The organism is Rahnella inusitata, from assembly GCF_003263515.1.
Classification (GTDB): Bacteria; Pseudomonadota; Gammaproteobacteria; order Enterobacterales; family Enterobacteriaceae; genus Rahnella; species Rahnella inusitata.
The window spans coordinates 1-57671 of record NZ_JYDE01000025.1 but is presented as its reverse complement, the minus strand read 5'-3'; the positions used below and the strand labels follow the sequence as shown (position 1 = coordinate 57671).

Below are 57671 nucleotides of genomic sequence, written 5' to 3'. Positions count from 1 at the left end.
GACCTTCAACCTGTTCAGCAGCGTACTTGCGGCAGGCTTCACGGAATTCCGCCGCCGTGACTTTTTCGCCCGGCTTACCGATCAGCTGTTCAACTTTCAGTTCAATCGGCAGACCATGACAATCCCAGCCCGGAACATACGGCGCATCGAAGCCCGCCAGTCCTTTGGACTTAACGATCATGTCTTTAAGAATTTTGTTTACTGAGTGACCAATATGAATGCTGCCGTTCGCATACGGAGGGCCGTCATGCAAGATAAAGGTTTTCTTGCCTTTCTTGGCAGCACGAATAATCCCGTACAGATCCTGGTCATACCAATTCTTCAGCATGTCAGGTTCACGCTTGGCCAGATCGCCACGCATCGGGAACCCTGTTTCCGGCAAATTCAGGGTGTTCTTGTAGTCACTCATAGATTCTCGGTTCCGTTTTTCGGCTGGATTCCAGGCGTTGTGACACGCCTGTCAGTACAAGTTTAGCGTGGTGTCTTTAACCCGAAGAATTCCCGGGCCGTCACCTCATCGTTCGCAATTTGTTGCTTTAACGCATCAAGCGAGGAGAAACGCTGTTCATTGCGCAATTTTGCGCGGAGCACCACGTCAATGTGGCGCCCGTATAAATCTAATGTGGTATCGAGCAGATGAACTTCCAACTGCTTGCGCACGCCACCGACCGTCGGACGAATGCCAATATTGGCAACGCCCGGCAAAGGTTCCGGGCCAAGGCCGAGAACTTCTACGGCATACACGCCGCGAACCGGTGAGACCACGCGCTTTAACGGCACGTTGGCCGTCGGGAACCCAATAGTACGCCCCAGCTTATCACCATGGACGACCCGCCCTGAGATACTGAACGGATGGCCCAGTAAATTTTCGGCCAGCGCTAAATCATCGTCACGCAGCGCATCGCGGATAGCAGTGCTGCTAATGCGATTTCCGCCTTCACGGAAGGTCTGGGTGCTGATCACTTCGAAGCCATACTCTTTCCCGGCTTTCTGCAACAGCTCAAAATCGCCCAGACGACCCGCACCAAAGCGGAAATCATCCCCGACGGTCAAGAATTTGACGCCCAGCTTTTCGACCAGCAGCTGAGAAACAAACGCCTGCGCCATATGTGCAGCGAACCGGGGGTCGAAATGCACACATAAAAGATAATCTACGCCACACTCGGCCAGATACTTGGCTTTGTCACGCAGGCTGGTTAACCGTGCAGGGGCTTTATCGCCCGCAAACAGTTCCAGCGGCTGTGGTTCAAAAATCATCACCATTACCGGCAGCCCCAGACGCTGACCTTCCAGCTTCAGCTGTTCGATCAGGCCCTGATGGCCCCGGTGTACACCATCAAAATTGCCAATAGTCAGCACACATCCATGATGGCGTGCTCGAATATTGTGTATTCCGCGAATTAGCTCCATAGCTGGCTCAAATCCAATGCTGACTCATAAAGATGGAAATCGGCGGATTATACCTTGTACAGCCCGCAAGGTTAACCAGCGATTCGCAGGATCACACCATTCTCTCTTGCATACGGCAGATATTGCGGTTCAAATGGCGGCGTGGCGATGAAAATCTTTCCTTTCGAGCAGGGAATGCGTGACTTTTCGCAGAAACAAAGCGTTAATGGCCGCCGTGGGCAGTTTGTACACTCTCCTGTCGATTTTTCTCGCGAAAGACTGTATTCCGATGCCGGAAGCTGTTAAAATCCTGCGCCATCACAACGTAACAAGCGACGTGTAAAGTTCACGCTTTAAAACGCCGCTTATTTGCACAAATCCGTTGACAACAGAAGACCGAAAAGGCATATTCCTCGGCCTTTGAATTGTTCATCAATAGAAAAATATTTGGGAGTTGGCCTTGGCTAATATCAAATCAGCTAAGAAACGCGCCGTACAGTCAGAAAAACGTCGTAAGCATAACGCGAGCCGCCGTTCAATGATGCGTACCTTTATCAAGAAGGTATACACGGCTATTGCAGCAGGCGACAAAGCTGCTGCACAAAATGCATTTAACGAAATGCAACCAATTGTGGATCGTCAGTCTTGTAAAGGCCTGATCCACAAGAACAAAGCAGCGCGTCATAAGTCAAATCTGACTGCGCAAATCAACGCAATGCAATAATTGCATTACGCTGATATGCTTGATAAAAAAACCGGCTTACGCCGGTTTTTTTATACCTAAAATTTGAGTATCTGCGTTAACTACAACTCAAACAGCGCCGAAAAGTCAGTGTGACAAATCCGCTGAACCGAAGGATGTTGGATCATACGTTCGGCAAAAATCACGTAGTACTCTTCCAGAATCCCCTCCACGCGCCCCACTTCAACAATTTTTTCATCCTGAAACTCAGTAGAAGAGTAAATCGCTGGCGCGACAAATATTGCATCGTTGTTCATCCCGAACGCTTTCATCAGTGCCGCATCATCGAACTCACCGAGAATGTTCACTTTCAATCCCTGCGTATTAAACCAGTTCAGCAATTTTCGTCCCAGCATCGAACGACGCCCGGGGATCAGCAGCGGACGCTGCTCCAGACAAGCAGGAAAATCGACACCCGCAGGGGGATTGCAGCAATAGAAGCTGATCGGACTCTCGCCCAGCTTGACGGAGAACAAACCTTCCTGCTGCGTTGAATCCACCGGGCAGTCCGACAGAATCATATCCAGCTTATGCAAGCTCAGCTGTTCCAGCAGCATTTCGTGGGTGGATTCAAAACATCGCAAATGAATTTGTGCGTTGTCCGGCACGGCAGCTTTCAGCACACGGCTGACCAGCCGTTTCGACAGCGCATCGGCGACACCCACGTCAAACAACAGGCTAGACTCTTTGCGATAGTTAACGATATCCAGCATTTCCTGACTGAGGGTGAACATCTTATCGGCATAGCGATATACCAGCTGCCCCAGCTCAGAGGGCACCAGACCGCGGCCCTGACGTTTGAAAAGTTTGCCACCTAACCGTTCCTCAAGCGATTTAATCTGCCCGGTGATGGTCTGTGGCGTCAGATAGAGCGCCTCAGCGGCGCCTACGACAGAACCTGATTTACAGACGTGCCAAAAATAATACAAATGGTTGTAGTTAATATGAGGCATGTTTTCATCCGCTCCAGAAATATGAAGTCTGCATCAGGCTGCATGCCTCTGCGCATGCAGCCTGTTCATCACTATTTGAGGGCTTTTTTAGGCAAAGAACGACTGAGCAATATGTAACCCAATACCGCAGAAGCAACAGAGCCCATCAGGATGCCCATTTTTGCGTAAGTCAGCAGTGCAGGATCACGCGTAGCAAAGGCCAGTGAGCCGATGAAAATCGACATCGTAAAGCCGATACCGCACAGCACGGAAACGGCGGCTATCTGGCTAAAAGTAATGCCCGATGGCATACGGGTCACACCCAATTTCAGCGCTACTCCGCTGAAAAGAATGATGCCCAGCGGTTTACCTAACAGCAATCCGGCAGCGATACCCATCGGTAACAGGGAGAAAGCACCGGCAGCAGAAACGCCCTCTAATGAAATGCCCGCGTTGGCAAACGCAAACACCGGCAAAATAAACCACGCAACGTAAGGATGAATACCGTGCTCCAGACGACGCGCCGGTGATGGTTTTTTATCTTTGGTATTGAGCGGGATCAGGAACCCGAGGATCACACCGGCGAGCGTGGCGTGAACGCCAGACTTCAGCACGCAGACCCAGAACACCGCGCCGACAACCAGATATGGCGTCAGTTTTGTCACCCCACGCCAATTCATGAAAGCCAATGCCGCGATGCAAACCGCAGAAAGTCCTAACGCCATCATGGAAACATCGTGGCTATAGAACAGTGCAATGATCACAATCGCCCCGAGATCGTCAATGATCGCCAGTGCCAGCAGGAAGACTTTCAGGCCAGTCGGTACGCGGGAACCCAGCAACGCCATCACGCCCAGTGCAAAGGCAATGTCAGTGGCCGCCGGAATAGCCCAGCCCTGACGGACAATCTCATCACTGCCGTTGAACAGTAAGTAAATAAGGGCCGGAACAATCATGCCGCCCACCGCAGCAATGGCCGGGAATAATGCCTGGTCGCGGTTCGCCAGCGCGCCTTCGCAAAGCTCACGCTTCACTTCGAGACCGATCATCAGGAAAAATACCGCCATCAGACCGTCGTTAATCCACAGTAAAAGGGGTTTATCAATCAGCAACTCGGAAAAACGCACGGTGACCGGAATATCCAGAAATGCCTGATAAGCGCCCTGTAGCGGACTGTTGGCCATGATTAATGCCACGATGGCGGCCAGGATCAGTACGATCCCCCCTGCGGCTTCCAAGCGTAAAAACTGACGAATTAAATTCGACATTCTGACTCTCCTGTAGAAAAACTGTGGCGATAAAAGGATTGCCACAATGGAATGCGCGAATTGTACATAACCCATCAACTCGTAAAAAGTCGATTATATCTGGAGTATAGCTCGGTTTTTACGAGTCATTTTTCAACCTGCCATAGCGTTGTCCGTAACACGCATAAAAAAATCCCCGGAGCGAACCGCTGCCGGGGATTTTGCTGGACTGCCAGTGCCTGTTGTCAGGAACTGATTAGCGCGTCAAATCATCAAAGAACTTTTTCACGCCGTCCAGGAAGCTTTTGGAACGCGGGCTGTTTTTCTCACCCGATACGCCACCAAAGCTTTCTTCCAGATCACGCAGCAGCTGCTTCTGTTTGTCGCTCAGGCTGACCGGCGTTTCGACCACAACGCGGCACATTAAATCGCCCTGAGCACCGCCACGGACGGATTTCACACCGCGCCCGCGCATACGGAACATTTTGCCGGTCTGCGTTTCCGCAGGAATTTTCAGGCTTACGCGGCCATCAAGCGTTGGGACTTCGATTTCACCACCTAAGGCAGCCATGGCGAAGTTGATAGGGACTTCGCAGTACAGGTTATTGCCTTCACGCTCAAAGATTTTGTGCGCTTTTACCTGAACCTGAACATACAGATCGCCTGACGGTGCGCCATGCTCACCCGCTTCGCCTTCACCTTCAAGACGAATACGGTCGCCGGTATCCACACCCGCCGGGATTTTCACGGACAGGGTTTTCGAACGCTCTACGCGGCCATGACCGTGGCATTTGCTGCAAGGATCTTTAATGACCTTACCGCGTCCCTGACAGGTCGGACACGCTTGTTGAACCGTGAAGAAGCCCTGACGCATCTGAACCTGGCCCGCACCGTGGCAGGTAGGACAGGTGGCCGGAGAACTGCCCGCTTTCGCGCCGCTGCCGTGGCAGACGTCACATTCATCCAGCGTAGGAATGCGGATTTCTTTGGTGACACCACGAACGGCCTCTTCCAGCGTCAGATCCATGTTGTAACGCAGGTCTGACCCCCGGCTCGCACGCTGACGGCGACCGCCGCCAAAGATGTCGCCAAAGACGTCACCAAAGATGTCGCTGAAATCTGCACCGCCGCCACCGCCGTACCCACCGCCGCCGCCCATGCCACCTTGTTCAAAGGCTGCATGACCGTACTGGTCGTAGGCCGCACGCTTTTGCGCATCAGTCAGAATTTCATACGCTTCTTTAATTTCTTTGAATTTGCTTTCGGAAGCTTTGTCGCCCTGATTACGGTCAGGGTGATGCTTCATAGCCAGGCGCTTATAGGCCTTTTTGATTTCACGCTCATCCGCTGTTTTGGATACGCCTAAAATCTCATAAAAATCTTGCTTCGCCATGCTTTAACCTACCCTCAACATGCGTGCACGGGCGCAGAGTTTCCTCGACGCCCGTGCTGGTTTTCAGTAATGAACTCTTACTGTGCCCGCTTAAGGGCGATTATTTCTTGTCTTTGACTTCTTCGAATTCAGCGTCAACAACGTCATCATCTTTCTGAGCGCTGTTATCGCCGCCTTCAGCCTGACCCTGCTGCTGAGCCATTTCCATCAGCTTACCGGAAACCTGCACCAGCGCCTGGATTTTCGCTTCGATATCAGCCTTGTCTTCACCTTTAGCAGAAACTTCCAGTGCTTTCAGGGCTTCTTCAACTGCGGTTTTGTCTTCCGCTGGCAGTTTGTCGCCGGCTTCTTCCAGTTGCTTACGGGTACCGTGGATCAGATGGTCTGCCTGGTTGCGGGTCTGGACCAGTTCTTCGAACTTGCGGTCAGACTCAGCATTCGCTTCGGCATCGTTAACCATTTTCTGGATCTCTTCTTCCGTCAGACCAGAAGATGCCTTGATGGTGATCTTCTGCTCACGGCCGGTCGTCTTGTCTTTCGCAGACACGTGCAGGATACCGTCGGCGTCGAGGTCGAAGGTAACTTCGATCTGTGCCTGACCGCGCGGTGCTGCCTGAATACCGTCCAGGTTGAACTGACCCAGAGATTTGTTATCGCTCGAACGTTTACGCTCACCCTGCAACACATGGATGGTTACCGCAGACTGGTTGTCTTCTGCAGTTGAGAACACCTGGCTGTGTTTAGTCGGGATAGTGGTGTTTTTGGTGATCAGCGGAGTCATTACGCTGCCCATGGTTTCGATACCCAGTGACAACGGGGTAACGTCCAGCAGCAGAACGTCTTTCACGTCACCTGCCAACACACCGCCCTGAACCGCTGCACCGATAGCAACAGCTTCGTCCGGGTTCACGTCTTTACGTGGTTCTTTACCAAAGAATTCAGCCACTTTCTTCTGAACCATTGGCATACGCGTCTGACCACCGACCAGGATCACGTCCTGAATATCAGACACTGACAGACCTGCGTCTTTCAGCGCGACTTTCAGCGGATCGATACAACGGTTAACCAGGTCTTCTACCAAAGATTCCAGTTTTGCACGGGTCACTTTGATGTTCATGTGCTTAGGACCGGTCGCATCCGCAGTGATGTACGGCAGATTCACGTCAGTTTGCTGAGCAGAAGACAGCTCGATCTTCGCTTTTTCAGCGGCTTCTTTCAGACGTTGCATTGCCAGCGGATCGTTACGCAGATCCATACCTTGTTCTTTCTTGAACTCTTCAACCAGGTAGTTAATCAGGCGGCTATCGAAGTCTTCACCACCGAGGTGAGTGTCACCATTGGTTGCCAGAACTTCGAAGGTTTTTTCGCCATCAACTTCGTCGATTTCGATAATAGAAATATCGAAAGTACCACCACCCAGGTCGTATACCGCGATAGTGCGGTTACCCACTTCGCGATCCAGGCCATAAGCCAGTGCCGCTGCGGTAGGTTCGTTAATAATACGTTTTACTTCCAGACCTGCGATACGGCCAGCATCTTTAGTTGCCTGACGCTGAGCATCGTTGAAGTATGCAGGTACGGTGATAACAGCTTCAGTTACCGGTTCGCCCAGGTAATCTTCAGCGGTTTTCTTCATTTTCTTCAACACTTCAGCAGAAATCTGCGGAGGTGCAATTTTCTGACCTTTGATGTCGATCCAAGCGTCGCCGTTGTCGGAGCCTACGATCTGGTAAGGCATGATGCCTTTGTCACGCTGTACTTCTTCGTCCTGGAAGCGACGGCCAATCAGGCGCTTGATCGCAAACAGGGTGTTTTGTGGGTTAGTCACAGCCTGACGTTTAGCCGGAGAACCCACCAGAGTCTCACCATCTGCCGCATAAGCGATGATGGAAGGAGTGGTGCGGTCGCCTTCAGCATTCTCCAGCACACGTGCAGTAGTGCCATCCATAATAGCTACACAAGAGTTGGTAGTACCCAGGTCGATCCCAATAATTTTACCCATTTAAACGTCTCCACTTAAAATTCATATTCGATCATGTTGCTACTGTATATGCGGGCAATGTTTTCGATTTCAATAGTTCGATTTCAACTGCCCGATATTGCGGCTTTACCGACGGTAACAACTGCGGTTGGGAATAAGATGGGGCCATGCAACGCAGCATCAAGGGGCGAGATGAAAAAAAATCTTCAATTGCTGTTACGCCAGATCAATGTTTACCCGACGCCACCTCATTATGATGCCGCGCGCTTCTGAAGATATGTGGGATTTTTACCCATTTCGCAAGCGGATATCCCCCAGTTATCTATTCGTAATATTTTAATTCAGAGGATCTATGCAGAGTAAAACGTTGGCAAATCCAGGCCCGCTCGGGTTAATGGGCTTCGGTATGACCACTATCTTATTGAATTTACACAACGCAGGTTTCTTCCCACTGACCGCTGTTATCGTCAGCATGGGCATTTTCTATGGCGGCCTGATCCAGATTCTGGCGGGCATGATGGAATTCAAAAAAGGGAATACCTTCGGCACCACTGCCTTTACCTCTTACGGCGCTTTCTGGCTGAGCCTGGTGGGCATCCTGATGCTGCCACGCATGGGCCTGGCTGACGCCAGCAGCGAAAGTTTCCTCGGCGCATACCTCGGACTTTGGGGCGTTTTCACCTTATTCATGTTTTTCGGCACGTTGAAAGCCAACCGTGGCTTGCAGGTTGTTTTCGGCAGCCTGACCATTTTGTTCGCCCTGCTGTGCTTCGGTAACATGACCGGCAATACCACCGTCCTACATTTTGCAGGTTTCGAAGGCATCTTCTGTGGCGCCAGCGCCATTTATCTGGCGATGGCAGAAGTGTTGAACGAACAGTATGGCCGGACCGTCTTACCTATCGGTGAACCGAAAAATCACGCAGTCAACGCGGCGGTTGCTGCTGCGTAATTAAACTCTGCCCGATCAAAAAGGCCTCGCGAATGCGGGGCCTTTTGTTTTTGTGCCCGCAGAAATGACGTCAGTTTCCTGACGCTGCCTGCTCATCAAACTTTGCGGGCTGAGTCGTTTCACTGTTGAGATCGCGGGTTAAATAGATGCCGGTCAGCAAACCAATCGCGGAGAGCGCCAGAACGTAATACGCGGGTGCCATTGGCGTCACGCGCATAATCAGTGTTACGAAGATCGGCGTCAGTCCACCAAAGATGGCGTAGGCGACATTGTAAGAGAATGAGATCCCGGTAAAGCGCACTTCGGCCGGGAAAGCGCGAACCAGCACGTAAGGCACCGCACCGACGATCCCGACGCTGAAGCCGACCAGCGCGTACATGCCCATCAGCATAGAAGGGTCAGCGGCCACAGAATGATAGAATGACCAGCTGCAGATACCGAGGAACAGGCTGCCGACAATAAACGTTTTGCTGGCACCCAGACGGTCAACAATCCAGCCCGCCGCGATACACCCAAAGGTCAGCGCAATGGTCGCCAGACTGTTAGCCTGCAACGCCTGAGCCGCCGGAATGCCGAATTGTTTTTGCAGATAAGTCGGCGTCATCAGAATGACAACCACGATCCCCGCAGACAACAGCCAGGTCATCAGCATCGACACCACGATTTCTTTCTTATGATTGACCACCACTGATTTTAGCGGCAGTTCTTCGGCCAGCGTTTTATGCGCTTTCATCTCAAGGAAGATCGGCGTCTCCTGCAACCAGCGGCGTAAATACATCGCGAACAGGCCAAAAAAACCGCCAAGAAAGAACGGAATACGCCAGCCAAAATCGCTGATTGCCACAGGCGTCATCGCGCTGTTCAGCACGGTTGCCACCAGCGAACCGAGCAGAATACCTGCCGTCAGTCCGGCGGTCAGCGTGCCGCAGGCAAAGCCAATACGGTTTCTCGGCACATGTTCAGCCACAAAGACCCACGCCCCTGGCACTTCGCCACCAATCGCCGCACCCTGTAATACGCGCATCAGCAATAAGAGCAACGGAGCCGCAATGCCGATAGAAGCATACGTTGGCAGCAAACCCATCGCCAGCGTCGGCAATGCCATCAGTAAAATACTCAGGCTGAACATACGCTTACGGCCAACCAAATCGCCAAAGTGCGCCATAATAATGCCGCCGAGCGGACGCGCCAGATAACCGGCAGCGAAGATCCCAAACGTCTGAACCTGACGTAACCAGTCGGGCATATCGGCAGGGAAGAAAAGATCGCCGATAACCGCAGCGAAGAAGACGAAAATGATGAAATCGTAGAATTCGAGGGCGCCGCCCAGCGCAGCCAGGGACAGCGTTTTGAAATCCTGCCGGTTCAGCCGGCGCGATTGTGCGTGTTGCATAAGAGTCCGTGTGACACCAGAGTGTGAATTGGAAAAAGGTTTTGCCGCCTCATGTAAAGTAATCATTACTATAGCGGCAAATAATTTTCACACCAGTCAGCCTGAATCTTATGTCAGCATATTTTCAAAAACCGTCGGTATTCAGTTTTTTGTATCGCGGCGGGCACTCTTCGGGCGAAAAGCTGCTACGACGTCGTCATGCGTTTCTATATACGGCCCATCCAGCAGCTGAATGCAGTACGGCACGCTGGCAAAAATACCGGACACAATCACTTTACCCTCGGCATCTTTCAGGCCTTCGAGCGTTTCCTGAATAGATTTCGGCTGGCCCGGCAGATTTAGGATCAATGCCTGTTTGCGGATCACGCCCACCTGACGGGACAAAATCGCCGTCGGCACAAAGTGCAGGCTAATCTGACGCATCTGTTCGCCAAAGCCCGGCATCTCACGGTCGGCGATGGCCAGCGTGGCGTCCGGCGTCACATCACGGCGCGCCGGACCGGTGCCGCCGGTGGTCAGCACCAAATGACAACCACTTTCGTCCACCAGCTCGCTGATGGCCTGCTCAATCAAAGGCTGCTCATCGGGGATTAATTTCTTTTCCAGCGTAAACGGCGTGATCAGCGCTTTTTCCAGCCACGCTTCCAGCGCCGGGATCCCCTTATCCTGATAAATGCCGTTCGACGCGCGATCCGACACTGACACCAGACCAATTCGCAATTTATCCATGTCCTGTTTCCCCTGATTTATTCCCGGCAAAAGCTACCGTCTTCAGCCCTCAGTATATCGGTAACGGCACGCGGGTTTTATCACTCAGACAAATTTTTACCGCAGCCCCGAATTTCAGGCACAAAAAAAGCGGCTCAGAGGCCGCTTTTCACTGAAAACTGAAGGCTGATTACAGCAGGTCAGAAATCATTTTTTCCAGTTTGCCCTGGTCTACAGCAAACTTACGGATGCCGTCAGCCAGTTTGTCGATCGCCATTGGATCCTGATTATGATCCCAGTAGAACTGAGATTCAGTCAGTGGTGCAGGACGCGCTTTGGTTTCTCCGGAGAAGGACAGCTTACGTTCCAGCGGGCCTTCACTCTCTGCCAGCTCTTTCAGCAGTGCAGGTGCGATGGTCAGACGGTCACAGCCAGCCAGTTCGATGATTTCGCCGATGTTACGGAAGCTTGCGCCCATCACGACAGTTTCATAGCCGTGTTGTTTGTAGTATTCGTAGATTTCGGTCACAGACACAACGCCTGGATCCTCATTCGGCGCGAACTCTTTTTTGTCGCCATTGGCTTTGTACCAGTCAAGAATACGGCCAACGAATGGAGAGATCAGGAAGACGCCCGCTTCAGCACACGCGCGAGCCTGTGCGAAGGAGAACAGCAGCGTCAGGTTACAGTTGATGCCTTCTTTTTCCAGTTTCTCCGCCGCGCGGATGCCCTGCCAGGTAGAAGCCAGTTTGATCAGGATACGGTCGTTGCTGATGCCCGCTTCGTTGTAAAGTTTGATCAGGCGTTTAGCTTTGGCAATGCTGGCGTCGGTGTCGTAAGACATGCGCGCATCGACTTCAGTCGAAATGCGGCCAGGGATCAGTTTCAGAATTTCAAGACCGATGTTCACTGCCAGCTTGTCAGCGGCATCAGTGATCTGCTGAGCGTGATCGCTGCTCTGGTCACGTGCCCAGGCGATTGCTTCGTCGATCAGTTTACGGTATTCAGGAATTTGTGCAGCGCTCAGGATCAGTGACGGATTGGTGGTCGCATCCTGCGGCTGGTACAACTTCATTGCCGCGATATCTCCGGTGTCAGCAACAACCTGAGTCATTTGGCGTAGGGAAGTCAGTTTATCGGTCATTTTGGCATATCTCATCGTTTGGACGTTTTCGTATAGGCATTTTCATGCCTTGCCTTTGGCTGATGATAACATGCAAAAAGCCACGCGCAAGGCGCATATCACGGCATGCTCGGCTACGAACATCATGGATTTTTCTACCTTCCAAAACACACAAATTTAGCCAAAATGCATATGTTCCCTGTTAGTTAAAAAAGGTATGTTACCCCTCCGGCGCGAGGTGTACGCCCGGCCCGATTTAAAACGATGAACGGTAAATCAAACAAGGATACGTCATGAACGAGTTACTGGAGTTTTTCGATACCGTTCTCTGGAGCTCTATCCTGATTTATCTGTTACTGGGAACCGGCATTTATCTCAGTATTCGCCTCGGTTTCATCCAGTTTCGCCGCTTCCGCCATATGTTTTCCTGCACGCTTTTCAAACATCATCCCGACCACAGAGGTTCCACCGTCTGGAGTGCGCTCTGCCTGAGCCTTTCGTCGCGTATTGGTACGGGGAATCTGACCGGCGTCGCCATCGCCGTGACACTCGGTGGCCCCGGCGCAATATTTTGGATGTGGGTCATCGCGATGTTCAGCATGGCGACGGCAATGATCGAAAATACGCTGGCGCAGATTTATAAGAGCACCGGACTCAACGGCAAATTCCGTGGCGGACCGGCTGACTACATGGAAAAAGGGCTGGGAATGCGCTGGATGGGCATTCTGTTTTCTTTTTTGATCGTGATTTCCTGCGGATTTATTTTCATTGCCTTACAGGCCAACGCCATCGCGCAAGCCTCTTTCCATCTGTTGCATACTCCGGCACTGACCACTGCCTTTGTACTCGCCGCGCTGACGGCCTTGCTTATTTTTGGCGGCATCCGTTCTGTTACGCGGGTGGCTCGTGGCTTAATCCCGCTTATTGCGCTGGGATATTTGCTGCTGGCGGTCTGGGTGATTGGTCACAACGTGGAAAAACTGCCACAGGTGCTGGCGCTGGTATTCAAAAGCGCGTTTGGCTTGCAGGAAGCAGCCTCCGGGGCGCTGGCGTTTGGGATTACGCAGGCTATCACCCAGGGCATGCAGCGCGGCGTATTCGCCAGCGAAGCGGGTGTCGGCTCCTCGCCTAATGCCGCTGCAATGGCCTCTGTCAGCCATCCGGCGGCACTCGGTTTTAATCAGATGCTGGCGGTATTTATCGATACCGTGGTGATTTGCACGGCGACGGCGCTGATCATTCTGACCTCCGGCGCGCTCGATAATCCCGGCGCGCCTTCCGGTATTTCACTGTTACATCTGGCCCTTTCCCCGACGATGTCAGGCTGGAGCAACATCGTGCTCGCGCTGCTGGTGTTTTGCTTTGCGTTTACGTCGATTACAGGAAATTACACCTATGCGGAAAATAATCTGGGCTTCATACGCGTCGCATCCACAGGGAAGTTACTGATTTTCCGTCTGCTCGTGATCGCTATTGTTTTCATCGGCTGCCTGATGGAATTGCAGGTTCTCTGGAAGCTGGCGGATATCTTTATGGCGCTGATGGCGCTGCTTAATCTGACCGCCCTGCTGTTGCTGTCGGGCGTCGCTGTCAAAGTCGTGAAAGACTACGAACGTCAGCAACGAATGGGGAAAATCCCTGTTTTCAATCCGAACCATTTTCCTGAGTTACGCGGCCAGCTTGAGCCGGGGATCTGGGGGAAAAATCCGCATCAAAAATGATTGTGCCTATCGTTGTTATTTTCGCCCGCGCGCCATTTCAATGACTTTTTTGCTACAGTAGAGCAACGAAAATTTCCCGAATCTGAACCGTCACTGACCAAACGGACGCACTATGCTGACCATTATTTCTCCTGCCAAAACGCTCGATTACGAAAGCCCGCTTGCGACAACGCGCTATACCCAGCCCGAGCTGCTGGATAAATCCAGCGAACTGATCGCCGTAGCGCGCAAAATGTCGCCTGCGCAGATCTCTTCTTTGATGGGGATCAGCGATAAACTCGCGCATCTGAACGCCGAGCGCTTTAACGAATGGCATCCAGATTTCACGCCAAAGAATGCGCGTCAGGCGCTGCTGGCCTTCAAAGGTGATGTTTATACCGGTTTGCAGGCAGAAGATTTCAGCGAGAAAGATTTCGATTTTGCCCAGAAACATCTGCGTATGTTGTCCGGCTTATATGGCCTGCTGCGCCCGCTGGACTTGATGATGCCTTACCGTCTGGAAATGGGAATCCGCCTCGAAAATCCGCAGGGTGCGAACCTGTATGCCTTCTGGGGCGAACTGCTGACGGAAAAACTTAATCTGCTTTTAAACGAACAGAAAAGCAAAGTGCTGGTGAATCTGGCGTCCGATGAATACTTCAAAGCGGTAAAACCCAAATTGCTGGATGGCGAAATCATCAAGCCGGTTTTCCTCGATGAGAAAAATGGCAAATACAAAGTCATCAGCTTCTATGCCAAAAAAGCGCGCGGCCTGATGAGCCGCTTCATCATCAAAGAGCGTCTGGATAAACCGAAGCAGTTGCAGGATTTTAACCTGGAAGGTTATTCCTTTGATGAATCGCGTTCGCAGGGTAACGAAATGGTATTTACCCGCCCTGAGCGCTGATTTTTACAATGCGACAGGCATAAAAAAACCCTCGTGAAGAGGGTTTTTGCATTTCAGAAGACCGCGTAGTTATTCAGGCAGCGCCATCAGAAAAGCACGCATTTCGCTGAAATTGGCCGGCAGGTTATGCGACAACAGCGGCAGGTCAGCGCGCTCAGCCAGTTCTTTCGGCAGACCGATGTCCTGACCCAGAATCGACTCCACGCTTTCTTTGAATTTCGCCGGGTGTGCGGTACCGATGAACAGACCGAATTCGCCAGGTTGCAGCTGATCGCGCAGCACCCGGTAAGCAATCGCGGCGTGCGGTTCAGAGATATAGCCGATGTCCGCCAGTTCGCGCATCGCGTCTTCAGTGGTGTCATCGCTGACCGCACCAAACCCGAGATCTTTCAGCTGCCAGATTTTGCGGCGATACAACTCTTCCACGCGCGGCCAGTTGTTTGGCTGGCTGACGTCCATCGCATTCGACAGCGTTGCGACGGTTTTCTTCGGTTCCCATTCCCCGTTAGACAGGAAACGCGGCACGGTGTCATTGGCGTTAGTGGCAGCGATGAAACGTTTGATCGGCAGGCCGAGGGATTTGGCCAGCAAACCGGCCGTCAGGTCACCAAAGTTACCGCTTGGCACCGACACCACCAGCTGATTGCGCGCTTCCTGAGGCAACTGGGCAACTGCTTCAAAGTAATAACAAATCTGCGCCAGCAGACGGCTGATATTGATCGAGTTCGCCGAGTTCAGTTTCAGCGCGTGTTTAAGTTCTTCGTCATCAAATGCCTGTTTCACCAGCGCCTGGCAGGCATCGAAATCGCCGTCGATCGCCACGGTATGAATGTTGCCACCGAGGGTACAGAACAGTTTTTCCTGTAACGGGCTGATTTTGCCGCGCGGATACAGAATCACCACACGCACATTTTTCATGCCGTGGAATGCATGTGCGACAGCCGCGCCGGTATCACCAGAGGTCGCGGTCAGAATGGTCACCGGCTGGTCGCCTGACACCTGCGTCAGGATCTGCGCCATGAAGCGGCCACCGAAATCTTTAAACGCCAGCGTCGGCCCGTGGAACAGCTCCAGACAGGCGATGTCTTCTTCCACTTTGGCGACCGGCGCCGGGAACGCAAATGCATTTTTGACGCGCTGATGTAACTCGTCTTCAGGAATTTCATCGCCGATGAAAGCAGAGAGAATGCGGCTGCTGCGGGTCACGAAATCCAGTTCCAGCAGACGGTCGATTTCGGTCAGTTCAAACTCCGGCAAGTCCAGCGGGAAGAATAAGCCCTGCTGTTTACCCAAACCTTGTTTGACGGCCTGAGCAAAGCTGACCTGCTCGTTGTGATCCTTCAGGTTGTACAGTTTCATTTGTTATCCCAATAAATTTTCGAGTTATCCCAACACGCGCGCACCGGCGGTATCAAGACGACAAATATGAACAAAGCCTTCGTCATTTTGCAGATAGTGCGTCTGCAACCAGTCAGCCATACGTTTCGCCGTTGCGCTGTCATTACAGACCGCAAACAGCGTCGGACCGGAACCGGAAATCCCGCACGCCAGTGCGCCAATTTCTTCGGCGGCGCTGCGCGCTTGTGCAAAGCCCGGCAGCAAACGGGTACGGTACGGCTCGGCAATCACGTCCTTCATCAGCTTCGCAGCCAGCAAGGGTTGCTGCGTGTGGCAGGCGTGAATAAAGCCCGCCAGATAACGCCCGTGGCTGATGCAATCCTGACGGCGATACTGCGCCGGTAAAATCGCACGCGCTTCCGCCGTCGAGACTTTAATTCCCGGATACGCCATCACCCACAGCCAGTCGTCAAAACTGGGGACGTTCTGGCTGATAACATCCAGCTCTTCCAGCATCAGCTGGATGCCGCCGAGATAGCACGGCGCGACGTTATCAAAATGCACACTGCCGGAAATACGCCCTTCCAGTTCGCCCATCAGCGCCAGCATCTGGTTTTCACTCAGCGGCTTACCACAGAACTCGTTCATCGCCATCAGACCGGCGACTACCGAACAGGCACTGGAACCGAGACCTGAGCCAATCGGCATGTTTTTTTCCAGCGTCATCGCTACCGGCACGTCTTTGCCAATCTCCTGACAGAAACGCTGCCAGCACTGATAAACGATATTGTCTTCCATGCGATCCGGCAGTTTGGAGACAAACCGGCCTTCGCTTTTCAGGCTGAATTCTGTCGCTGCTTCGACCGATACACAGTCGCCGAGCAGCGTTCCGTCCACCGGAGAAACCGCTGCGCCCAGAACGTCGAAACCGACGCTGACGTTCCCAATTGAAGCCGGGGCATACACCTTAACCATATTAAACTCCTAACTTCCATGACAGCGTTCGCAAAAGATCGGCAAACACACCTGCCGCCGTCACATCATTACCGGCACCGTAACCGCGCAGAACCAGCGGCAACGGCTGATAATAGCGACTATAAAACGCCAGCGCATTCTCACCATTTTTTACTTTATAAAGCGGGTCATTACCATCGACGGCGTCGATTTTTACTTTGCAGCGCCCTTCTTCGATGGCACCGACATAACGCAACACTTTGCCTTCAGCGGTTGCCTGAGCAACGCGTTTCGCAAATTCCGCATCCAGTTCCGGCAAACGCGCGACGAAGGTATTCACATCCCCTTCGGCATTGAAAGAAGGCGGTAAAACGGATTCCACGTCGATATCGCTCAGTTCCAGTATGTATCCTGCCTCACGCGCCAGAATCAGCAGCTTACGCGCCACGTCCATGCCAGACAGGTCATCACGCGGATCCGGCTCGGTGTAGCCCATATCGCGCGCCTGCAACGTGGCCGCAGACAGGGACATCCCTTCGTCCAGCTTGCCGAAGATGAACGACAGTGAACCAGAAAGGATACCGGAGAAACGCAGCAGTTCATCACCGGCGTTCAGCAGGTTTTGCAGGTTCTCAATCACCGGCAAACCGGCACCGACGTTTGTGTCGTACAAGAACTTACGGCGCGAGCCATCCGCTGCTTTACGCAGCTGATAGTAATAATTCATCGACGAGGTATTGGCTTTTTTGTTCGGCGTGACGACGTGGAAACCGTCAGTCAGGAAATCCGCATACTGATCGGCCACTTCCTGGCTGGAGGTACAGTCCACGATCACCGGGTTCAGCAGATGATATTCCTTCACCAGACGGATCAGGCGACCCAGATTCAGCGGCTCTTTCGCTGCTGCCAGCTCGTCCTGCCAGCTTTCGAGGGCAATACCGTGCACGTTGGTTAACAACGCGCGGGAGTTGGCGATACCGCATACGCGCAGATCGATATGTTTGGTTTTTAGCCATGCCTGCTGACGGCGGATCTGTTCGATCAACGCACCGCCGACACCGCCGACGCCAATCAGGAAGACTTCGATTACCTGATCGGTGTTGAACAGCATCTGGTGGCTGACGCGTACGCCGGTAGTCGCGTCTTCATTATTGACGACGACGGAGATCGAACGCTCGGAAGAGCCCTGCGCAATGGCCACGATGTTGATGTTGGCACGCGCCAGTGCGGAGAAAAATTTGGCTGAGATGCCGCGCAGGGTACGCATGCCGTCACCGACGACTGAAATGACCGCCAGTTTCTCCATCACGTCCAGCGGCTCCAGCAGGCCGTCTTTCAGCTCAAGATAGAATTCGTCTTCCAGCGCCTTACGTGCGCGCTCCAGTTCGTTTTGCGGTACGCAGAAGCTGATACTGTACTCAGAAGAAGACTGCGTGATCAGCACCACTGAAATCCCTGAGCGGGACATCACGGCGAAAACGCGCGCCGCCATGCCAATCATCCCTTTCATCCCAGGTCCGGAGACGTTGATCATCGCCATATTATTCAGGTTGGTGATGCCTTTGACCGGCGTATTGTCACCCAGGCTTTCGCTGCCGATCAGGGTGCCGGGCGCCTGCGGGTTGGTGGTGTTTTTGATAAGGCAAGGGATCTGGAACTGAGCAATCGGCAGGATAGTTCTTGGATGAAGCACTTTCGCACCAAAGTACGACAGCTCCATTGCTTCCTGATACGACATCGATTTCAGCAGACGTGCATCGGGAACGATGCGCGGATCGCAGGTATATACGCCGTCGACGTCGGTCCAGATTTCGCAACAGTCTGCGCGTAAACAGGCAGCCAGCACGGCAGCGGAATAGTCGGAGCCGTTACGCCCGAGCACCACCAGTTCGCCTTTGTCGTTGCCTGCGGTGAAACCGGCCATCAGCACGATGTGGTCAGCCGGGATCGCGCTTGCCGAAATACGGCGGGTGGATTCGTTGATATCGACGGTAGATTCAAGGTAGTGGCCTTGCGCCAGCAGCTTCTCAACCGGATTGATGACAGTGACGCCGAAACCTTTGGCTATGAATACCGCTTCCATAATGGCAATGGAAAGCTTTTCGCCGCGACAGATGATAGAAGCGTTAACGCTGTCCGGGCACTGCCCCAGCAGGGCGATGCCGTGTAACAGCTGCTTGAGTTGGGCAAATTCGTGGTCGACATAGGCTTTCACTTTTGGCAGATCGAAATCCGGCTGCGCATCCGCCAGGCCGGCGATCAGCTGTCCAAAAATGCTTTCTGCATCACTCATGATGGTATGAATATCCTGTCCTGCGACAGTTCGTTCAATCATGGCGACCAGAGAGTTGGTAATTTTGGCAGGTGCAGATAATACCGTTGCGACCTGTCCCTGACGCGCATTGCTTTCCATAATGTCCGCAACCCGCAAAAAGCGTTCTGCGTTTGCTACTGAGGTCCCGCCAAATTTCAACACTCGCATTTCTGATTCTCTCCTGAAGCTCGTCGTTTAAAGTGTTAAAAAAAAAGCCCGCACTGGTTAGGTGCGGGCTTTTTTTCTTTTTTCCTGTACGCGTCAGCCCGCCCCGTTACCTGTGGTATCGGTGGTGGTAATAATTGTTGTGTTCAGGCTGATGATTCGCATTTTTATTTTCTGTCTGTCTTAGAGTTTTTACGCTGTCTGCCTCTATTAGCTAAAGCATAAGGCACAACAAGTCAATTTTTTTCTGATTTTACACCGTCAGCCATCGGCGGTACAAAATGAACAATCCGCTGCATTTAAAAATAATTCCAGCGCAATTCACAGGGATGAACGCATCTAGCGGAACATTACACTGCCTGAAAGAAAAAAGCCCTCACATCATGAGTTCAGCTTTTTTTCGATGTCATGCAGCAAAGTATGCAGCATGGCGGCATCCCGCTGCTCTAAAAGTCCGAGCCGCTGCTGCACCCAGTCGGCCAGTTTTTGGTCATCTTCTGCGCCGACATTTTGCAGTAACCGGCCTACTCTGGAACGCAACGCGTTTAGCTGCCCGGCCTCGGCATTTTCAGGACGCACGGCGGCAACCTGATTGAGTGATGACAGCTGATAGCAGAACACCATCACCGCCTGCCCCAGGTTCAATGAAGGATAATCCGCCACCATCGGCACGCCGGTCAGAATATCGGCCAGCTCCAGCTCTTCGTTGGTCAGCCCGGAATCTTCACGACCGAACACCAGCGCCGCATGATTCACCCAGTGGCTTTTCTCTTCAAGCTGCGTCAGCAATTGCGGAGGCGTGCAGTAGTAGTGGAAACGGGCGCGGCTGCGGGCCGTGGTCGCCACGGTGAAATCGATATCGACCAGCGCATCGGCCAGCGTCGCGAAATGCCGGGCATTTTGCAGGATTTCCTGCGAGCCGTGCGCGACCCAGCCGGCTTCAGGTTTGAGATGTGCTTCACTGTCGACGATACGCAAAGATGCGAAGCCCATGGTTTTCATGGCACGCGCCGCCGCCCCAACATTTTCAGGGCGCGCAGGGGAAACCAAAATAATATGAAGTTGCATGTCGTACCTTCGAAAAGAGTGAGAAAGAAATTGTCGTGTGTTGTTCAGCGATGAATTTTTATCCTGCGCCAGAACCTATTCAACGCTTATATTATTCACAAGAACTTAACAGCCGACCTAATATATTCATCCATTTTATCGGAAAACCTTAGCTGACAGGTAAAAAAGCGGCTGGCGCTGTTAAGCAAAGCTCATGTAAATTTAAATCAATGTTTTTCATAGGGATATATAATACCGCCCATGGTCATTTTCTCATTTATCTGCGCTTACTTCTGGATTTGCTGAATCGTGTACAATAATGGACGAAATGTGACTCAAGCGTGCATTCTTATAAGCGTTTTTCACGTTTCTGTTACCGTGCTACAATTGAACTTGATATATGTCAACAAATCGTAGTTTTGTTGGGTGGTAATTTCGGCACTCGCTGTTATATTGCTGTTAATAAGGTTAGGATGTGCGCCGCTTTAGGACCACGTGGAACTGCAGAAAGTGGAATCCCTGACCAAGCTTGCGATGTGGTTGCCGTTAATGGAAATTGCATCGAGAACGCATTTACGTACTTTAGTCATGTAACGAGTGAGATAGCCTGTAAGCTGTCGAATTTCATCGGGATAACAAGGACTTCTGTACTCCTATTTTCTATTTGTTGGCAATCTTAGGTAGCAATCATGCAGACCCCACATATTCTGATCGTCGAAGACGAGTTAGTGACACGTAATACGTTAAAGAGCATTTTCGAAGCCGAAGGCTACATGGTACATGAAGCCAATGATGGCGCAGAAATGCACCACATCCTGTCCGAAAATGACATCAATCTGGTGATCATGGACATCAACCTGCCAGGCAAAAATGGCCTGCTGCTGGCGCGCGAACTGCGTGAACAAGCCAGCGTAGCACTGATGTTCCTGACTGGCCGCGACAACGAAGTCGATAAAATTCTGGGCCTTGAAATCGGCGCTGATGATTACATCACCAAGCCATTCAACCCGCGTGAGCTGACTATCCGCGCTCGCAACCTGCTTTCCCGCACGATGAACCTGGGTACTACCGGTGAAGAACGTCGTCTGGTTGAAAGCTACAAATTCAATGGCTGGGAATTAGATATCAACAGCCGTTCACTGGTCAGCCCGCAGGGCGAGCAATACAAGTTACCACGCAGTGAATTCCGCGCCATGCTGCACTTCTGCGAAAACCCGGGCAAGATCCAAACCCGTGGCGATCTGCTGAAGAAAATGACTGGCCGCGAACTGAAACCACATGACCGTACCGTGGACGTCACGATCCGCCGCATTCGTAAACACTTCGAAGCGACGCCTGATACACCGGAAATCATCGCCACCATTCACGGCGAAGGCTACCGTTTCTGTGGCGATCTGGAAGACTGATCCCACCGACGCACGCAGAGGGTTGCCAACCGTTCTGTTGCAGAGTGAGTCAACGTGAAAGGCCAGCGAAAGCTGGCCTTTTCTTTTATGCGATATCTTGCAGGAAAAATACGCTGACTTACGGTGCCGGATGACCCCACGGAATGATCGGCACGGCACTCAGCGCGTTTTTCGGTGAGCCATCCACGACTTTGTCGGAATAGCTCAGGTAAATAAGTGCGTTACGTTTCTCATCATAAAAACGCACCACCTGGAGCTTTTTAAACACCAGAGACGTGCGTTTCTGAAATACGACCGTACCTTTGTCCTGGCCCTGCTTAATCTTATCGCTTAATTCGATAGGCCCAACCTGCTGGCAGGAAATCGCTGCGTCGGACGTATCTTCTGCCAGGCCCAGCCCTCCCTTAATACCGCCGGTTTTTGCACGGCTGATATAACAGGTTACATTTTTAATATCAGGATCATCAAAGGCCTCAACCACGATTTTGTGATCCGGACCGAAGAGTTTGAAAACCGTATCCACCGATCCCACTTGCTCAGCATGGGCTGTGCCAGAACAAAAAACAAACATCCCAAAAACAAAAATCCAACACTTATTCATTAAGTTACTCCACGTCATGAACATGACGTTGTTTTTTAAAGAAACCCCATTCAGAAAGCGTGTATTCACACTTTTGGAATGAAATACTCTGTAACACCTGTAAATAGCACAGATAGCCAAAAAATTCTTAAGAAGTCTTATCAGTAAAAAGTTGCTATTATGCTGGCCATCATTCTGTGCATTTATCTTAGCTCAACGAGGACGATCTATGGATCAAGCAGGAATCATTCGTGACCTTCTTAGCTGGTTAGAAACCCATTTAGACCAGCCTTTGTCACTCGACAATGTCGCCGCCAAGGCGGGCTATTCCAAGTGGCACCTGCAACGAATGTTTAAAGATGTCACTAATAATGCCATCGGTGCGTATATCCGTGCCCGTCGTCTCTCCAAAGCGGCTGTCGCACTGCGCCTGACCAGCCGCCCGATTTTAGATATTGCCCTTCAGTACCGTTTTGACTCGCAACAAACGTTTACCCGGGCTTTCAAAAAGCAGTTTGCACAGACTCCCGCACTGTATCGTCGTGCTGAAGACTGGCATTCCTTCGGCATTTGTCCGCCGATCCGCCTCGGTGCGTTTATTCTGCCGCAGCCTGAGTATATCTCACTGCCAGAACAACATCTGATTGGGATGACGCAGAGCTACGCCTGTACGCTGGAGCAAATTACCACGTACCGTAACGAAATGCGCCGTCACTTCTGGCGTCAGTACATTGGCGAAGCGAAAACGCTGCCGCCGATCTTGTACGGCCTGCACCATTCTCGTCCAAGCCAGGAAAAGGATGATGAGCAGGAAGTGATGTACACCACGGCGCTGGAACCGAATCATTTGCCGGAAAACGTCGAAGGTCAGCCGATTGTGTTGCAGGAAGGGGAATATGCCATGTTCCACTACCACGGCACGCCTGAGCATTTACAGGAATTCATTCTGACCTTGTACAGCACCTGTTTACCGACGCTGAAACTGACACGCAGAAAGGGACAGGACATCGAACGCTTCTACACTAATGGCCGCGCGCCGGGTACGACGCCGACCGAAGTAGAGTGTGATTACCTGATCCCAATCCGGCGCTAATACCTTCGGGTATTAGCGCTGTAATTCGTCCAGTGCGGGCTGATCCAGATGTGAGATATCGCCCGCTGTTTCAACAATCCAGCCACTCGCCAGCCAGGCGCTTTCCTGATGATCGACCCGCGACAGCGAGCAGTTACGCAGGCGCAGACGACGCTCAGCATAAGCAGGCAACCCCAGGATCGTACTGATAAGACTGCCCAGCGCAATCCCGTGGCTCACCAGCAGAGGTTTACTGCCCGCGGGCAGTTCCAGACAACTGTCGAGCGCGGCGCGCATGCGCGTGGCCAGCTCGGTCATTGTTTCACCTTCCGGAATACGTCCTTTTGGCGAACCGTCCACCATCTGCTTGCGCCAGACCTCTTCCTGCTCGGTCAGTCCATCCAGAATGCGCTCTTCGAGTACGCCCATATGCAGCTCGCGCAGGCGCGGTTCCTCGATCACTTCACAGCCGCAGGCATCAGCGATAATCTGCGCGGTGTGACGGGTACGCCCCAAATCACTGGTGATGACATGTGTGATCCCTTCTTTGCGCACACGCTCCGCCACCTGACGGGCCTGAAAAAGACCTTTTGCCGTTAAAGGGCTGTCTGACTGCCCCTGAATACGGCGCGCTGCGTTCCATTCTGTTTCGCCATGACGGACGAGATATACCTGTAACATGTGTGTTTTCCGTTATACTGCGTGAAATTTGCTAAAGGATGCTAAAACTCTATGTACCATGTTGTCGCTGCAACCACTAACCCGGCAAAGATCAAAGCTATCGCCATGGCTTTTGAAGATATTTTCGGCGCTGAGGCATTTCGCATCGAAGGCGTTGACGTCGACAGTGGTGTTCCCAATCAGCCCATCGGCAGCAACGAAACCCGCACCGGCGCACGTCACCGCGTGATCGGCGCACGTCAGGTTCGCCCGGAAGCTGACTTCTGGGTCGGCGTTGAAGCCGGTATCGAAGACAATATGACATTCGCATGGATGGTGATTGAAAACATGCACCAGCGCGGCGAATCCCGTTCAGCCAGCCTGATGTTACCTGAAATCATTTTACAGGGAATTAACCAGGGCAGTGAACTGGGTGATGAGATGGAAAAGCTGACGGGTATCGCAGAAGTGAAACGCAAAGGCGGTGCCATTGGCGTGTTTACAGCAGGAAAACTCACCCGCACCAGTGTTTATCATCAGGCTCTGGTACTGGCGTTAGCACCCTTCCATAATTCGGTGTATCAGATCCGAGCGCAAACTCACTAAATTTAAGCCCAAAACGGACGCATCAGTCGTCCGTTTTGTTTGTCGATGACGTGTCCGTCAACAGTTGCTCTCCCAGCCAGGCTTTCAGCGGTGCCGGTGCGGTCTTCAGACCGTTAGAACCGCGCGTGATCGTGGCGATCCCTGCACCTAACTGGCTTTTCAGCTCCCGCTGACTCATCTCTCCGCGCATCAGCTCCTGAATAATCCGCACCCGCGTACCCAGCGCCGCACGCTCGTCGGGCGTCAGAAGCAGTTGCAGCAAATCCTGATGCAAATTTTCAGCAAAAGATTGCTGTAGCAGTGCCAGAAAGCACTGCCAGTCCTCATTGCCTTGTTGGGAAAGAGCAGGGTCATTGAGCGGTCGTTGAGTCATGTTAGGCTGCCATACTATTGAACTAGTACAGCAGCTTAACATAGACAACCGGAGATCAGTAACGCCTCTGCCATTCGGCATCCGTCAAAATCTTGGCGGGTTGATGTAAAAAGTAACGATAAAACGCATCATATGCCAACACATTTTTAACATATCGGCGCGTTTCAGAGAAAGGGATACTCTCGATGAAAGCCACGGAATCCACTCTGCCCGCGCTGTTACCCAGCCAGGTGTTCACACGTGACGGACCGGCATTATAGGCAGCACTGGCCAAAATTCGGTTGCGGCCAAACATCTGATAGACATATTCCAGATAGCTGGTGCCGATGGTTATGTTCATCTGCGGATCGAGCAGCTGCGCCGGATTGCTGTAACCCTGCAGGCTGAACATATCCACCGTATGCTGCGCGGTGGCAGGCATCACCTGCATCAGACCGGCTGCGCCCACCGGCGAGCGGGCTTTCGGATTCCACGCACTTTCCTGACGGGCAATCGCCATCGCATAGCTTTGGGTAATACCTTTATCATTGGTTGCACGGCGGAATTCATCCGGCCACGCCAGCGGGAAACGCTCTTCCAGATAATCCCACAGCTTGCCGGTGATGGTCGCCTGCACACTCAGATCGGGCCATTTCTGCTCGAAAGCATAACGCGCCAGCGCCGACTGCTGTGTTTCACTGCGACTGCTCACCAGATAGCTCCACTCGGTGCGCGCCAGATTATCCATCTGCCAGTACATCAGCTCACGCACGCGTGCCACTTCCGGCAGCTTGCCGATGCTGGCATCCGGTTTGGCGGCGACAGAAATCTGCATCGGGTACGCGATATTCAGCTTTTGCGCGGCCGCCATCGGGTAGAAACCACGGCCTTTCATTAACGTTCGCAGCATCGCCTCGCCCTGCGATTTCTGACCTTTATCGATCATCACCGACGCACGCCAGTACTGCCATTCGTCTTCCTCCAAAGCCTCCGACGGCAAACGATCCAGCCACTGGCTTAATCCCTGACGATCGCCTGCGGCCAGCGCCATGCGGATACGACGTTCGACCAGCGTGGTGGAATGGCTGCGCAGAATCACGTTGTCGCGCCATGCCGCCTGTTCCGGGGTCACATCGCTACCCATATAGCGCCAGGCAACGGCTTCTTCCAGTTCCAGACGATCGCTGTCGCTCATTTTCTGCAAGCGCGCCAGCACCGGGATCATCGAGCGCGCATTTTCTGAATCATCGCGTGCGATGCGGGCGAATGTGATGCTGGTGGCATTACGGGTAAAATCGGTCGGCCCGACGCTGCGCGCAAAGCTTTCAATGGTGTTCGGGTTGTTTTGCAGATCCAGCAGCGCATCACGCATGGTCTGGTAATCCGGCGGCAGCTGTTTGGCGAGGAAATTCACCAGATTGGTATTCCCGGCTTTCATCGCCAGGCCAATTCGCTGCAACGTGGTCAGTGCGGTTTGGTTACCGGCTCCCTGCCAGACGCTGAACAGCTTGTCGCAGGCGTTCGGCAACGATGTGCCGGTGAGCCAGATGTCTTTTGCACCATCGAAGGCGGTTTTCTGATCGCCGGTCACCCATTTGGCGTAATAGAAGTTACAACGCGCAGCGACCGGTTTCGGTGCCTGCGGGCTGAAGGAGAGTAAACTGTTCCAGTCCTGACGGTTCGCCAGCTCGTTCACGAAACGGGCAGGTAAAGAGCGCGCAGGCGGTAATGTCGGATTAGCTTTCACGAAAGCATTGATCTGAGCCGGCGTCGCTTCGCCCAAATTTTGCGTCAGCTGGCGGTACTCCAGATAAGGATAAAGCGGATAGTCTTCCAGCGTCGGCATCAGCTGACTGACGACGTCCATCTGGTTGCTGTCCCACGCCTGTTTAATCTGCATGTAGTGCTGACGCTGTGCGTCGAGGGAATCTGCCTTCGCCGCGCCCGACGCCGTCACCAGCAACACGCTCATTGCCAGCGAGTACCACTTGTCCACCTTGACCATACTTACCTTTATCCTCGCGGGTTGTCTTTCTTACTGCGCAGATTGCACAGATATAACGCTACAGACGCTCTGATTTTCATGTCGAAACTGTTCTACGTACTGTAGACCTCGCCTACGCTAATCGATTCATTTTTAAAATTGAAGTAATGCCGCCGTGACATCACAAACTTTACACAGTGTGGTGCATACGTTGGATGCTTACCAGACATCCCGGGACGTTTTTACATTGGCTGCATAATGACCTTATTATTAACAGGTGAATTAAAATATTCTTAGGATTATTCGCGATAAAAGATAGCAACCTTACTATCACAATTATAATAGATGCACTGACAAACCTGATTTTTGTTTACGCTAATTTACTTAATTAATTACTTCCTAAACAAAGGTTAAATGAAAAGTTAAAAATACAGATAATCCTAATTTCTATAATTTATTGTTTTTAAAAGACAAAAATATTAAAAACCCACGTAACAAAGTATTTCTTAACTCAGATCAAAACCGCTTTCCCGTATTAAATTATCATCTCCCCCATATTGTAAAAGCGGCTTGATATTTCCCGCAATTACTCTGATGAATTAATAAATCTGCGACACTCTTTTAATCGCTTATGGAAAACGTTATGAATCCTTCATCACCTGTTGTGAAAACCAATGCCAGTCCTTCCTCTTCAACTTCGCCAGAAAACAAAACCTGGTATCAGCTGAGCGGTAAAGAAGCCATGCTACGTTTGGGCACAGACGAAAATGGTCTGAGCCCTCAGGACGCCACTCAGCGTCTGAATGAATATGGCCCAAATGCCCTGCCGGAAAAACAAACCAAAAGCGCGCTGATGCGTTTTCTGGCGCACTTTAATGATGTCCTGATTTATATCCTGCTGGCCGCGGCGGTTGTGACCGGCGCGATGGGACACTGGGTTGATACCTTTGTGATCCTGGGTGTGGCGGTCGTCAACGCGCTGATCGGCTTTTTGCAAGAAAACAGCGCAGAGAAGTCACTGAAAAGTATTCAGAATATGCTGTCAAGCCAGGCCGTCGTCCTGCGCGACGGACAAGTGCAAACGATCAATGCTGACCAGCTGGTGCCCGGTGATATCGTGCAGCTGCGTCCGGGCGACAAGATCCCGGCTGATCTGCGCATCATCAGCGCCCACAATCTGCAGGTCGAAGAAGCGATCCTGACCGGCGAATCCACCGTCGTCACCAAAAACGCCCACGTCATTGACGGCGAAGTGATGATTGGTGACCGCCACAATCTGCTGTTCTCCGGCACAATGATAAGCGGCGGAACCGCATCCGGTGTGGTTTACGCCACCGGTAAAGAAACTGAACTCGGCCACATCAACCAGATGATGTCTGAGATTAAGCCGCAGCGTACCCCGCTGTTGCAGCAAATCGATAAACTGGGCAAAGGCATTTTCGCCCTGATTTTACTGATGATGGCGTTCCTGTTCGTTTTCGCCTTCATCCTGCGTGATATGCCACTCGGCGAACTGCTGCTGTCGCTAATCAGTCTGGCGGTCGCCTCCGTACCGGAAGGTTTACCGGCGATTATCTCGATTATTCTGTCCCTGGGCGTCCAGTCGATGGCACGAAATCACGCCATCATCCGCAAGCTGCCGACCGTCGAAACCCTCGGATCCATGACCGTCATTTGCTCGGATAAAACCGGCACACTGACGATGAATGAAATGACCGTCAAGGCCGTGATCCTGGCCGACCACGTCTACAACGTCGAAGGCGAAAGCTACCAGCCAAAAGGCCGTATTGTTGATGCCGTGACGCAGCAGCAGATCGATGTCATTAACACGCCGGTGCTCAACACCTTTATCACCGCCGTGGATATCTGTAACGACAGCCAGCTGATGCAGGACGACAAAGGCCACTGGGGCATCACTGGCGGACCAACCTCCGGCGCGCTGAAAGTGCTGGCGGCAAAATCAAACCTGAATACCGGCAAAATTGAGCCGCTGGACAAAATCCCGTTCGACTCCAAACACAAATACATGTCCACGCTGCAACGCATTAACGGCAAAACGCAGCTGTTTTTGACCGGCGCACCGGATGTGCTGTTCTCGCTGGCGAAATTTGAGCTGACTGAAGACGGCATCAAACCTTTCCGCCGCGAGTACTGGGAAGAGGAAATGGCGCGCTATGCCCGTCAGGGCCTGCGCATGGTTGCCGCAGCGTTCAAAGATGAGCCTCAAATTAACGGCGATTTGCACCATGACGATTTGCAGGACGGTCTGATTTTCGCCGGTATCGCCGGAATGATGGATCCGCCGCGTCCGGAAGCGATTGATGCGATTGCCCAGTGCCAGCAGGCTGGGATCCGCGTCAAAATGATCACCGGTGACCATCAGGAAACCGCAATGGCTATCGGCAAAATGCTGGGTATCGGCAACAGCGGCGATTCCATCACCGGCTACCAGCTGGAGCACATGGACGACGCAGAACTGGCGGTCGCCGCCAGCCAGTACGACATCTTCGCCCGCACCAGTCCTGAGCATAAACTGCGTCTGGTGAAAGCCTTGCAGGACACCGGCGAAGTTGTCGGCATGACCGGCGACGGTGTGAACGATGCGCCTGCGCTGAAACAGGCCGACGTCGGCATCGCAATGGGCATCAAAGGCACTGAAGTCACCAAAGAAGCGGCTGATATGGTGCTGACTGATGACAACTTCGCGACCATCGCCAGCGCAGTGAAAGAGGGGCGTCGTGTTTATGACAACCTGAAGAAAACCATCCTGTTTATTCTGCCAACTAACCTCGCGCAGGGCCTGCTGATTATTCTGGCAATTCTGGCCGGTGCGGTGATCCCGCTGACGCCGGTGCAGATCCTCTGGATGAACATGGCCACCTCGACCACGCTTTCCTTCGGTCTGGCCTTCGAGCCGGCAGAGAAAGGCATGATGCGTCGCCGTCCGCGCGCACCGGGTCAACATGTTCTCGATCTGTACTCGGTCTGGCGTATCGCGTTCGTCGGTATCCTGATTGCCTGCAGCGCCTTTATCCTTGAAGCCTGGATGCAGCCGCGCGGCTACAGCAGCGACCTTATCCGCACCGTGCTGTTGCAGACGCTGGTCACCGCGCAGTGGGTCTACATGTTTAACTGTCGCGTAATGGACCGTTTCCCGCTGACCCGCGAAGTGTTCGTCAACAAAGGTCTGTGGGTGGTCTCCGCCGTGTTGCTGGTGTTGCAGCTGGCGATTATTTACCTGCCGGTGATGAACAGCCTGTTCGGCACCGTGCCAATGCCACTGAAATTCTGGGGCATTACGCTGGTGGTCGGGGCGATGATTTTCGTCATCGTCGAAATGGAGAAATGGCTGGTGAACCGCTTTATCCGCAAGAAAGTCTGACGTTTACGCAAACTGCCGGGCTATGTTCTGTAGCCCGGTTTTTTTTCTCAAAAATATGACAAATTCTGAAACATTACGGTCACACAGGCTCATTTCGTCTCAAATTTCTCACAAAACATCCCAAAGCCCGCACAACTGATTTACATCAACCCGCCCCCGACTTATTACTCTGCCCAAGGGTATTCCCGCACACAGTTTTTTCAGTATTGCCGCTTACCGGCAATTTTCAGGGTACGCCCCACAGATTCAAAAGCCGGTCACATAACAACGAGCTCTTTCTGCACCAGCAGATTCAGGGAGCCAAAAATAGGTAACGCATGATGTCATCGCTCATTGTAGATAAATGCTATTACACGCAACTGGCATTGCAGTCGCTATTGCAACTGAACGGACAACACCAGAAAGATATTCTTTCGCTTAAGGACATCAGCGAGCTGCAAACCGCCTGCAAGTCACTCACACCTGAAATCATCTTTGTAAATGAAGACTGCTTTATGTCGGATGTGCGGTCGGGGCAGGCGCTGAAAGCCGTCATCAATGCCCGTCCCGATACGCTGTTTTTTGTGTTCATTTCCAAAGATAACCTCAACTATCAGAACTATGTGCCAATCCGGCGCAACGTGATCATTGTGTCGAAATCGATCCGCACCACGACGATTTACCAGCTGATCGCCCATAACCTGCAACTCTCCCGCGCGATCGAAATCGGCGTGCCGTTAGATCTTACGCCGGTCAGCCTGAGCCGCACCGAGTTCAGCATTCTGAAAATGTGGATGTCAGGTCTGGATACGCAGAACATTTCGCAGCATCTGAATATCAAGCAAAAGACCGTGGCCTCGCACAAAGGCAATATCAAACGCAAAGTCAAAACCCAAAATAAACAGGCGATTTATCATGTTGTTAAACTCACTGACATCCTGACTTCCGGCATGTTTGTTGGCCGCCCCCGCCCGCTGCGCCCTGCCAGTGAATCCGGGGAAATCATGGGTTCCTGTTGGTGAAAAACGTTAAGCCTCCCCCTTCTCCGGTAACATTCTCGCCTTACTGTGAAGCTGATGGTTGGGAACACGACTGAAACACGCTAAACTTGCCGGTCGGAACCCTTATCAGTCATGCCGCAGTCAGGCGGGGCTGGCTTATTTCGCCGCAGCGCCCGTTGGATCAGGAACTCTGGTCTGGCACACACGCGCGGTCCGCAGAGAAAGAGGCTCAAAACAACGTGGCTCAATACGTATATTCCATGCACCGCCTCGGCAAAGTTGTTCCGCCGAAGCGTCATATTCTTAAGAACATCTCCCTGAGTTTCTTCCCTGGCGCCAAAATCGGTGTTCTGGGTCTGAACGGCTCAGGTAAATCTACGCTTTTGCGCATCATGGCGGGTATTGATACCGACATCGAAGGTGAAGCGCGCCCACAACCGGATCTTAAAATCGGCTATCTGCCGCAGGAACCGCAGCTGAACATGGAACACACCGTGCGTGAGTCCGTGGAAGAAGCCGTTTCCGAAGTCGTTGGCGCGTTAAAACGTCTCGATGAGGTCTATACACTGTATGCCGATCCTGACGCTGATTTCGACAAACTGGCCGCCGAACAGGGCCGTCTGGAAGAGATCATTCAGGCGCATGACGGCCACAACCTTAACAGCCAGCTGGAACGCGCCGCCGATGCGCTGCGTCTGGCCGACTGGGACGCGAAAGTCGCGACCCTCTCAGGGGGCGAACGCCGCCGTGTGGCACTGTGCCGCCTGTTGCTGGAAAAACCAGACATGCTGCTGCTCGACGAACCTACCAACCACCTGGATGCAGAATCCGTGGCATGGCTGGAACGTTTCCTGCACGATTTCGAAGGCACCGTTGTGGCGATCACCCATGACCGTTACTTCCTCGATAACGTAGCCGGATGGATCCTGGAGCTTGACCGCGGTGAAGGTATTCCGTGGGAAGGTAACTATTCCAGCTGGCTGGAACAGAAAGATGAACGTCTGGCGCAGGAAGCTTCTTCTGAAGCGGCTCGTCGTAAATCTATCGAGAAAGAGCTGGAATGGGTACGTCAGGGCGCAAAAGGCCGTCAGTCTAAAGGCAAGGCCCGTCTGGCACGCTTTGAAGAACTGAACAGCACCGAATACCAGAAACGTAACGAAACCAACGAACTGTTCATTCCACCGGGTCCACGCCTTGGCGACAAAGTCGTTGAAGTGAAAAACCTGAGCAAGTCTTACGGCGACCGTGTGCTGATCGATGATTTGTCCTTCACCGTGCCAAAAGGCGCGATTGTCGGGATCATCGGTCCGAACGGCGCGGGTAAATCCACGCTGTTCCGCATGATGTCAGGTCAGGAAGCACCGAACGCCGGTACCATCGAGCTGGGTGATACGGTGAAACTGGCGTCCGTCGATCAGTTCCGTGATTCCATGGACAACAGCAAAACCGTGTGGGAAGAAGTGTCCGGTGGTCAGGACATCATGCGCATCGGTACCACTGAAATGCCAAGCCGCGCCTACGTTGGCCGCTTTAACTTCAAAGGTGTTGATCAGGGCAAACGCGTTGGCGAACTGTCCGGTGGTGAGCGTGGTCGTCTGCATCTGGCTAAACTGCTGCAGGTTGGCGGTAACATGTTGCTGCTCGATGAACCGACCAACGACCTGGATATCGAAACCCTCCGCGCGCTGGAAAACGCCTTGCTGGAATTCCCAGGCTGCGCCATGGTCATTTCCCATGACCGCTGGTTCCTCGACCGCATCGCGACCCACATCCTCGATTATCAGGATGAAGGCAAAGTGGAATTCTTCGAAGGTAACTTCACCGAATACGAAGAATACAAAAAACGGACTTTAGGTGCTGAAGCGTTAGAGCCAAAACGCATCAAGTACAAGAAAATCATCAAGTAATCTTCTTACTTATGCTTTTCAGCGAAGGCCCGGAAACGGGCCTTTTTTATGTCTGTCGGTTACCCCGCAAGCGTCTCATTGTAGCTCTTCGCAAAGCCGTACTCTTCCAGCATAAAATCGATAAAACAGGCCAGCGCCGGAGAATTCAGTTTCCTCCCCGGATAGACCAGATACAGATCGTTGCCCTCTGCTTCCCACTCAGGCAGCACCCGCACCAGCAGGCCTTTCGCCACTTCGTCATGACACAAAAATGCCGGTAACAGCGTGATGCCTGCCCCCGCCAGCGCGCATTCCCGCGCATACAGCAGATTGTCGGTGGTATGCGTCGAAGGCAACAGCCAGCGATGATAGGATTCGCCGCGGTGCAGTACCCACTCCGACCAGGCACGGTGCGCGATACAGTGATGCGACGCCAGCTGCTGCGGCGATTCGAGCGCCGGATGCTGCGCCAGATACGCCGGAGATGCCAGCAAATAGCGCGGGCTGTGGCCAAGATCACGGCCAATCAGCGAGGAGTCCTGCGGTTTGCCGGTGCGCAGTGCGATATCAAACCCTTCCTGCACCAGATCGACCATCGCATCGGAGACTGACACTTCCAGCGAGACGTCGGGGTACCGCTTCTGAAACTCGACGTTCACCCGCGCCAGCAGCGTCGCGCCCAGTCCCGCCGGGCTGGTAATGCGCAACCGCCCGCTCGGGTTGTCGCGCAGACGGCGTATCGCCAGCTCCGCCCGCTCACTGGCCTGCATCATTTCCTGACAATGAATCAAATAGCGTTCACCGGCGAAAGTCAGATTCAGCTGGCGCGTGGTGCGGTTGAGCAGCCGCAGGCCGAGGGATTTTTCCAGCTGGCTGATGCGCTGACTGACGCTGGATTTCGGCAAACCCGCGCGTTTCGCCGCCTGCGTGAAACTTCCGCATTCGGCCACCAGCGCAAACAGCGCCATGTCCTGCAATTGTTTAAACACGATTGTTCACCTCAGCCGAACACTTTGTTAGATATTGTCCATCTTATCAGCTTGCCGCAGGAGGGCTAGACTGTCTGTATACCCTAAGAAGCAAACGGAGAAATTCTGATGTCTGTTAAAGCAATCGCAGTAAACCCGAAAGACCCGGCGCATTTCATCGCTGTCGAATTACCACAGCCTGCCGCCGGTGAACACGATCTGCTGGTGGAAGTGAAAGCCGTGTCAGTCAACCCGGTCGATACCAAAGTGCATAAAGGCGTACAGAAAAAGGGTCTGGATGCGCCGAAAGTCCTCGGCTGGGATGCGAGCGGTATCGTCAAATCCGTCGGCAGCGCGGTCAAAAATTTCAAAGCGGGCGATGAAGTCTGGTACGCCGGTGATATCACCCGCTCCGGCAGTAACGCCACCGAACAGCTGATCGACTCACGCATTGTGTCGGTCAAACCGAAAAGCCTGAACTGGGCGGAATCCGCCGCGATGCCTCTGACGGCGCTTACCGCGTGGGAAGCGCTGTTTGAGCATCTGAACATCCAGAATGCCTCAGAAGACAAAACCCTGCTGATCATCGGCGGTGCCGGTGGCGTTGGATCACTGGCGATCCCATTCGCGTCGTTGCGCAGCAAAGTGAAAGTCATTGCGACGGCGTCACGCCCGGAATCCGTGCAGTGGTGTCTGGATCGCGGGGCGGATCTGACCGTGAACTACAAAGATCTGAAAGGCGAACTGGCGAAGCATGACATCAAACAGGTGGATTTCATTCTGTGCCTGAACGATACCGACGGTCACTGGGCAGCGATTTCCGATCTGATCGCGCCGATGGGCCACATCTGTACCATCGTTGAGAACGAACATCCGCTGGATATGAACCAGCTGAAGCTGAAAAGCGCCGCGCTGCACTGGGAACTGATGTACACCCGCAGCATGTTCAATACGCCGGACATCGCGCAGCAGGGCGAAATCCTCAAACAGGTCGCCGCGCTGGTGGATGAAGGCAAAGTGCAGACCACGCTGAGCGATACCCTTCACGGCCTGAGCGTTGAAAGCATCGAAGCCGCGCACGCCAAAGTGCTCGACGGTCATATGCAGGGCAAAGTGGTCGTCGCATTCTAAGCAGACACCGTTGGAAATAAAAAAGCCGTCACTTGCGTGGCGGCTTTCTGTTTTCTGCGCTTCCGACGGCTATTCTCCGTCGTCGACCTTCTGCCATTTCGCATCCGGGTCAAACGTGTTAATCGCCCGCGCCGCTGCGTCGGTGTCGGCACCTAAATCCTGCTGATACACCTCGCCCTGCTGATTTATCATAAAACTGGTGATGCCCGTGTGACCGTAATCCACTGGCCAGGCGATGAGCGCAAAGCCCTTAGTCATTTTACCGTTGTCGATATAACTGTAAGCCCCGCCGCTGGCATTCGCGCCCTGCGCGGTCAGAATGCGGAAGTAGTAGCCGTGATAAGCAGACCCCGGCTGATCATTACCAAAGGCTGGACCAAGCGGGCTGGGGGCTTCGCCCTCTTTCACCGGCCAGTACAATCCGTCGTGCTGCCCGTCAGTACTGATAAACTTTTGCGCATACTGCCCCGCGCCCTGCTGGTATTGGTGCTGGGCATCGGCATACGCCGCGACCGCCTGAATGGTCGAGAGCTCGTTGCGCCCGATGGTTCGCGTGGCGATCTCTGCCGCACCCGAGGCCATATCAAATGACCAGCCCTGCGCAGTGTGTTTCATCGGAAGAGGTAACTGCCAGTTTTCCGCACCGACGTTCAGATGCGCCATGTCCCCCTGCTTCACGATACTGTGGCTGACATTCCAGTCGCGTAAAAAGCGGGCGACTTCCTCAGGATCGACATCCTTTGGCGGCAGATACACCTGCCAGTCATCACCCAGTAATTGTTTCAGTGCGGCATCGTCATGCCCGCTCACCGCGTTTACCAGTGCCTGAGCGGCCAGCTCCGGCTGCGGGAAGGACTGCTGGGCGAAAGCGCACAATGGAAGCACCAGCGCACCGGCAGAAATCAGAAGACGGCTAAACTTAATCATTACCTTTCCTCATAAAATTAGCGCCGCTGAAAGTGATGACCTTCCGCACCGGCGTTCCTCGCAGGCTGGAAGTCACGCATCTGACGACGACTCTGATCCCCCCGCGCATGCTGCTGTTGCCACGACGGCGAACGGCTGGAATTCCCGCTAAACGCCGTGCTGCGCGTCACGTTGCCTTGGGTCTGCTGAGAAAACGGCTGACGGTGCGACAGCTGCCCCTGGTGAGATAACCCATCGTGCTGCGGTAACTGACGACCTGAAAAATGATGGCTGTCAGATGCCGATACAGGACGGCTGGCAGGTACCGAGCGTGGTGATAAATGCGATTGCCCCGGCGTAAAACCAGGATGACTGTTCATCACCGACGCCGCCTGCTGACGGCGCTGATCGAGATTCTGATTCTGCACCCCGCCATTGTTACGCCCGACGCGCTGCCGTCAAAACCGCGATAATTATTACGCTGCGCGGCATTGCTCAGCGCACGGTTTTGCGTGGCACCGCCGAGGTTTGCAGGACGGTTTGGCGTACCGGCGTTGAACGCTGCATTGTGCTGCCAGCCTGCGCTATTTGCGGAACCTGCATGATTCACCGCATTGTTATTACCGGAGATACGGTTGTAATTATTGACGTTAACGTTGACGTAATTATTTTGTCCCCCGCCATGATGGCCGTCATCATGATGATCGTCATGGTGATCATAGTCGTCGTGATGGTGGTCGTCATCCCAATCGATACTGCCGAAAATGGCATAGGTCGCGGCGACGCCCACACCAAAACCGATGCCCGAGACCACGCCATTCACAAACTGCTGCCCCGGAGGCGGCGGCAAATAGACCGGCGGATAAGCCGGAGTCGGCCAGGCGCCATACACCACATTCGGGTTGTAGCTCGGTACGTAAACGACCTGCGGATCGGCGGATTCAATAATGATGGTTTGCTGCGCGGGTGCGCTTTTCACCACGGTGGTATTGCTGCTTTGCGCCGCCGGTTTAACCGTCACTTTCTGCTGCGGTGTGCTTTTCAGCGCTCCGCTCTTTTGCGCCACCTGACGGAATTTTTGCACGGTATCCATCACGTCGGCAGGCTGCGCCAGAAACGCGTCGCCGAGATTTTGTACCCATGCAGGATCTTCACCCATCAGCGCCAGCAGTTGCGGGAACGCCACCAGCGATTTCACGCTCGGATCCCACGGCTCATTCGCCACGGCGCTAACCGCGGCATCACCCTGACTTTGCGGATGGTCACGCGACCATTGAACAGCCTGAATCACGTTAGTCGGATAGGTCGAAGCCATCAGCACTTGCGAAAGCAGGCTGTCAGGATAGAGCGCCACGGGTGCAACCCACTGATCGAGCTGTGCTTGCGTAAAAGCGGGAGGCGTATTGGTCGTTGCGGGCACAGGTGTGGCAACAGGCGCTGGTGTGGCAACAGGCGCAGGAGGCGCTGTCTGGGTGGTGGTTTCTGCCTGTGAACTGACCGGCAGCCAACCCTGCATAAACATTACGCTGGCCAGCGCAAAAGCACCCGCGCCGCACAGCACTGAAATACCCCAGGGCTTGAATGATAAATTCATTCTGATCACCTTAGAAAGCCTCCGCCGGAATGCGAGGCACAATGAATGAGTATAATCTGACAAATAAAACTCAACGGTCGTCACTGTATTTTTATTTCGTAAATGGGGTTTACGCATAAAATGCGTAATTAATGATGAAAAAAATGATGTCTTTTCAACCGTATGAAATAGTTTGGTTTTTTATTTATCCGCGTTACAAACAGAATTAATAAAATTCCATTAAAGTATAATCAGATGAATTCATTAATAATTATAAAAAATGCAAAGTAGCCAAATCATTCATGTAATGAATGATTATATAACCCGAAATGACAGTGATAAAAAAAGCGCCGACTCCGCAGAGTAAGCGCCTTTTAGTCTTTCTGGCTGGCAGGGGTCAGGACAAGGACGGCGCGTTCAACCGGCTGGTATCGGCGGCCAGCATATTCTGCACCAGCTCGATACATTCCAGAAAACGCTGGTCGTAATCCGACGATTCAACGTGAACGTAATCGACATTGTTTTGTTTCAGCATATCGATTAACAGATTCTGGAAAGACATGCGGTCCGTGGTGCTGCCCAGACTGCGCAGACCGTCGGCGACCCACGGCGTGTTGTTTTCCAACAGGATCACCAGATCGAATTTGTATTCGTCCATCAGCGCCTGCACGAACGGATGCTCGCGGCCTTCGTACTTTTTACAGAACGCCTGCGTGGTCAGGAAATCAGTATCGATGAAGGCCACTTTATTGGCATATTTTACTGCAAAATCAATATACTGCGCCTGACCGAGAGCGATTTTATCATAATCAGAATATTGCAGTGCCATCTCGTCACCGCCGAGGTGTGAGAACACATAATCGCGGCCATATTCCCAGGCGCTGGTGGTGTTGAAGATGTTGGCTAACTTATTGACCAGCGTCGATTTTCCGCTGGATTCGCCGCCCAACACCGCCACGGTACGCACAAAGAACGGCTTCACTTCGGTCGGAATGTAATCCCAGTAGCGGAACGGATCGTGACGGATCTGGCGGCCACTGATGTTCATGAAGGATCGTTTCGGGTCAATCAAAACGGTTTCAATACCCAGATGCTCGCGGTACTGCGGCGCATCGGCCTCTTCGCTGGAATAAATGGTATTCGGTTCAATGCCTTTCTGGCCCATGAACTCTTTGATGCCGCGCCCCCAGACATCCCAGCCGTGCGGATATGGCTCCATGCCCTCCTCGTTAAAGGCGTGGATACGGATATTTTTCTGGTATTTGAAGGTTTGCAGCAGCCAGCGCAGACGATCGCTCACCGTCGGCTGCTGGGACATCGAACTGTTCTCGAACAATTCGCGGTCGCGTGGCTCGTCGTAGCCCATGATGATGTGCAGTTCGTCGACCTGACTACAGGCGCGCTGGATCAGATAGATATGGCCGGTGTGCAGCGGATAAAACTTGCCGAACACCACGCCAATATTTTTTTCGCGGCGGGGAAACTCAAGGTCGAGGAAGCGATGCAGTGCCTCGAGCTTTTGCGCGCTGGGGCTTTTTATCTTTGCATTCAACAGCTGGCTCAGATAACCCTTGGTCATCCCGCTGGCCTCTGCCACCTGCTGTAATGTTCTTCCCTGCTGCTTAATCGCGGTTTTCAGATAATCGAACTGAGACATACCCTGTCCTTATGTTTGCTTTACTAAACAAAAAATAGCACAAACTCAGGGCGAAAGAACACCGGATAACCGTTACAAATCGTCGAGGATCGCCAGCGCATCAGCCAGTTTTTTGACGCCAAACACCTGCATACCGGCAGGTACTTTTTTCGGCACGTTAGCGTGCGGCACAATGGCACGTTTAAAGCCGTGCTTCGCCGCTTCGGTTATACGCTCCTGACCGCTCGGCACCGGACGGATTTCCCCGGAAAGCCCGACTTCGCCGAAGACCACTAAATCGTGCGGCAACGGCCTGTCCCGCAGGCTCGACACCAGCGAGAGCAACAGCGCCAGATCGGCACTGGTTTCAGTGACTTTCACACCGCCGACCACGTTGACGAAAACATCCTGATCCGCCATCTGCAGCCCGCCGTGACGATGCAAAACGGCCAGCAGGATAGCCAGACGGTTCTGCTCAAGGCCCACGGCCACGCGGCGCGGATTGCCCATCATCGACTGATCGACCAGCGCCTGCACTTCAACCAGCAATGGCCGCGTGCCTTCCCACAGCACCATGACAGAACTGCCCGAGGTGATTTCATCGCCGCGGCTGAGGAAGATGGCGGAAGGGTTGCTGACTTCGCGTAAACCTTGTTCGGTCATGGCAAACACGCCCAGCTCGTTCACCGCGCCAAAACGGTTTTTATGGCTGCGCAATGTGCGGAAACGGGAATCCGCATCGCCATCGAGCAGTACGGAACAGTCGATACAGTGTTCGAGCACTTTCGGCCCGGCCAGTGAACCGTCTTTGGTGACGTGACCGACCATCACGATCGCCACGCCGCGCGTTTTGGCGAAGCGTGTCAGATAAGCCGCCGTTTCACGCACCTGGGCCACGGTGCCCGGCGACGACTGGATATCCGCCATGTGCATCACCTGAATGGAGTCGATGACCATGAGTTTCGGTTTTTCAACATCAGCAATTTCACAAATCTGCTCGATGCTGGTTTCCGAAAGCATGTTCATGTTGGCCGTCGGCAACCCGAGACGGTGGGCGCGCATCGCGACCTGTTGCAGCGATTCTTCCCCGGTGACGTACAGCGTTTTCATGTTTTCGCTGAGATGACACAGAATTTGCAGCAGCAAGGTACTTTTACCGGCGCCGGGATTCCCGCCGATCAGAATCGCGCTTCCCGGCACCACGCCGCCGCCGAGCACGCGGTCAAACTCTTTAAAACCGGTGCTGAAACGCGGAAGTTCATCGAGGCTGATGTCCGAGAGCTTTTGCACGCGGCTGACGCCCGCATCGCCCGCATAACCGGTCAGGCGTTCGTTGCGCGCCACGGTCGGAGAAGCCGCCAAACGGATTTCAGTAATGCTGTTCCAGGCCTGACAGGCACTACACTGCCCTTGCCAGCGCGGATAGTCTGCGCCACATTCATTACACACAAATGCACGTTTTGGAGCTTTAGCCACAACTTACCTCTTTGTTTATTAGCGTTCTGTATTTGCTGACTAGGACTGACTTCCGCTGAGAATACACAAAACCCCCAGCAAATCCGCATGACGGATGCACACTTCCGCCTGTTCGTAGACTTTTGGTTTGGCGTGATAGGCAATGCCCATGCCCGCGACGGCCATCATTTTCAGATCGTTGGCACCGTCGCCAATCGCCACAGTTTGTTCATGCGGGATTTCCAGCTTTTCGGCCAGTTTCAGCAGCGTATCGGCTTTGTATTGTGCATCGACAATCGGCCCGATCACGCGGCCAGTCAGTTTGCCGTTACGGATTTCCAACTCGTTGGCGGCCACATCCACCAGATTCAGCTTATCGCGCAGGTATTCGGCGTAATAAGTAAAGCCGCCGGACGCAATCGCCACGTGCCAGCCCGCTTCCTGCAAACGCTGAACCATGACCGTCAGCCCCGGCATCAGCGGCAGGGTTTCACGCACCTGTTGCAGAATGCTGGCATCGGCGTCCTTAAGCGTAGCGACGCGCTGACGCAGGCTGGCGGAGAAATCCAGCTCGCCGCGCATTGCGCGTTCGGTCACTTCTGACACCTGTTCACCGACGCCCGCCAGTTTGGCAATTTCATCGATGCATTCAATCTCAATCGCGGTAGAATCCATGTCCATCACCAGCAGGCCCGGCGTGCGCAGGTAAGGCACTTTACCGAGCTGCGTGACGTCAAACTCAAAGGATTCCGCCAGTTTTTGCGCATCCGCCGTCAGTGACCCGGCCAGACGCACCACCTGATAGCCTTCCACCGCCCACGCGCTGACAATGACCAGAGCGCGCCCTAACTGGCGCTGGAACTGTGTAATGCTGATTTTATCGAGTTTTCTACCGTACAGAAGCCACCCGGTGTGTCCTGCCCGGTAATCCAGCGGCATCACTTCATCACCGCTCAATGAAAGGGGAAGTCCCGGCCATTGGTGGATCTCCGCGGGAAGATCGCAATAGGTCAGACTGTTTGGCATGATTACTCCGGTAGATTGGTTTGTTAAAACGACAATGAAAAAACGGTAGAAAAGGCAGGGCGTCGCCGATAAAAGAAGGCATCAAGCTACCTTATCGCTGCCGCTTCTGGCAACATTAAAGTCATCGAAAAACGCAAGGAAACGGAATGGCAAAGGCCAAACTCAAATTTCGCCTGCACCGCGCTGCTATCGTATTGATTAGCCTGGCGTTATTAGTCATTCTTATGCAAGGCGCTTCCTACTTCAGCCTGGGGCATCAGCTCGCCCGATCTACGCAGGTCGAGCAACTCGCCCAAACGCTCGCCAAACAGGTGGCATTTTCGCTCGCGCCATTAATGGACAGCGACAATGATGGCGCGGATATCGCACAAATTTCCACTATTTTGAGTCAGCTCACCGACGGCAGCCGCATTCTCGACGCCAGCGTTTATGAATCGGACGGCTCGCTGGTCGCCCATGCGGGTGAACAGGTGCCGGTGCGCGATCGTCTTTCACTCGACGGCAAACGCGCGGGCAGCTACTTCAACCATCAGATTGTGGTGCCTATCGAAGACAAGAGCGGGCCGAGCGGTTTTTTGCGCATCACACTGGATACGCACGTGCTGGCGACCGAATCCAAACAGGTGGATAACACCACCAACCTGCTGCGCCTGATGATGCTGGCCGCGTTGGGTGTCGGCATTATACTCGCACGCACGCTGTTGCAGGGGCGCCGTTCACGCTGGCAGCAATCGCCGTTCCTGCTGACGGCCAGTAAACCGGTGAAAGAAGATGATGAGCCGGAAGAAGAAGCTCCTGACGATTTTGGCCCGCCGCCGACGCTGAACCTGACCGAACCCGACGCCGAAGTGGCGCCAGCGAAACCGGCCACCGAAGCGCAAACCAAAGAAGCCGCGCAGGCCGCCTACCGTAGCCTGAAACGCAGCAAACCTAAGTGATTCAAATAATCAGATAACGCGTTACCTCAGGGAATGCATATCTCATTACATAGCAAAACGGGCGCCTTCCGGCGCCCGTTTTTAATTCTGCGACAATGCGGCAGAACTTATTCTTTATCGCCCAGCAGAACGGATTCCAGCGCGATTTCAACCATGTCGTTGAAGGTCGTCTGGCGTTCAGCAGCGGTCGTTTGCTCATGAGTACGGATATGGTCGGAAACGGTACAGATGGTCAGCGCTTTTGCACCGAATTCTGCTGCCACGCCGTAGATACCGGCGGCTTCCATTTCTACGCCCAGGATGCCGTATTTTTCCATCACGTCGAACATTTGCGGGTCTGGTGTATAGAACAGATCTGCGGAGAAGATGTTACCTACGCGGGCGTGAATACCTTTCGCTTTAGCGGCATCAGCGGCGTTACGCACCATGTCGTAATCAGCGATTGCGGCATAGTCGTGGTCTTTAAAACGCATGCGGTTCACTTTGGAATCGGTGCAGGCACCCATACCGATGACGATATCGCGCAGTTTGATGTCTGCACGCACAGCGCCACAAGAACCCACGCGGATGATTTTTTTCACGCCGAATTCGGTAATCAACTCTTTGGCATAAATTGAGCAAGAAGGAATGCCCATGCCGTGGCCCATAACTGAAATTCTGCGGCCTTTGTACGTGCCGGTGAAACCCAACATGCCACGCACGTCGTTCACCTGCTTAACGTCTTGCAGGAACGTTTCCGCGATGTGCTTGGCGCGCAGCGGATCTCCCGGCATCAGCACTACGTCAGCAAAGTCGCCCATTTCAGCATTAATGTGTGGAGTTGCCATCTTTTTATTCCTTAATCAGCGAGGTATCACATTCATCATAAAAACGCGGCCAGTATTCAATGTACTGGCCGCGTATGCAAAGTCTTACAGCATGGATTTACCGTAGTCCATTGGTGACAAGTCGAAGTATTTCGCGACCGTCTGACCAATATCCGCGAAGGTTTCGCGGTGGCCCAGCGAGCCCGGTTTCACTTTCGGGCCGTAGATTAACACCGGAATGTGCTCACGGGTATGATCCGTACCGCGCCATGTCGGGTCACAGCCGTGGTCAGCGGTGAAGATGATGATGTCATCTTCTTTCACCAGTTCCAGCAACTCCGGCATGCGACGGTCAAACAACTCCAGTGCCGCAGCGTAGCCCGGAACATCACGACGGTGGCCGTAAGAGGAATCAAAATCAACGAAGTTGGTGAAGACGATGGTCTTATCGCCGGCTTCTTTCATTTCTTTGATGGTCGCATCAAACAGCGCGTCCAGACCGGTGGCTTTCACTTTTTTGGTGATACCGACCTGCGCGTAAATATCGGCGATTTTACCAACGGACACCACATGGCCGTTTTTCTCATCGACCAGCTTTTTCAGGATGGTCGGTGCCGGTGGTTCCACCGCTAAGTCGTGGCGGTTACCGGTACGCTCGAAGTTACCTGCTTTGTCGCCGATGAACGGACGGGCAATAACGCGGCCAATGTTGTAGCCGCCTTCTGTCAGCTCTTCACGGGCGATTTCGCACAGTTGATATAGACGATCTAATCCGAAAGTTTCTTCGTGGCAGGCTATCTGGAAAACGGAATCGGCAGAAGTGTAGAAAATCGGCTTACCGGTTTTCATGTGTTCTTCGCCTAAATCATCCAGCACAACGGTACCGGAGGAGTGACAGTTGCCAAGGTAGCCCGGCAGATTGGCGCGCTCGACCAGTTTGTCCAGCAGCTCTTGTGGGAAGCTGTTGGTGGTGTCGCTGAAATAGCCCCACTCGAACAGTACAGGCACACCGGCAATTTCCCAGTGACCTGACGGGGTATCTTTACCGGAAGACAATTCGCTGGCGTAGGCATACGCACCGGTGATTTCAGAATCACCGTCCATGCCGTCAGGAATTTTACCGGTAGATTCTTCAGCGGCTTTCGCCAGGCCCAGACGGGTCAGGTTCGGCAGATTCAGCGGCCCTTTGCGACCTTTGTCGGCGTCGCCACGCGCACAGGCAGCCGCGATATGGCCCAGGGTGTCGGAGCCTGTATCGCCAAAGCGTTCGGCATCTTCACTGGCACCGATACCGAATGAGTCTAACACCATGATAAATGTACGTTTCATTTTGCTCTCCTGCGAATGGTTACGCATTGGGTCACGCGGAACTGCCGCGTACCTGATCAGTCTTAAATGGGGGCGAGACCGCCTGAAATCAAGCGTTGCCGCCGATCCGGCGATACACCACCGGCGTGCTTTCCGGCGCTTTATCACTCAGGACAATGGCGGCGCGCACTTCTGCGGCAGCCTGCTGCCACGCGTTTTCGCTGTTGGCGTGAATCATCGCCAGTGGCTGACGCGTATCGACCTGCTGGCCGAGCTGCGCCATATGGGTCAGACCGACGCTGTAGTCGATAGGATCGCTGGCACGACGACGACCACCGCCCAGTGACACCACCGCCATACCCAGCGCGCGGGTATCCATCGCACTGACGATGCCGTTGGTTTCGGCGAACACCGGTTTGCTCAGTGTGGCCTGTGGCAGATAGCGATCGTAATTCTCGATAAAGTCCGCCGGACCTTTCTGTGCCGCAATCATGCGGCCAAAGATTTCTGCCGCTTTGCCGTTATCCAGCACCGCCTGCAGTTTGCTGCGGGCGTCGGCGTCGTCTGTTGCCAGACCGCCGGAGATCAGCATTTCTACGCAAAGCGCCATGGTCACTTCTAGCAGGCGCGGATTGCGGTATTCGCCGGTCAGGAAGCGCACGGCTTCGCGCACTTCGACTGCATTACCGGCACTCGAAGCCAGCACCTGATTCATGTCGGTGAGCAGCGCGGTGGTTTTGCAGCCTGCGCCGTTTGCCACATCGGCAATTGACTGGGCCAGATCTTCGGACAGCTGGTAGGTCGGCATAAATGCACCGGAACCGACTTTGACGTCCATGACCAGCGCATCCAGACCTTCAGCCAGTTTCTTGGCGAGGATCGACGCCGTGATAAGCGGAATGGAATCCACGGTCGCGGTAATATCGCGGGTCGCGTAGAAGCGTTTGTCCGCCGGTGCCAGCGAGCTGGTCTGGCCGATAATCGCCACGCCGACGTCCTGAATAATGCTGCGAAAACGGCTGTCATCCGGGAAGATATCAAAGCCAGGAATAGCTTCGAGTTTATCCAACGTACCGCCGGTATGGCCCAGGCCACGGCCTGAGATCATCGGTACGTAACCGCCACAGGCGGCAACCATCGGGCCTAACATCAGAGACGTCACGTCACCCACGCCGCCGGTGGAATGTTTATCCACAATCGGGCCGTTCAGGTTCAGGCTTTTCCAGTTCAAAACGGTACCGGAATCGCGCATGGCCATGGTCAGCGAAACGCGCTCATTCATGGTCATGTCGTTGAAATAGATAGTCATCGCCAGTGCGGCAATCTGACCTTCTGAAACCTGACTGTCGCGAATACCGTTCACAAAGAAACGAATCTCTTCGTCACTTAAAGGATGGCCATCACGTTTTTTACGAATAATTTCTTGTGCGAGAAACAAGGTATCCCCCTGCCTGAGCTGAACGCCAAAATCTGGACGCTGAATGTGTGAGCGCCGCATGGCAGCGCCCCGAAAGATGCGCACCGCAGACGCGGTGCCGTGGTGATCAATAGCTGCTGGTGGCTTTCTGGCCAGCGTGACCCAGAGTGGTCAGCAGGCTTGCCAGCAGGCTGGATGCACCGAAACGGAAGTGACGTGCGTCAGCCCATTCGCGGCCCAGCAGACGGTCAGCCAGCGCCAGATATTGCGCAGCATCTTCAGCGGTTTTCACGCCACCGGCAGGTTTGAAACCTACGTCTTTGCCCACGCCCATTTCAGCGATCACGCTCATCATCAGCTCAGCACTGTGCAATGTAGCGTTTTCCGGCACTTTACCGGTGGAGGTTTTGATGAAGTCAGCGCCTGCTTTGATAGCGATTTCAGAGGCTTTGCGGATCAGCGCGTCTTGCTTGAGTTCACCGGTTTCGATGATCACTTTCAGCAATACGTTGGCAGCAGCACAGGCTTCTTTGCACTGTTTGACCATCTCAAAACCGACCTGCTCGTTACCGGCCATCAGTGCGCGGTAAGGGAAAACCACGTCCACTTCGTCAGCGCCGTAGGCGATGGCGGCGCGAGTTTCGGCCAGTGCTATCTCGAGATCGTCATTACCGTGCGGGAAGTTGGTCACGGTGGCAATGCGGATGTCCGGCGTGCCTTGCTCGCGCAGGGTTTTACGGGCAATCGGAATAAAACGAGGATAAATACAAACAGCAGCAGTGTTACCTGCCGGGCTTTTCGCCTGGTGACAAAGCGCGATCACTTTTGCATCGGTGTCGTCTTCGTTCAGGGTGGTTAAATCCATCAGGTTCAGCGCACGTTGTGCTGCGGCGGTTAAATCGGTCATATAACTCTCCAACAATTTTCAATTCCAGCGACCAGCCAGAACTGAGCATACAGTCATGAATTCCTTTCGGCGGTTAACGTCGGAGAAGAATTCTGCACGGTTGGCGAGCGGACTTGGTTCCTTGAAGATAGCGTGCGTAAGCGCTTTAGCGGCTTACGCGGCAACTGAGATCCTTCTCACCGCGCTTGGATTGGCTAACGCCAATTCGTTGTGACTATTTGAACACGTCACATCAGGTTCCTGTGTGCAGTATTTCACACAAAATGAAAACCGTTTGCAACGTTGCTTGGTAAAATGAGAACTAAATCACACTTACCCGGCATTATGCTCAGTATTCGGCCTATATAAGAGTGTATACCCGATTCGTGACAAACGGAGTTCGGGCGGACACTCAGGGATCACCGACCGGTAATCTTGCCCTCGATGTTATAATAATAACATTTCAAAGAGAACATAATTCTTACCACGCGGTAAAACCCACTCTATAAAGGTGTTCCGAGCACGAATAAATGTTATTTAAATCACAAAATGAATGAAAGGCTTACAGCGAGGAAGGAAGATTGAACACCCGACGGGTATTGGCGAGCAGCGCATCGGCAATCTCTTGCGGCGTTTCACTGCGTAACTGGTACAACACCTCAAACACCGTGGAGGCGCGTTCCGGGCGATTGGGTTGCCCCTGAAAACCCTGCAACGGCATATCCGGTGCATCCGTTTCCAACAGCAAAGAAGAGAGCGGCAACTGCGCCATCACCTGACGGGTTTTCTGCGCGCGTTCGTAGCTGATGGTACCGCCGACGCCAATCGCAAATCCCAGTTTGATAAACGCCTGCGCCTGCGAAAGGCTGCCCGCAAACCCGTGCACCACCCCGGTAGCAGGAAGTTTCGCCTGTCGCAGCATAGCTGCCAGCTGATCGTGGCTGCGGCGCGAATGCAGGATCACCGGCAGCGCCTCACGTTTTGCCAGCGCGAACTGCGCTTTCAGCAGCCGCTGTTGTTGCTCAAACATCGGCGTTTCCATAAACAGATCCAGCCCGATTTCACCGACCGCCACCACGCGCGGACAACGCTGGCTGAGCAGTGCATCCAGCTGCTGCAGATCGTTATCACTATGCCGTGCGATATATAACGGATGCAGACCCAGCGCGGCGTACAGCGGCGGGAAGTTTTTTGCCAGCGCGAGAATGCCGTCAAAACGATCGGCGGTCACCGCGGGAACGATGATTTCCCGCACTCCAGCCTGTCCGGCCAGACGCAGGCTTTCGGCTTCCGCGCCGGTAAACGGCGGGAAATCGAAATGGCAGTGCGTATCCACAAAGTGAAAACTCACAGCTTATCGCCTTCGCTGGCAGAGTAGTGCTCCACAGGAGTCATGTCAGCAGCAAGGTTTTGCGAACGATACTCTCCCCTGGTGTTGTCCTGAAACGCGGCCGGACGAACCACGCCGCCGTCGGCCACCATATCGGTGAGCACGGCAGGGTCGAGGACAATCTGTTCTACAGTGCTGACCGCGGCGGCCAGCGGTGTTTCGTGTTCCGGTTCGTTCGCCGGCACGACCACGCGCTGAGGACGCACCGGACGCGGCGTCACCTGCGGATAAGGGCGCTCGTTTTCACGCGGCAACAGCCAGTGCGCGGCTGCCGACAGGAAATAGCGGCCACAGCGGCGGCCCAGATGATAATCCTGATTGAGCGCCGGCAAACGGCTGCCAAGCGCGTGGCTGGCGAGCGGCTTCGGCGGGAAGATTTCGAAAATCCGCACGTCGCCCGGCGGATTTTCAATAAACTGCTGAATGCGGTGATAGCTGTTTTCATGATGCTGCATCATGCGCACCAGTTGCTGGAGACTGCTTTCACTCAGCCATTGCTCCATGCGCTTCATCCACTGCGGCGTGTAAAACATCGCCGACGGTACGGTGCGGATCACCACGATAGTGTCCGCGCCGCGGCGGTAGGCTTCTTCCACCGGAATAGCATCGCTGATGCCGCCGTCCTGATAGCTGATGCCGTCCAGATCCACGCCCATGCGGTAAAATCCCGGAATGGCGCTCGAGGCTTTAATCACCGGCAGCCAGTTCTCGCGCGTTGGCGCAAAATAGTTGGCGGTGTAGTCATCGCTGCGGCAGGCACACATCAGAAACTCGCGACCGTCGATCAGCAGCTTCTCCGCGCTTTCCATCGCCAGCGGCATGTTTTTCGCGGTTTCATCCACCAGCCAGTCGAGATCGATAAGATGTCCTCCACGCACAAAGCGCAGAGGATTGAAGAAATCAGGGCTGGTGGTGTAGCGGGTAATCACTCTTCGGGCGTAGCCGGGTTGTCCGCACACGAAGGCCGAAAGGTTTTGTGCACCGGCGGAAGTCCCCAGATATAAATCGAAGGGATTAAAATTGGCACGCTGAAATTCATCCAGCACACCGGCGGTAAAAATGCCTCTCTGCCCTCCCCCTTCGCACACCAGAGCAATCTTGCCCGGCCGGTAAGGTTTATACGCCAGCGGTTCTATATTCCCCAGCGTGACAGGTATTCTGTATCCCAACGCATCATCCTCACACAATTAGCCTCAGCGGACAGGCCTCTTTTCTGAGCATACCTTGTCTGCCGGGTTTGAGTGAGTTTCTTGCCAAAATGTGAGGATAAAATCGTTACTTCTTGTTAACGGAACACATCAATCAAAGACATCATTCCATAAAAAAGCATCGCCCCCTTATCTGAACACACTGCGAGTAAGCAATATCTTCAGACAAGAGGGCGATGCGATTTTTACTGCGGTATATCTGCTAACGTTATGACTTCATAACGTTATTGTCAGAGTCGTTTACGACCGGTAAACAGGCTGACCAGGAACAGAATGATACCGACTACGAATACGATTTTTGCAGCCCAGGCAGCTGTACCAGCCAAACCACCAAAACCCAGTGCCGCCGCGATCAGCGCGATGATTAGAAAAATAATGCCCCAACGAAACATAAGCTTCTCCTTTACCCTATATATTCACTTTGCCAGTTTAAAAAGGTGACACTCCTACTTCCGGTCTGAAGTCTCTGTGTACATTGTCTTGGTGACACTTTATTAGCCGGCAATTACCGGAGATAAAAATCATCACTTACCTAATAAAGATAGTCGGAAAAATGAAAGTGTTAGGCGAAACCCACGCTTATTTTTCCAAAAAAAATATTCACAGCGGTATTACGTAAGTCTTCAGTCCCGAAAAATGTGCAGGAGGTACGGTATATCGTTATATGTTGTTCAAAATATGTCGTTCAAACCGGCGCCCTTCCCGTGGGCGGGCGCCGTTTACTGCTGTCGTTCTGCGAAATTACGGTGCGACTTTCAGGTCGTTTTTAACGCTTTTCACGCCATCAACGGTCTTCGCAACGCTTTCAGCACGGTCAGACTGTGCCTGGTCTTTCACATCACCGGAAAGCTGTACAACGCCCGCGGTGGTTTCTACTTTCACGTTACGTGAAGGAACGATGTCGTCGGCCAGCAGTTTGGCTTTTACAGAAGCCGTCGTGGCGGAGTCACCGGCGTAGCCTTTCACGCTTTGTTCGCTTTTGTCTTTGGTGTGCAATTTGTCACTGACAGATTTCACGCCTTCAACTTTGGTCGCAGCGGCAACTGCCTGCTCAGCTTCAGCCTGTGAGGCTACGAAGCCGCTCAGGGTGACAACACCGGATGTGGTGGTCACAGAGATGTCGGTGCTTTTAATGGCTTTATCATCTACCAGTGCACTTTTCACTTTTGCTGTGATGGCGCTGTCGCCCATGTAGTTATCAACTTTCTTCATGGAACTATCGATTTTTGCACCTGCGCTATCAGTAGTGGTTGCGGCCAGAGCGCTACCACTCATCAGTGCAGTACCCAGAACTACGGCCATCATTGAATAGGCAAATTTAGAGTTTTTCATCGATTTCTTCCTTTCAGTTTATGGGCCCTAATCTTGGACCCGGTACGCCACATTTGTGGTGACGCCTTCTAACAAATTGTATTGCTGCTGTATTTACTTCCTTTGTAGCAGAGTACGTCGTTTTATTCGGGCTTTTTATCGCCTTTCGATATAACACTCTGCGCCGTCACTTCTAAGCAGTGCTTTACGCCACTGTTTTGTGAACACACATTTAATATAGTCAAGAATGTCCAAAAGAGTAGAGCGATCGCCGATTACAGGGCCGAATGCAGACAAGTCTTAAGATTTCGCGGGAAATATGGCCGAATTCCGGTCACAAAGGAGAAAAAACGCACAACGGGAAATGTGAGGCGGGCAATAAAACATAAGAAAAAGTGTATAAAAAAAGACGGCACAGTGGCCGTCTTCAGATCAAAAAACCCACGCGGGCAAAAATTAATGCTCGCGGGTCTTGCGGAATTTCACTTCAGGATAACGCTCAGAAGCCAGATTCAGGTTCACCATCGTCGGGGCGATGTACGCTAAATTATCGCCGCCATCCAATGCCAGGTTGGTTTCGTTCTTACGTTTGAATTCTTCGAATTTCTTCACGTCGTCACATTCAACCCAGCGGGCGGTGGTCACGTTAACGGATTCGTAAATCGCTTCCACGTTGTATTCGCTTTTCAGGCGCGCCACAACCACTTCGAACTGCAGGACACCCACCGCACCAACGATCAGATCGTTGTTGGCGATTGGACGGAAGACCTGAACCGCGCCCTCTTCTGACAGCTGGACCAGCCCTTTCAGCAACTGTTTCTGTTTCAGCGGATCACGCAGACGGATACGACGGAACATTTCAGGGGCAAAGTTAGGGATGCCGGTGAACTTCATGTTCTCACCCTGGGTAAAGGTGTCGCCGATCTGAATCGTACCGTGGTTGTGCAGACCAATGATGTCGCCGGGGAACGCTTCTTCCACGTGCGAACGGTCACCGGCCATAAAGGTCAGTGCGTCGGAAATCACCACGTCTTTACCAGTACGCACCTGACGCAGCTTCATGCCCTTTTCGTATTTACCGGACACCACGCGCATAAACGCCACGCGGTCACGGTGTTTCGGATCCATGTTGGCCTGGATCTTAAACACGAAGCCGGTGAATTTCTCGTCGTCGGCTTTCACTTCGCGCACATCGGTTTTACGCGGCATCGGCGCGGGCGCCCAGTCCACCAAACCGTCGAGCATATGATCTACACCGAAGTTACCCAGTGCGGTACCGAAGAAGACCGGCGTCAGTTCACCCGCAAGGAAAGCTTCGTGTTCAAATTCGTGCGACGCGCCCTGCACCAGCTCCAGCTCTTCACGCAGTTGCTTGGCCAGATCTTCACCGACGGCGGCATCCAGCTCAGGATTGTTCAACCCTTTCACCGTGCGCACTTCCTGAATGGTGTGACCTTTACCGGTCTGGTACAGATACACTTCGTCTTTATAGAGGTGATAAACCCCTTTGAATAACTTACCGCAGCCGATCGGCCAGGTAATTGGCGAGCAGGCGATTTTCAGTTCGCGTTCGACTTCATCCATGACTTCCATCGGATCACGAATATCGCGGTCGAGTTTGTTCATGAAAGTCAGGATCGGCGTATCGCGCAGACGGGTAACTTCCATCAGCTTGCGGGTACGATCTTCGACCCCTTTCGCGGCGTCGATGACCATCAGACAACAGTCAACGGCGGTCAGCGTACGATAAGTATCTTCGGAGAAGTCTTCATGCCCCGGTGTATCAAGCAGGTTAACCAGGCACTCTTTATAGGGAAATTGCATCACTGACGTGGTGATGGAGATACCACGTTGTTTTTCCATTTCCATCCAGTCAGATTTGGCGTGATGGCTTGAACCACGGCCTTTTACCGTACCGGCGGTCTGGATAGCGTGTCCGAATAACAGGACTTTTTCAGTAATGGTCGTTTTACCGGCATCGGGGTGAGAGATGATGGCAAATGTGCGGCGCTTAGCCACTTCAAGGGCGTATTCACTTGGAGACATGTTTTTCACGTTTCTGCGGTTGGTCCGCCCTGCATAGGATTTCACATCACGTCAGAAGGACGTCAGGCAAAGCGGTAATAAAAGTTATAGCCAGCTATTTTCACTGATTTAGACGGGATGGGCAATCAATGGTTTTTTTGTGCCTATCCCAGCGGCAGCGCCATCATAATGGCATCTTCGCGGCCTTGTGCGGCAGGATAGTAATTACGGCGGATGGAGAGTTCGTTAAAGCCGAGGCTTTCATACAGCGCGATGGCTTTAGTGTTGGAAGCGCGCACTTCCAGCCAGAGCGTAAAAACGTCTTTTTGCTCAAGCTGTTGGATGATTTCTTCCAGCAACGTGCGGCCTAATCCCTGACGCTGGAAAGCCGGATCGATGGCGATATTGAACAGCGTGGCTTCGTCGAGGACGATTTGCGTGATCGCAAAACCGGCCATCTCATCGCCCTGCATAATTTTGAGATTCAGATAGCGCTCGCCCTGATTGCTGGCCAGGGTGTTTTCGGTCCACGGGAACGCGTGACTGGCTTGTTCAATCTGGAATGCGCGGGGAAGATCAGCGGGCGTCAGGATAGAAATCGGGTTCATTTTCACAAATCTGCTGCCAGAGCGCGCGTTTGGCGCCGGCATCTTGATAAAGCTCGGCCAGAGCCGGGCTGGATAACTGCGTTCCGGCGAGCGTCAGCGGTTCGCTTAACCCCAGTCGCCAGACATTGCAGCGGGTATCTTCAGGCAACATCGTCACCTGTTCCGGCGTCAGGCGGTAAACCTGCTCGCCGGTGAGCGCCAGACTAAGCAACACGTCGCGCACCAGCGGATCATCTTCAGCGGGAGGCACGTCTGCGACGATCAATAATTTGGTGTCCGCAGGCAGGCTGACGGCGACTTCGCCCTGCAAAACCGCAGGCCGGCGCAGCGTCCACTGGGTAATGCCCAGCTGTTGTAACAGCGTATCTCTTCTGGATGCCATGCCCGATCCCTGCCCGTTGAATAGCTAAAAAGCCCGGCTATGCTAGCAAACACATCGAACATGCGCCAATAAACCTCTATAATCGCCAGCCAAACCCTGAGGAGCCTTATCCTGATGTCTGCATTAACTCCGGCCAGTGAAGTCATACTGCGCCATAGCGAAGAATTCGAAGGCCGCCGCGTCCTGTTCGCCGGCGACCTGCAAGACAGCCTTCCTGCTGAAATTGACGCCGAAGAAGTCCGCGTCCACACCAACATGTATCACCACTGGCAGATGCTCAGCAAAACCCTGGGCGACAATGTGCAGTTCGGTTTACTCGCCGACGCCGAGCTTATTGCGCCATGTGATGTGCTGATTTATTACTGGCCGAAGAGCAAGCTCGAAGCCAAATTCCAGCTGTTCAACCTGCTGTCGCAGTTGCCAGTCGGGATCGACGTTTTTGTCATCGGCGAAAACCGCAGCGGCGTTCGTAGCGCGGAAACCACGCTGGAAGGCATTTGTGAAGTCAGCAAAATCGACAGCGCCCGTCGTTGCGGTTTGTATCATGGCCGTCTGGAAAAGCAGCCTGAGTTTGATGCTGATGGCTGGTGGGATGAGTACATGGTCGAGGAAGTGACCATCAAAACTCTGCCGGGCGTATTCAGCCGTGAAGGTCTGGACAGCGGAAGCCTGTTGTTGATCAATACGTTTGAAGAGCCAATCAAGGGCAAAGTGCTCGATATCGCCTGTGGTTCCGGCGTTCTGGCGTCTGTGCTGGCAACGTACTCGCCGAAGATGAAAATCACGCTGAGTGATGTGAGCGCAGCCGCTATCGAAGCCAGCCGCGCCACCCTTGCCGCCAATGAACTGGTCGGCGAAGTGATTGCCAGCAACGTCTATTCCGACATTGATGGCCGTTTCGATATGATCATCTCTAATCCGCCGTTCCATGAAGGCCTGCAAACCAGCCTGCATGCGTCCGAACAGCTGATCCGTGGCGCAATCAGCCATCTGAACATCGGCGGCGAACTGCGCATTGTGGCTAACGCCTTCCTGCCTTACGCCGCACTGCTCGATGACGCGTTTGGCAGCCACGAGGTGCTGGCACAGAACGGCCGCTTTAAAGTGTACAAAGCCGTTCGTGGTCGCGCACCGCGTGATACGAAAAAGAAAAGACGTTAATCAGCCTCTCACATGTCTGTGCTAGTGAAACGGACATGTTGATCAGGCACTGAGGATGCGCATCATTTCTGTGTTGTAGCGATCCCCTGCTGCCACGCGGAAAGGAAAGACTGCTTCGATCGCCGCGATTTCGGCTTCACTCAGGGAGACATCAAGCGCGGCGATGTTTTCCTCAAGATAATGACGACGTTTGGTGCCAGGGATCGGCACCATGTTCTCACCGCGCGACAACACCCACGCCAGCGCCAGCTGCGACGGTTTCACCCCTTTTTCCTGCGCCAGCTCTCCGATCTTCTCTGCCAGTTGCAAATTTTTCGCAAAGTTATCCCCCTGAAAACGCGGGCTCGCGAGTCGGTAATCATCCGCATCAAGATCATCAATCGAACGGATTTGTCCGGTCAGGAAACCGCGTCCAAGCGGGCTGTAAGGCACAAAACCAATGCCGAGACGTTCGCATGCAGGAAGGATCTCAGCTTCCACATCGCGCGACCACAGTGAATATTCGGTTTGCAGCGCCGTGATCGGATGAACTTTATTCGCCCGCTCCAGCGTGCTCACTGACACTTCACTCAGCCCGATGTAACGGATCTTTCCTTCTCGCACCAGATCCGCCAGTGCGCCGACCGTGTCTTCCACCGGCACAGTCGGATCCGGGCGATGCTGATAATAAAGATCGATAACGTCAATGCCCAGACGCTTCAGGCTGCCTTCGACGGACTGGCGGACATAATCCGGGTGGCCGTTGGTGCCGCGAGCGTGGGGATTGGCCGGATCGCGCACGATGCCAAATTTGGTGGCTAAGAAGACTTTATCGCGACGCCCTTTCAGAAAACGTCCGAGCAACGCCTCGTTAGTGTGCGGGCCGTAAACGTCGGCGGTGTCGAACATCGTCACCCCAATCTCCAGCGCACGTTCCAGCGTCGCCAGCGACTCTTTCTCATCCAGACCGGTGGTGTAAAAATCGCTCATGCCCATGCAGCCCAAACCGAGCGCAGAAACCATCGGACCGTTTTTTCCAAGCTGACGTTGTTTCATCTGACTTTCCTTATGACATGAATGGGATAAATAACGCCATGAAGTGTGGTTGTTGTGTCAGGAAAGATAAATCAGCGAAAACGTGCAAGACTATTCATCAATCGCGAACAATGCCGGAGACAATATGGATCAGGTTCAGGCAATGAAAATCTTTGTGCGCATCGCCGAGCTGGAGAGTTTCAGCCGCGCGGCGGAAGACCTGGATCTGCCGCGCGCCACGGTCAGTACTACACTGAAACGGCTGGAGCAGCGGCTGGGCGTTCGCCTGTTTTTGCGCACCACCCGTCAGGTGAAAATCACTGAGGAAGGCAAAATTTATTATCAGCGCTGCCTGCATTTACTCGCGGCACTGGAAGAAACGGATGCACTGTTCGCCCATCATCAAATACAGCCCTCGGGCACCGTGCGCATTGATATGCCGCACTCAGTGGCGCGCGAACGGGTGATCCCGTCGCTAAAGGAATTTTATCAGCGCTACCCGCAGATAAACCTTATTCTCAGTGCCAACGACAACGCCATCAATCTGCTGGATCAGGGAGTGGACTGCGTGGTGCGCGCCTGGCCATCGGAAGATGATAATCTGCAATCCCGCCACCTGACCGACTTAGTGCAGATTACCTGCGCGTCTGCGGCGTATCTGACGCAGTTCGGCACCCCGCTCACGCTTGCCGATCTCAGCACGCATCACGCCGTCGGCTACTTTTTCGCGCACCAGCGGGCTGAAACGCATCTCGAATTCGTTGCGGGGGGCGGGACGGAAAAAATTTATCTCAGCAGCGCCCTGACCGTCAGTGGTGCCGACGCCTATGTCGCAGCGGGGAAAGCAGGCTTTGGGCTGATTCAGGTGTCGAAGCTGGCGGTTGAGCAGGAACTGGCACTCGGCACGCTGATTGAAGTGCTGCCGGACGTCCTGCCACCGCCGATGCCGCTGTACATCATGTACCCGCCGGGCCGCTTTCTGGCACCGCGTATCCGCGTACTGCTGGATTGGCTGATCACGCTGTTCTCAGCACAGAATTGTGCTGCAGAGCAAAAGGGTCTTAATGGAAAAATTGTTGAATAAACCATCAATTAACCTGATGAAAATATCACCCACTGACCTATTCACCGTGGATATGGTGTTTTTTACATCAAACGTCCGGAATGGGGGAAATAACTGTTGACGCCTGTGGGAAAATCTCTAGAATTCGCCCCCGTGGTTGTGTTACTTGCTGATGACATTCTGATGAATGGATCGACACAGTAATCAATTGGAACGCGATGGTGGCGGAATTGGTAGACGCGCTAGCTTCAGGTGTTAGTGTCCTT

Annotated in this window: 51 protein-coding genes, 1 pseudogene and 1 other annotated feature (1 of these 53 running past the window's edge); of the genes and pseudogenes, 15 read left to right on the top strand and 37 right to left on the bottom strand. The window is 53.3% G+C overall.

Annotated elements, in window-relative coordinates; translation table 11 throughout:
• Window positions 1-409: the start of an isoleucine--tRNA ligase gene (gene ileS, locus TU92_RS15990; RefSeq protein WP_112168207.1), read on the bottom strand. 2408 nt of this gene lie to the left of the window's left edge; only the first 409 of its 2817 coding nucleotides appear in the window; it begins with the start codon at window positions 407-409; its stop codon lies off the left edge, out of view.
• Window positions 410-471: 62 nt separating this feature from the next.
• The gene (ribF, locus tag TU92_RS15985; protein ID WP_112168206.1) at window positions 472-1410 is read right to left on the bottom strand and encodes a bifunctional riboflavin kinase/FAD synthetase; all 939 of its coding nucleotides are present in this window, start codon (window positions 1408-1410) and stop codon (window positions 472-474) included.
• Between the two features lie 178 nt (window positions 1411-1588).
• Here ribF and TU92_RS22380 point away from each other — a divergent pair, with 178 nt between their 5' ends.
• Window positions 1589-1732 (top strand): hypothetical protein, encoded by a 144-nt coding sequence (locus TU92_RS22380; RefSeq protein ID WP_208640443.1) that lies wholly within the window; start codon window positions 1589-1591, stop codon window positions 1730-1732.
• A 117-nt stretch (window positions 1733-1849) separates the two neighbouring features.
• Window positions 1850-2113 carry a 30S ribosomal protein S20 gene (gene rpsT, locus TU92_RS15975; RefSeq protein WP_056776784.1) on the top strand — a complete coding sequence of 88 codons (264 nt, stop codon included), beginning with the start codon at window positions 1850-1852 and terminating at the stop codon, window positions 2111-2113.
• Between the two features lie 80 nt (window positions 2114-2193).
• Here the strand turns inward: rpsT and nhaR are convergent, their stop codons facing one another.
• The 4 genes from nhaR to dnaK all read right to left on the bottom strand — a co-directional run bounded on the left by nhaR (window position 2194) and on the right by dnaK (window position 7705).
• Window positions 2194-3084 carry a transcriptional activator NhaR gene (gene nhaR / locus TU92_RS15970; protein WP_112168205.1) on the bottom strand — a complete coding sequence of 297 codons (891 nt, stop codon included), beginning with the start codon at window positions 3082-3084 and terminating at the stop codon, window positions 2194-2196.
• Between the two features lie 71 nt (window positions 3085-3155).
• On the bottom strand, window positions 3156-4331 hold the full coding sequence (gene nhaA / locus TU92_RS15965) for a Na+/H+ antiporter NhaA (protein WP_112168204.1): 1176 nt from the start codon (window positions 4329-4331) through the stop codon (window positions 3156-3158).
• A 235-nt stretch (window positions 4332-4566) separates the two neighbouring features.
• Window positions 4567-5703, bottom strand: a complete 1137-nt coding sequence (gene dnaJ / locus TU92_RS15960) for a molecular chaperone DnaJ (protein ID WP_112168203.1) — start codon at window positions 5701-5703, stop codon at window positions 4567-4569.
• 100 nt (window positions 5704-5803) lie between these two features.
• The gene (dnaK, locus tag TU92_RS15955) at window positions 5804-7705 is read right to left on the bottom strand and encodes a molecular chaperone DnaK (protein WP_112168202.1); all 1902 of its coding nucleotides are present in this window, start codon (window positions 7703-7705) and stop codon (window positions 5804-5806) included.
• A 331-nt stretch (window positions 7706-8036) separates the two neighbouring features.
• Here dnaK and satP point away from each other — a divergent pair, with 331 nt between their 5' ends.
• The gene (gene satP, locus TU92_RS15950; RefSeq protein WP_112168201.1) at window positions 8037-8636 is read left to right on the top strand and encodes an acetate uptake transporter; all 600 of its coding nucleotides are present in this window, start codon (window positions 8037-8039) and stop codon (window positions 8634-8636) included.
• A gap of 70 nt (window positions 8637-8706) precedes the next feature.
• On the opposite strand, the gene TU92_RS15945 is transcribed toward satP, so the two are convergent.
• From TU92_RS15945 to tal, 3 genes are all read right to left on the bottom strand, one after another.
• Complete coding sequence (locus TU92_RS15945) at window positions 8707-10029, bottom strand: MFS transporter (RefSeq protein WP_112168200.1); 1323 nt, start codon at window positions 10027-10029, stop codon at window positions 8707-8709.
• A gap of 141 nt (window positions 10030-10170) precedes the next feature.
• A complete protein-coding gene (mog, locus tag TU92_RS15940; RefSeq protein WP_112168199.1) occupies window positions 10171-10758 on the bottom strand; it encodes a molybdopterin adenylyltransferase in 588 nt (195 codons plus the stop codon).
• A 169-nt stretch (window positions 10759-10927) separates the two neighbouring features.
• Entirely contained in the window at window positions 10928-11881 is a 954-nt protein-coding gene (gene tal, locus TU92_RS15935; protein WP_112168232.1) for a transaldolase, read from the bottom strand.
• 272 nt (window positions 11882-12153) lie between these two features.
• Here tal and TU92_RS15930 point away from each other — a divergent pair, with 272 nt between their 5' ends.
• Together TU92_RS15930 and yaaA are read left to right on the top strand one after the other, a co-directional pair.
• Window positions 12154-13581: an alanine/glycine:cation symporter family protein gene (locus tag TU92_RS15930; protein WP_112168198.1), complete on the top strand. Its 1428-nt coding sequence runs from the start codon at window positions 12154-12156 to the stop codon at window positions 13579-13581.
• Between the two features lie 112 nt (window positions 13582-13693).
• Window positions 13694-14467, top strand: a complete 774-nt coding sequence (gene yaaA, locus TU92_RS15925) for a peroxide stress protein YaaA (RefSeq protein WP_112168197.1) — start codon at window positions 13694-13696, stop codon at window positions 14465-14467.
• Window positions 14468-14536: 69 nt separating this feature from the next.
• On the opposite strand, the gene thrC is transcribed toward yaaA, so the two are convergent.
• The 5 genes from thrC to TU92_RS15900 all read right to left on the bottom strand — a co-directional run bounded on the left by thrC (window position 14537) and on the right by TU92_RS15900 (window position 20306).
• On the bottom strand, window positions 14537-15826 hold the full coding sequence (gene thrC / locus TU92_RS15920) for a threonine synthase (RefSeq protein WP_112168196.1): 1290 nt from the start codon (window positions 15824-15826) through the stop codon (window positions 14537-14539).
• 24 nt (window positions 15827-15850) lie between these two features.
• Window positions 15851-16780 carry a homoserine kinase gene (gene thrB, locus TU92_RS15915; RefSeq protein WP_112168195.1) on the bottom strand — a complete coding sequence of 310 codons (930 nt, stop codon included), beginning with the start codon at window positions 16778-16780 and terminating at the stop codon, window positions 15851-15853.
• A 1-nt stretch (window position 16781) separates the two neighbouring features.
• Window positions 16782-19241: a bifunctional aspartate kinase/homoserine dehydrogenase I gene (gene thrA, locus TU92_RS15910; RefSeq protein ID WP_112168194.1), complete on the bottom strand. Its 2460-nt coding sequence runs from the start codon at window positions 19239-19241 to the stop codon at window positions 16782-16784.
• A 37-nt stretch (window positions 19242-19278) separates the two neighbouring features.
• Window positions 19279-19396, bottom strand: a sequence feature (Thr leader region).
• The gene (thrL, locus tag TU92_RS15905; protein ID WP_071823645.1) at window positions 19335-19403 is read right to left on the bottom strand and encodes a thr operon leader peptide; all 69 of its coding nucleotides are present in this window, start codon (window positions 19401-19403) and stop codon (window positions 19335-19337) included. Its footprint overlaps the feature before it by 62 nt.
• A 216-nt stretch (window positions 19404-19619) precedes the next feature.
• Entirely contained in the window at window positions 19620-20306 is a 687-nt protein-coding gene (locus TU92_RS15900; RefSeq protein WP_112168193.1) for a tRNA/rRNA methyltransferase, read from the bottom strand.
• A 668-nt stretch (window positions 20307-20974) separates the two neighbouring features.
• Here TU92_RS15900 and arcA point away from each other — a divergent pair.
• Window positions 20975-21691, top strand: coding sequence for a two-component system response regulator ArcA (gene arcA / locus TU92_RS15895; RefSeq protein ID WP_112168192.1), 717 nt, complete (start codon window positions 20975-20977; stop codon window positions 21689-21691).
• A gap of 118 nt (window positions 21692-21809) precedes the next feature.
• On the opposite strand, the gene creA is transcribed toward arcA, so the two are convergent.
• Window positions 21810-22292 carry a protein CreA gene (gene creA / locus TU92_RS15890; protein WP_112168191.1) on the bottom strand — a complete coding sequence of 161 codons (483 nt, stop codon included), beginning with the start codon at window positions 22290-22292 and terminating at the stop codon, window positions 21810-21812.
• 208 nt (window positions 22293-22500) lie between these two features.
• On the opposite strand from creA, the gene robA reads away from it, so the two are divergent.
• Window positions 22501-23364: an MDR efflux pump AcrAB transcriptional activator RobA gene (gene robA / locus TU92_RS15885; protein ID WP_112168190.1), complete on the top strand. Its 864-nt coding sequence runs from the start codon at window positions 22501-22503 to the stop codon at window positions 23362-23364.
• 12 nt (window positions 23365-23376) lie between these two features.
• Here robA and gpmB read toward each other — a convergent pair whose 3' ends face one another.
• Window positions 23377-24024: a 2,3-diphosphoglycerate-dependent phosphoglycerate mutase GpmB gene (gene gpmB / locus TU92_RS15880; RefSeq protein WP_112168189.1), complete on the bottom strand. Its 648-nt coding sequence runs from the start codon at window positions 24022-24024 to the stop codon at window positions 23377-23379.
• Window positions 24025-24075: 51 nt separating this feature from the next.
• Between gpmB and yjjX the strand changes: the two genes are divergently transcribed.
• Complete coding sequence (gene yjjX, locus TU92_RS15875) at window positions 24076-24609, top strand: inosine/xanthosine triphosphatase (RefSeq protein WP_112168188.1); 534 nt, start codon at window positions 24076-24078, stop codon at window positions 24607-24609.
• 22 nt (window positions 24610-24631) lie between these two features.
• Here yjjX and trpR read toward each other — a convergent pair whose 3' ends face one another.
• Together trpR and sltY are read right to left on the bottom strand one after the other, a co-directional pair.
• A complete protein-coding gene (gene trpR, locus TU92_RS15870) occupies window positions 24632-24982 on the bottom strand; it encodes a trp operon repressor (RefSeq protein ID WP_112168187.1) in 351 nt (116 codons plus the stop codon).
• Between the two features lie 55 nt (window positions 24983-25037).
• Complete coding sequence (gene sltY / locus TU92_RS15865; RefSeq protein ID WP_208640449.1) at window positions 25038-26957, bottom strand: murein transglycosylase; 1920 nt, start codon at window positions 26955-26957, stop codon at window positions 25038-25040.
• 631 nt (window positions 26958-27588) lie between these two features.
• On the opposite strand from sltY, the gene TU92_RS15860 reads away from it, so the two are divergent.
• From TU92_RS15860 to ettA, 3 genes are all read left to right on the top strand, one after another.
• Window positions 27589-30327 carry a cation-transporting P-type ATPase gene (locus TU92_RS15860; protein WP_112168185.1) on the top strand — a complete coding sequence of 913 codons (2739 nt, stop codon included), beginning with the start codon at window positions 27589-27591 and terminating at the stop codon, window positions 30325-30327.
• A gap of 320 nt (window positions 30328-30647) precedes the next feature.
• Window positions 30648-31328, top strand: coding sequence for a transcriptional regulator RcsA (gene rcsA / locus TU92_RS15855; protein WP_112168184.1), 681 nt, complete (start codon window positions 30648-30650; stop codon window positions 31326-31328).
• A 218-nt stretch (window positions 31329-31546) separates the two neighbouring features.
• The gene (gene ettA / locus TU92_RS15850; protein ID WP_112168231.1) at window positions 31547-33214 is read left to right on the top strand and encodes an energy-dependent translational throttle protein EttA; all 1668 of its coding nucleotides are present in this window, start codon (window positions 31547-31549) and stop codon (window positions 33212-33214) included.
• Window positions 33215-33273: 59 nt separating this feature from the next.
• Here the strand turns inward: ettA and TU92_RS15845 are convergent, their stop codons facing one another.
• Complete coding sequence (locus TU92_RS15845; protein ID WP_112168183.1) at window positions 33274-34182, bottom strand: LysR family transcriptional regulator; 909 nt, start codon at window positions 34180-34182, stop codon at window positions 33274-33276.
• 108 nt (window positions 34183-34290) lie between these two features.
• Between TU92_RS15845 and TU92_RS15840 the strand changes: the two genes are divergently transcribed.
• Window positions 34291-35292: a zinc-binding alcohol dehydrogenase family protein gene (locus TU92_RS15840; RefSeq protein WP_112168182.1), complete on the top strand. Its 1002-nt coding sequence runs from the start codon at window positions 34291-34293 to the stop codon at window positions 35290-35292.
• Between the two features lie 69 nt (window positions 35293-35361).
• Here the strand turns inward: TU92_RS15840 and TU92_RS15835 are convergent, their stop codons facing one another.
• The 6 genes and pseudogenes from TU92_RS15835 to serB all read right to left on the bottom strand — a co-directional run bounded on the left by TU92_RS15835 (window position 35362) and on the right by serB (window position 41888).
• The gene (locus tag TU92_RS15835) at window positions 35362-36219 is read right to left on the bottom strand and encodes a DUF2950 domain-containing protein (protein ID WP_112168181.1); all 858 of its coding nucleotides are present in this window, start codon (window positions 36217-36219) and stop codon (window positions 35362-35364) included.
• A gap of 17 nt (window positions 36220-36236) precedes the next feature.
• Window positions 36237-36578, bottom strand: a complete 342-nt coding sequence (locus TU92_RS22485) for a hypothetical protein (RefSeq protein WP_248291967.1) — start codon at window positions 36576-36578, stop codon at window positions 36237-36239.
• A 161-nt stretch (window positions 36579-36739) separates the two neighbouring features.
• Window positions 36740-37792, bottom strand: a pseudogene (locus tag TU92_RS22480) (DUF3300 domain-containing protein); the annotation flags it as partial.
• 376 nt (window positions 37793-38168) lie between these two features.
• Window positions 38169-39428, bottom strand: coding sequence for a multifunctional transcriptional regulator/nicotinamide-nucleotide adenylyltransferase/ribosylnicotinamide kinase NadR (gene nadR / locus TU92_RS15825; protein ID WP_112168180.1), 1260 nt, complete (start codon window positions 39426-39428; stop codon window positions 38169-38171).
• Between the two features lie 72 nt (window positions 39429-39500).
• Window positions 39501-40883 carry a DNA repair protein RadA gene (radA, locus tag TU92_RS15820; RefSeq protein ID WP_112168179.1) on the bottom strand — a complete coding sequence of 461 codons (1383 nt, stop codon included), beginning with the start codon at window positions 40881-40883 and terminating at the stop codon, window positions 39501-39503.
• A 39-nt stretch (window positions 40884-40922) separates the two neighbouring features.
• Complete coding sequence (gene serB, locus TU92_RS15815; RefSeq protein WP_112168178.1) at window positions 40923-41888, bottom strand: phosphoserine phosphatase; 966 nt, start codon at window positions 41886-41888, stop codon at window positions 40923-40925.
• Window positions 41889-42034: 146 nt separating this feature from the next.
• Between serB and TU92_RS15810 the strand changes: the two genes are divergently transcribed.
• Window positions 42035-42826 (top strand): YtjB family periplasmic protein, encoded by a 792-nt coding sequence (locus TU92_RS15810; protein WP_112168177.1) that lies wholly within the window; start codon window positions 42035-42037, stop codon window positions 42824-42826.
• A gap of 107 nt (window positions 42827-42933) precedes the next feature.
• Here TU92_RS15810 and deoD read toward each other — a convergent pair whose 3' ends face one another.
• The 11 genes from deoD to TU92_RS15755 all read right to left on the bottom strand — a co-directional run bounded on the left by deoD (window position 42934) and on the right by TU92_RS15755 (window position 54167).
• Entirely contained in the window at window positions 42934-43653 is a 720-nt protein-coding gene (deoD, locus tag TU92_RS15805; RefSeq protein WP_112168176.1) for a purine-nucleoside phosphorylase, read from the bottom strand.
• An 84-nt stretch (window positions 43654-43737) separates the two neighbouring features.
• The gene (deoB, locus tag TU92_RS15800; RefSeq protein ID WP_112168175.1) at window positions 43738-44961 is read right to left on the bottom strand and encodes a phosphopentomutase; all 1224 of its coding nucleotides are present in this window, start codon (window positions 44959-44961) and stop codon (window positions 43738-43740) included.
• Window positions 44962-45049: 88 nt separating this feature from the next.
• Window positions 45050-46438 carry a thymidine phosphorylase gene (gene deoA / locus TU92_RS15795; RefSeq protein WP_208640442.1) on the bottom strand — a complete coding sequence of 463 codons (1389 nt, stop codon included), beginning with the start codon at window positions 46436-46438 and terminating at the stop codon, window positions 45050-45052.
• 46 nt (window positions 46439-46484) lie between these two features.
• Window positions 46485-47264 (bottom strand): deoxyribose-phosphate aldolase, encoded by a 780-nt coding sequence (gene deoC, locus TU92_RS15790; RefSeq protein ID WP_112168173.1) that lies wholly within the window; start codon window positions 47262-47264, stop codon window positions 46485-46487.
• A 541-nt stretch (window positions 47265-47805) separates the two neighbouring features.
• The gene (locus TU92_RS15785) at window positions 47806-48594 is read right to left on the bottom strand and encodes a TatD family hydrolase (RefSeq protein ID WP_112168172.1); all 789 of its coding nucleotides are present in this window, start codon (window positions 48592-48594) and stop codon (window positions 47806-47808) included.
• Window positions 48591-49802 carry a patatin-like phospholipase family protein gene (locus TU92_RS15780; RefSeq protein ID WP_112168171.1) on the bottom strand — a complete coding sequence of 404 codons (1212 nt, stop codon included), beginning with the start codon at window positions 49800-49802 and terminating at the stop codon, window positions 48591-48593. Before TU92_RS15780 ends, TU92_RS15785 begins: the two co-directional genes overlap by 4 nt.
• A gap of 269 nt (window positions 49803-50071) precedes the next feature.
• A complete protein-coding gene (locus TU92_RS15775; protein WP_013577105.1) occupies window positions 50072-50233 on the bottom strand; it encodes a DUF1328 domain-containing protein in 162 nt (53 codons plus the stop codon).
• A gap of 349 nt (window positions 50234-50582) precedes the next feature.
• Window positions 50583-51173, bottom strand: a complete 591-nt coding sequence (gene osmY / locus TU92_RS15770; RefSeq protein WP_112168170.1) for a molecular chaperone OsmY — start codon at window positions 51171-51173, stop codon at window positions 50583-50585.
• A 435-nt stretch (window positions 51174-51608) separates the two neighbouring features.
• Window positions 51609-53198, bottom strand: a complete 1590-nt coding sequence (gene prfC / locus TU92_RS15765; RefSeq protein WP_112168169.1) for a peptide chain release factor 3 — start codon at window positions 53196-53198, stop codon at window positions 51609-51611.
• A 143-nt stretch (window positions 53199-53341) separates the two neighbouring features.
• On the bottom strand, window positions 53342-53785 hold the full coding sequence (gene rimI / locus TU92_RS15760; protein ID WP_112168168.1) for a ribosomal protein S18-alanine N-acetyltransferase: 444 nt from the start codon (window positions 53783-53785) through the stop codon (window positions 53342-53344).
• Window positions 53754-54167: a DNA polymerase III subunit psi gene (locus TU92_RS15755; protein ID WP_112168167.1), complete on the bottom strand. Its 414-nt coding sequence runs from the start codon at window positions 54165-54167 to the stop codon at window positions 53754-53756. The genes rimI and TU92_RS15755 overlap by 32 nt, the downstream gene beginning before the upstream one ends.
• Before the next feature lie 114 nt (window positions 54168-54281).
• Between TU92_RS15755 and rsmC the strand changes: the two genes are divergently transcribed.
• Complete coding sequence (gene rsmC, locus TU92_RS15750; protein ID WP_112168166.1) at window positions 54282-55328, top strand: 16S rRNA (guanine(1207)-N(2))-methyltransferase RsmC; 1047 nt, start codon at window positions 54282-54284, stop codon at window positions 55326-55328.
• Window positions 55329-55370: 42 nt separating this feature from the next.
• On the opposite strand, the gene TU92_RS15745 is transcribed toward rsmC, so the two are convergent.
• Window positions 55371-56363, bottom strand: a complete 993-nt coding sequence (locus TU92_RS15745) for an aldo/keto reductase (RefSeq protein WP_112168165.1) — start codon at window positions 56361-56363, stop codon at window positions 55371-55373.
• Between the two features lie 124 nt (window positions 56364-56487).
• Here TU92_RS15745 and TU92_RS15740 point away from each other — a divergent pair, with 124 nt between their 5' ends.
• Window positions 56488-57426, top strand: coding sequence for a LysR family transcriptional regulator (locus TU92_RS15740; protein WP_112168164.1), 939 nt, complete (start codon window positions 56488-56490; stop codon window positions 57424-57426).
• Window positions 57427-57671: the final 245 nt, after the last annotated feature.

What these genes read in the sequence shown, in the direction of transcription:
- ribF (WP_112168206.1), bottom strand. Translation starts at nt 1,410, where the DNA reads ATGGAGCTAATTCGCGGAATACACAATATTCGAGCACGCCATCATGGA.
- nhaR (WP_112168205.1), bottom strand. Translation starts at nt 3,084, where the DNA reads ATGCCTCATATTAACTACAACCATTTGTATTATTTTTGGCACGTCTGT.
- nhaA (WP_112168204.1), bottom strand. Translation starts at nt 4,331, where the DNA reads ATGTCGAATTTAATTCGTCAGTTTTTACGCTTGGAAGCCGCAGGGGGG.
- dnaJ (WP_112168203.1), bottom strand. Translation starts at nt 5,703, where the DNA reads ATGGCGAAGCAAGATTTTTATGAGATTTTAGGCGTATCCAAAACAGCG.
- dnaK (WP_112168202.1), bottom strand. Translation starts at nt 7,705, where the DNA reads ATGGGTAAAATTATTGGGATCGACCTGGGTACTACCAACTCTTGTGTA.
- satP (WP_112168201.1), top strand. Translation starts at nt 8,037, where the DNA reads ATGCAGAGTAAAACGTTGGCAAATCCAGGCCCGCTCGGGTTAATGGGC.
- TU92_RS15945 (WP_112168200.1), bottom strand. Translation starts at nt 10,029, where the DNA reads ATGCAACACGCACAATCGCGCCGGCTGAACCGGCAGGATTTCAAAACG.
- mog (WP_112168199.1), bottom strand. Translation starts at nt 10,758, where the DNA reads ATGGATAAATTGCGAATTGGTCTGGTGTCAGTGTCGGATCGCGCGTCG.
- tal (WP_112168232.1), bottom strand. Translation starts at nt 11,881, where the DNA reads ATGACCGATAAACTGACTTCCCTACGCCAAATGACTCAGGTTGTTGCT.
- TU92_RS15930 (WP_112168198.1), top strand. Translation starts at nt 12,154, where the DNA reads ATGAACGAGTTACTGGAGTTTTTCGATACCGTTCTCTGGAGCTCTATC.
- yaaA (WP_112168197.1), top strand. Translation starts at nt 13,694, where the DNA reads ATGCTGACCATTATTTCTCCTGCCAAAACGCTCGATTACGAAAGCCCG.
- thrC (WP_112168196.1), bottom strand. Translation starts at nt 15,826, where the DNA reads ATGAAACTGTACAACCTGAAGGATCACAACGAGCAGGTCAGCTTTGCT.
- thrB (WP_112168195.1), bottom strand. Translation starts at nt 16,780, where the DNA reads ATGGTTAAGGTGTATGCCCCGGCTTCAATTGGGAACGTCAGCGTCGGT.
- thrA (WP_112168194.1), bottom strand. Translation starts at nt 19,241, where the DNA reads ATGCGAGTGTTGAAATTTGGCGGGACCTCAGTAGCAAACGCAGAACGC.
- TU92_RS15900 (WP_112168193.1), bottom strand. Translation starts at nt 20,306, where the DNA reads ATGCAACTTCATATTATTTTGGTTTCCCCTGCGCGCCCTGAAAATGTT.
- arcA (WP_112168192.1), top strand. Translation starts at nt 20,975, where the DNA reads ATGCAGACCCCACATATTCTGATCGTCGAAGACGAGTTAGTGACACGT.
- creA (WP_112168191.1), bottom strand. Translation starts at nt 22,292, where the DNA reads ATGAATAAGTGTTGGATTTTTGTTTTTGGGATGTTTGTTTTTTGTTCT.
- robA (WP_112168190.1), top strand. Translation starts at nt 22,501, where the DNA reads ATGGATCAAGCAGGAATCATTCGTGACCTTCTTAGCTGGTTAGAAACC.
- gpmB (WP_112168189.1), bottom strand. Translation starts at nt 24,024, where the DNA reads ATGTTACAGGTATATCTCGTCCGTCATGGCGAAACAGAATGGAACGCA.
- yjjX (WP_112168188.1), top strand. Translation starts at nt 24,076, where the DNA reads ATGTACCATGTTGTCGCTGCAACCACTAACCCGGCAAAGATCAAAGCT.
- trpR (WP_112168187.1), bottom strand. Translation starts at nt 24,982, where the DNA reads ATGACTCAACGACCGCTCAATGACCCTGCTCTTTCCCAACAAGGCAAT.
- TU92_RS15860 (WP_112168185.1), top strand. Translation starts at nt 27,589, where the DNA reads ATGAATCCTTCATCACCTGTTGTGAAAACCAATGCCAGTCCTTCCTCT.
- rcsA (WP_112168184.1), top strand. Translation starts at nt 30,648, where the DNA reads ATGTCATCGCTCATTGTAGATAAATGCTATTACACGCAACTGGCATTG.
- TU92_RS15840 (WP_112168182.1), top strand. Translation starts at nt 34,291, where the DNA reads ATGTCTGTTAAAGCAATCGCAGTAAACCCGAAAGACCCGGCGCATTTC.
- TU92_RS15835 (WP_112168181.1), bottom strand. Translation starts at nt 36,219, where the DNA reads ATGATTAAGTTTAGCCGTCTTCTGATTTCTGCCGGTGCGCTGGTGCTT.
- TU92_RS22485 (WP_248291967.1), bottom strand. Translation starts at nt 36,578, where the DNA reads ATGAACAGTCATCCTGGTTTTACGCCGGGGCAATCGCATTTATCACCA.
- nadR (WP_112168180.1), bottom strand. Translation starts at nt 39,428, where the DNA reads ATGTCTCAGTTCGATTATCTGAAAACCGCGATTAAGCAGCAGGGAAGA.
- serB (WP_112168178.1), bottom strand. Translation starts at nt 41,888, where the DNA reads ATGCCAAACAGTCTGACCTATTGCGATCTTCCCGCGGAGATCCACCAA.
- TU92_RS15810 (WP_112168177.1), top strand. Translation starts at nt 42,035, where the DNA reads ATGGCAAAGGCCAAACTCAAATTTCGCCTGCACCGCGCTGCTATCGTA.
- deoD (WP_112168176.1), bottom strand. Translation starts at nt 43,653, where the DNA reads ATGGCAACTCCACACATTAATGCTGAAATGGGCGACTTTGCTGACGTA.
- deoB (WP_112168175.1), bottom strand. Translation starts at nt 44,961, where the DNA reads ATGAAACGTACATTTATCATGGTGTTAGACTCATTCGGTATCGGTGCC.
- deoA (WP_208640442.1), bottom strand. Translation starts at nt 46,438, where the DNA reads ATGCGGCGCTCACACATTCAGCGTCCAGATTTTGGCGTTCAGCTCAGG.
- deoC (WP_112168173.1), bottom strand. Translation starts at nt 47,264, where the DNA reads ATGACCGATTTAACCGCCGCAGCACAACGTGCGCTGAACCTGATGGAT.
- TU92_RS15775 (WP_013577105.1), bottom strand. Translation starts at nt 50,233, where the DNA reads ATGTTTCGTTGGGGCATTATTTTTCTAATCATCGCGCTGATCGCGGCG.
- osmY (WP_112168170.1), bottom strand. Translation starts at nt 51,173, where the DNA reads ATGAAAAACTCTAAATTTGCCTATTCAATGATGGCCGTAGTTCTGGGT.
- prfC (WP_112168169.1), bottom strand. Translation starts at nt 53,198, where the DNA reads ATGTCTCCAAGTGAATACGCCCTTGAAGTGGCTAAGCGCCGCACATTT.
- rimI (WP_112168168.1), bottom strand. Translation starts at nt 53,785, where the DNA reads ATGAACCCGATTTCTATCCTGACGCCCGCTGATCTTCCCCGCGCATTC.
- TU92_RS15755 (WP_112168167.1), bottom strand. Translation starts at nt 54,167, where the DNA reads ATGGCATCCAGAAGAGATACGCTGTTACAACAGCTGGGCATTACCCAG.
- rsmC (WP_112168166.1), top strand. Translation starts at nt 54,282, where the DNA reads ATGTCTGCATTAACTCCGGCCAGTGAAGTCATACTGCGCCATAGCGAA.
- TU92_RS15745 (WP_112168165.1), bottom strand. Translation starts at nt 56,363, where the DNA reads ATGAAACAACGTCAGCTTGGAAAAAACGGTCCGATGGTTTCTGCGCTC.
- TU92_RS15740 (WP_112168164.1), top strand. Translation starts at nt 56,488, where the DNA reads ATGGATCAGGTTCAGGCAATGAAAATCTTTGTGCGCATCGCCGAGCTG.